Annotated in this window: 53 protein-coding genes and 1 tRNA gene (2 of these 54 only partly in view); 13 read left to right on the plus strand and 41 right to left on the minus strand. The window is 64.4% G+C overall.

Annotated features, from left to right (window positions below; all coding sequences use genetic code 11):
* From B5F74_RS08800 to B5F74_RS08835, 8 genes are all read right to left on the minus strand, one after another.
* On the minus strand, positions 1–43 hold the 5' portion of the coding sequence (locus B5F74_RS08800; RefSeq protein ID WP_087201717.1) for a HisA/HisF-related TIM barrel protein. 704 nt of this gene lie to the left of the window's left edge; the window shows 43 of its 747 coding nt (coding positions 1–43); its start codon is at positions 41–43; its stop codon lies off the left edge, out of view.
* Complete coding sequence (locus B5F74_RS08805) at positions 40–777, minus strand: imidazole glycerol phosphate synthase subunit HisH (protein ID WP_087201719.1); 738 nt, start codon at positions 775–777, stop codon at positions 40–42. The genes B5F74_RS08800 and B5F74_RS08805 overlap by 4 nt, the downstream gene beginning before the upstream one ends.
* A 54-nt stretch (positions 778–831) precedes the next feature.
* Entirely contained in the window at positions 832–1,419 is a 588-nt protein-coding gene (gene hisB, locus B5F74_RS08810; RefSeq protein WP_087201721.1) for an imidazoleglycerol-phosphate dehydratase HisB, read from the minus strand.
* Between the two features lie 5 nt (positions 1,420–1,424).
* Complete coding sequence (gene hisC, locus B5F74_RS08815; RefSeq protein ID WP_087201723.1) at positions 1,425–2,516, minus strand: histidinol-phosphate transaminase; 1,092 nt, start codon at positions 2,514–2,516, stop codon at positions 1,425–1,427.
* Positions 2,517–2,595: 79 nt separating this feature from the next.
* Positions 2,596–3,999, minus strand: a complete 1,404-nt coding sequence (gene hisD / locus B5F74_RS08820) for a histidinol dehydrogenase (protein ID WP_087201725.1) — start codon at positions 3,997–3,999, stop codon at positions 2,596–2,598.
* 406 nt (positions 4,000–4,405) lie between these two features.
* The gene (gene hisG / locus B5F74_RS08825) at positions 4,406–6,100 is read right to left on the minus strand and encodes an ATP phosphoribosyltransferase (protein ID WP_087201727.1); all 1,695 of its coding nucleotides are present in this window, start codon (positions 6,098–6,100) and stop codon (positions 4,406–4,408) included.
* A 190-nt stretch (positions 6,101–6,290) separates the two neighbouring features.
* On the minus strand, positions 6,291–8,798 hold the full coding sequence (locus B5F74_RS08830) for a phosphoketolase family protein (RefSeq protein ID WP_087201728.1): 2,508 nt from the start codon (positions 8,796–8,798) through the stop codon (positions 6,291–6,293).
* Between the two features lie 531 nt (positions 8,799–9,329).
* Positions 9,330–10,346 (minus strand): LacI family DNA-binding transcriptional regulator, encoded by a 1,017-nt coding sequence (locus B5F74_RS08835; RefSeq protein ID WP_087201730.1) that lies wholly within the window; start codon positions 10,344–10,346, stop codon positions 9,330–9,332.
* An 83-nt stretch (positions 10,347–10,429) separates the two neighbouring features.
* On the opposite strand from B5F74_RS08835, the gene B5F74_RS08840 reads away from it, so the two are divergent.
* From B5F74_RS08840 to B5F74_RS08850, 4 genes are all read left to right on the plus strand, one after another.
* On the plus strand, positions 10,430–10,969 hold the full coding sequence (locus B5F74_RS08840; RefSeq protein WP_079989122.1) for a Gx transporter family protein: 540 nt from the start codon (positions 10,430–10,432) through the stop codon (positions 10,967–10,969).
* Positions 10,962–12,020, plus strand: coding sequence for an FAD:protein FMN transferase (locus B5F74_RS08845; protein WP_087201732.1), 1,059 nt, complete (start codon positions 10,962–10,964; stop codon positions 12,018–12,020). The genes B5F74_RS08840 and B5F74_RS08845 overlap by 8 nt, the downstream gene beginning before the upstream one ends.
* Positions 12,021–12,215: 195 nt before the next feature.
* Entirely contained in the window at positions 12,216–12,539 is a 324-nt protein-coding gene (locus B5F74_RS12235; protein WP_143753836.1) for a hypothetical protein, read from the plus strand.
* A gap of 244 nt (positions 12,540–12,783) precedes the next feature.
* Positions 12,784–15,801 (plus strand): MBG domain-containing protein, encoded by a 3,018-nt coding sequence (locus B5F74_RS08850; protein ID WP_158095733.1) that lies wholly within the window; start codon positions 12,784–12,786, stop codon positions 15,799–15,801.
* Between the two features lie 338 nt (positions 15,802–16,139).
* Here B5F74_RS08850 and B5F74_RS08855 read toward each other — a convergent pair.
* The 5 genes from B5F74_RS08855 to B5F74_RS08870 all read right to left on the minus strand — a co-directional run bounded on the left by B5F74_RS08855 (position 16,140) and on the right by B5F74_RS08870 (position 20,470).
* Positions 16,140–16,215 (minus strand) — tRNA-Arg (locus B5F74_RS08855).
* A gap of 70 nt (positions 16,216–16,285) precedes the next feature.
* Positions 16,286–16,690 carry a hypothetical protein gene (locus tag B5F74_RS08860; RefSeq protein ID WP_087201735.1) on the minus strand — a complete coding sequence of 135 codons (405 nt, stop codon included), beginning with the start codon at positions 16,688–16,690 and terminating at the stop codon, positions 16,286–16,288.
* 460 nt (positions 16,691–17,150) lie between these two features.
* Complete coding sequence (locus B5F74_RS12535) at positions 17,151–17,312, minus strand: hypothetical protein (protein WP_204212527.1); 162 nt, start codon at positions 17,310–17,312, stop codon at positions 17,151–17,153.
* A gap of 128 nt (positions 17,313–17,440) precedes the next feature.
* Positions 17,441–19,006, minus strand: a complete 1,566-nt coding sequence (locus B5F74_RS08865) for a PTS transporter subunit EIIC (protein WP_066831521.1) — start codon at positions 19,004–19,006, stop codon at positions 17,441–17,443.
* A gap of 138 nt (positions 19,007–19,144) precedes the next feature.
* Positions 19,145–20,470, minus strand: coding sequence for a 6-phospho-alpha-glucosidase (locus B5F74_RS08870; protein WP_087201737.1), 1,326 nt, complete (start codon positions 20,468–20,470; stop codon positions 19,145–19,147).
* Positions 20,471–20,779: 309 nt separating this feature from the next.
* On the opposite strand from B5F74_RS08870, the gene B5F74_RS08875 reads away from it, so the two are divergent.
* Positions 20,780–21,538 carry a MurR/RpiR family transcriptional regulator gene (locus B5F74_RS08875; RefSeq protein ID WP_087201739.1) on the plus strand — a complete coding sequence of 253 codons (759 nt, stop codon included), beginning with the start codon at positions 20,780–20,782 and terminating at the stop codon, positions 21,536–21,538.
* Positions 21,539–21,731: 193 nt separating this feature from the next.
* Here B5F74_RS08875 and clpB read toward each other — a convergent pair whose 3' ends face one another.
* The 4 genes from clpB to B5F74_RS12415 all read right to left on the minus strand — a co-directional run bounded on the left by clpB (position 21,732) and on the right by B5F74_RS12415 (position 27,771).
* Complete coding sequence (gene clpB / locus B5F74_RS08880; protein ID WP_087201741.1) at positions 21,732–24,356, minus strand: ATP-dependent chaperone ClpB; 2,625 nt, start codon at positions 24,354–24,356, stop codon at positions 21,732–21,734.
* A 273-nt stretch (positions 24,357–24,629) separates the two neighbouring features.
* Complete coding sequence (locus B5F74_RS08885) at positions 24,630–25,727, minus strand: aldo/keto reductase (RefSeq protein ID WP_087201742.1); 1,098 nt, start codon at positions 25,725–25,727, stop codon at positions 24,630–24,632.
* Positions 25,728–25,825: 98 nt separating this feature from the next.
* On the minus strand, positions 25,826–27,001 hold the full coding sequence (locus tag B5F74_RS08890) for an MFS transporter (RefSeq protein WP_204212529.1): 1,176 nt from the start codon (positions 26,999–27,001) through the stop codon (positions 25,826–25,828).
* 236 nt (positions 27,002–27,237) lie between these two features.
* Complete coding sequence (locus B5F74_RS12415) at positions 27,238–27,771, minus strand: cyclophilin-like fold protein (RefSeq protein ID WP_158095734.1); 534 nt, start codon at positions 27,769–27,771, stop codon at positions 27,238–27,240.
* Between the two features lie 573 nt (positions 27,772–28,344).
* Between B5F74_RS12415 and B5F74_RS08900 the strand changes: the two genes are divergently transcribed.
* Genes B5F74_RS08900 through B5F74_RS08910 form a run of 3 tightly spaced genes read left to right on the plus strand, consistent with a single transcriptional unit; the run spans position 28,345 to position 30,094 of the window.
* Positions 28,345–28,698, plus strand: a complete 354-nt coding sequence (locus B5F74_RS08900) for a hypothetical protein (RefSeq protein ID WP_087201746.1) — start codon at positions 28,345–28,347, stop codon at positions 28,696–28,698.
* A gap of 17 nt (positions 28,699–28,715) precedes the next feature.
* Positions 28,716–29,204 carry a sigma-70 family RNA polymerase sigma factor gene (locus B5F74_RS08905; RefSeq protein ID WP_087201748.1) on the plus strand — a complete coding sequence of 163 codons (489 nt, stop codon included), beginning with the start codon at positions 28,716–28,718 and terminating at the stop codon, positions 29,202–29,204.
* Positions 29,201–30,094 carry a hypothetical protein gene (locus B5F74_RS08910; RefSeq protein ID WP_087201750.1) on the plus strand — a complete coding sequence of 298 codons (894 nt, stop codon included), beginning with the start codon at positions 29,201–29,203 and terminating at the stop codon, positions 30,092–30,094. The genes B5F74_RS08905 and B5F74_RS08910 overlap by 4 nt, the downstream gene beginning before the upstream one ends.
* A 49-nt stretch (positions 30,095–30,143) precedes the next feature.
* Here the strand turns inward: B5F74_RS08910 and B5F74_RS08915 are convergent, their stop codons facing one another.
* The 4 genes from B5F74_RS08915 to B5F74_RS08925 form a co-directional block, all read right to left on the minus strand.
* Entirely contained in the window at positions 30,144–30,977 is an 834-nt protein-coding gene (locus B5F74_RS08915) for a transporter substrate-binding domain-containing protein (protein ID WP_087201752.1), read from the minus strand.
* 87 nt (positions 30,978–31,064) lie between these two features.
* Positions 31,065–31,817: an amino acid ABC transporter ATP-binding protein gene (locus tag B5F74_RS12480; protein WP_275531974.1), complete on the minus strand. Its 753-nt coding sequence runs from the start codon at positions 31,815–31,817 to the stop codon at positions 31,065–31,067.
* A gap of 3 nt (positions 31,818–31,820) precedes the next feature.
* Positions 31,821–32,495, minus strand: a complete 675-nt coding sequence (locus B5F74_RS12485) for an amino acid ABC transporter permease (RefSeq protein WP_147569573.1) — start codon at positions 32,493–32,495, stop codon at positions 31,821–31,823.
* The gene (locus B5F74_RS08925; RefSeq protein WP_066831792.1) at positions 32,488–32,763 is read right to left on the minus strand and encodes a hypothetical protein; all 276 of its coding nucleotides are present in this window, start codon (positions 32,761–32,763) and stop codon (positions 32,488–32,490) included. Before B5F74_RS08925 ends, B5F74_RS12485 begins: the two co-directional genes overlap by 8 nt.
* 194 nt (positions 32,764–32,957) lie before the next feature.
* Here B5F74_RS08925 and B5F74_RS08930 point away from each other — a divergent pair, with 194 nt between their 5' ends.
* Positions 32,958–34,028 (plus strand): M20/M25/M40 family metallo-hydrolase, encoded by a 1,071-nt coding sequence (locus B5F74_RS08930; RefSeq protein ID WP_066831497.1) that lies wholly within the window; start codon positions 32,958–32,960, stop codon positions 34,026–34,028.
* Between the two features lie 278 nt (positions 34,029–34,306).
* Here the strand turns inward: B5F74_RS08930 and B5F74_RS08935 are convergent, their stop codons facing one another.
* From B5F74_RS08935 to B5F74_RS08975, 9 genes are all read right to left on the minus strand, one after another.
* On the minus strand, positions 34,307–36,979 hold the full coding sequence (locus B5F74_RS08935) for an Ig-like domain-containing protein (protein WP_087201754.1): 2,673 nt from the start codon (positions 36,977–36,979) through the stop codon (positions 34,307–34,309).
* A gap of 193 nt (positions 36,980–37,172) precedes the next feature.
* Complete coding sequence (locus B5F74_RS08940) at positions 37,173–37,457, minus strand: cysteine-rich small domain-containing protein (RefSeq protein WP_239283440.1); 285 nt, start codon at positions 37,455–37,457, stop codon at positions 37,173–37,175.
* A gap of 100 nt (positions 37,458–37,557) precedes the next feature.
* Positions 37,558–37,974, minus strand: coding sequence for a cupin domain-containing protein (locus B5F74_RS08945; RefSeq protein WP_066831491.1), 417 nt, complete (start codon positions 37,972–37,974; stop codon positions 37,558–37,560).
* 137 nt (positions 37,975–38,111) lie between these two features.
* Positions 38,112–38,822, minus strand: a complete 711-nt coding sequence (locus tag B5F74_RS08950; protein WP_087201820.1) for a carboxymuconolactone decarboxylase family protein — start codon at positions 38,820–38,822, stop codon at positions 38,112–38,114.
* 192 nt (positions 38,823–39,014) lie between these two features.
* Positions 39,015–39,551, minus strand: a complete 537-nt coding sequence (locus B5F74_RS08955) for a flavodoxin family protein (RefSeq protein WP_087201756.1) — start codon at positions 39,549–39,551, stop codon at positions 39,015–39,017.
* Positions 39,552–39,645: 94 nt separating this feature from the next.
* Complete coding sequence (locus tag B5F74_RS08960) at positions 39,646–39,978, minus strand: putative quinol monooxygenase (RefSeq protein WP_087201758.1); 333 nt, start codon at positions 39,976–39,978, stop codon at positions 39,646–39,648.
* A 109-nt stretch (positions 39,979–40,087) separates the two neighbouring features.
* Positions 40,088–40,768 carry a flavodoxin gene (locus B5F74_RS08965; RefSeq protein WP_158095735.1) on the minus strand — a complete coding sequence of 227 codons (681 nt, stop codon included), beginning with the start codon at positions 40,766–40,768 and terminating at the stop codon, positions 40,088–40,090.
* A 52-nt stretch (positions 40,769–40,820) separates the two neighbouring features.
* Entirely contained in the window at positions 40,821–41,285 is a 465-nt protein-coding gene (locus B5F74_RS08970; RefSeq protein WP_087201762.1) for a flavodoxin, read from the minus strand.
* Between the two features lie 106 nt (positions 41,286–41,391).
* The gene (locus B5F74_RS08975; protein ID WP_087201764.1) at positions 41,392–42,567 is read right to left on the minus strand and encodes an iron-containing alcohol dehydrogenase; all 1,176 of its coding nucleotides are present in this window, start codon (positions 42,565–42,567) and stop codon (positions 41,392–41,394) included.
* 179 nt (positions 42,568–42,746) lie between these two features.
* Here B5F74_RS08975 and B5F74_RS08980 point away from each other — a divergent pair, with 179 nt between their 5' ends.
* Positions 42,747–43,382 carry a TetR family transcriptional regulator gene (locus B5F74_RS08980; RefSeq protein ID WP_087201767.1) on the plus strand — a complete coding sequence of 212 codons (636 nt, stop codon included), beginning with the start codon at positions 42,747–42,749 and terminating at the stop codon, positions 43,380–43,382.
* A 70-nt stretch (positions 43,383–43,452) separates the two neighbouring features.
* Positions 43,453–44,325: a LysR family transcriptional regulator gene (locus tag B5F74_RS08985; protein ID WP_087201769.1), complete on the plus strand. Its 873-nt coding sequence runs from the start codon at positions 43,453–43,455 to the stop codon at positions 44,323–44,325.
* Positions 44,326–44,407: 82 nt separating this feature from the next.
* On the opposite strand, the gene B5F74_RS08990 is transcribed toward B5F74_RS08985, so the two are convergent.
* The 4 genes from B5F74_RS08990 to dnaK form a co-directional block, all read right to left on the minus strand.
* Positions 44,408–44,821, minus strand: a complete 414-nt coding sequence (locus B5F74_RS08990; protein WP_066831464.1) for a helix-turn-helix transcriptional regulator — start codon at positions 44,819–44,821, stop codon at positions 44,408–44,410.
* Between the two features lie 62 nt (positions 44,822–44,883).
* The gene (locus B5F74_RS08995; protein WP_066831461.1) at positions 44,884–45,840 is read right to left on the minus strand and encodes a DnaJ C-terminal domain-containing protein; all 957 of its coding nucleotides are present in this window, start codon (positions 45,838–45,840) and stop codon (positions 44,884–44,886) included.
* Positions 45,841–45,943: 103 nt separating this feature from the next.
* A complete protein-coding gene (locus B5F74_RS09000; protein ID WP_087201771.1) occupies positions 45,944–46,771 on the minus strand; it encodes a nucleotide exchange factor GrpE in 828 nt (275 codons plus the stop codon).
* Positions 46,772–46,773: 2 nt separating this feature from the next.
* On the minus strand, positions 46,774–48,672 hold the full coding sequence (gene dnaK, locus B5F74_RS09005) for a molecular chaperone DnaK (protein WP_087201772.1): 1,899 nt from the start codon (positions 48,670–48,672) through the stop codon (positions 46,774–46,776).
* Positions 48,673–49,429: 757 nt separating this feature from the next.
* Between dnaK and B5F74_RS09010 the strand changes: the two genes are divergently transcribed.
* Positions 49,430–49,612, plus strand: coding sequence for a 4Fe-4S binding protein (locus B5F74_RS09010; RefSeq protein ID WP_066831455.1), 183 nt, complete (start codon positions 49,430–49,432; stop codon positions 49,610–49,612).
* Positions 49,613–49,677: 65 nt separating this feature from the next.
* Here the strand turns inward: B5F74_RS09010 and B5F74_RS09015 are convergent, their stop codons facing one another.
* The 5 genes from B5F74_RS09015 to B5F74_RS09035 all read right to left on the minus strand — a co-directional run bounded on the left by B5F74_RS09015 (position 49,678) and on the right by B5F74_RS09035 (position 54,406).
* A complete protein-coding gene (locus B5F74_RS09015; protein WP_087201774.1) occupies positions 49,678–50,223 on the minus strand; it encodes a transcription repressor NadR in 546 nt (181 codons plus the stop codon).
* 28 nt (positions 50,224–50,251) lie between these two features.
* The gene (gene nadC, locus B5F74_RS09020; RefSeq protein ID WP_087201776.1) at positions 50,252–51,109 is read right to left on the minus strand and encodes a carboxylating nicotinate-nucleotide diphosphorylase; all 858 of its coding nucleotides are present in this window, start codon (positions 51,107–51,109) and stop codon (positions 50,252–50,254) included.
* Between the two features lie 12 nt (positions 51,110–51,121).
* Positions 51,122–52,525: an FAD-binding protein gene (locus B5F74_RS09025; RefSeq protein ID WP_239283441.1), complete on the minus strand. Its 1,404-nt coding sequence runs from the start codon at positions 52,523–52,525 to the stop codon at positions 51,122–51,124.
* Between the two features lie 2 nt (positions 52,526–52,527).
* Positions 52,528–53,460, minus strand: a complete 933-nt coding sequence (nadA, locus tag B5F74_RS09030; RefSeq protein WP_204212530.1) for a quinolinate synthase NadA — start codon at positions 53,458–53,460, stop codon at positions 52,528–52,530.
* A 385-nt stretch (positions 53,461–53,845) separates the two neighbouring features.
* Positions 53,846–54,406 (minus strand): hypothetical protein, encoded by a 561-nt coding sequence (locus B5F74_RS09035; RefSeq protein ID WP_087201778.1) that lies wholly within the window; start codon positions 54,404–54,406, stop codon positions 53,846–53,848.
* Positions 54,407–54,577: 171 nt separating this feature from the next.
* Here B5F74_RS09035 and trxA point away from each other — a divergent pair, with 171 nt between their 5' ends.
* Entirely contained in the window at positions 54,578–54,898 is a 321-nt protein-coding gene (gene trxA / locus B5F74_RS09040; RefSeq protein ID WP_066831435.1) for a thioredoxin, read from the plus strand.
* Between the two features lie 210 nt (positions 54,899–55,108).
* Here trxA and B5F74_RS09045 read toward each other — a convergent pair whose 3' ends face one another.
* Together B5F74_RS09045 and B5F74_RS09050 are read right to left on the minus strand one after the other, a co-directional pair.
* The gene (locus B5F74_RS09045) at positions 55,109–56,494 is read right to left on the minus strand and encodes a 6-phospho-alpha-glucosidase (RefSeq protein WP_087201780.1); all 1,386 of its coding nucleotides are present in this window, start codon (positions 56,492–56,494) and stop codon (positions 55,109–55,111) included.
* Between the two features lie 108 nt (positions 56,495–56,602).
* Positions 56,603–57,401, minus strand: the final stretch of a protein-coding gene (locus B5F74_RS09050; protein ID WP_087201782.1) for a PTS transporter subunit EIIC. It continues 806 nt past the right edge of the window; only the last 799 of its 1,605 coding nucleotides appear in the window; its start codon lies beyond the right edge, outside the window; it ends in the stop codon at positions 56,603–56,605.

The raw sequence follows: 57,401 nt of genomic DNA on the forward strand, positions 1-57,401 counted from the left end.
CGACCTTGCCGGCAACGAGGTCGATAGCGGGAAAGACGATCATGCGCGCGCCTCCTTCATGTGCGCCTCCACGATGCGCACGAAATTCTCGAGAATCTGATGCCCGTGAGCCGAGGACTTCTCGGGGTGGAACTGGCACCCGTAGATGTTGCCCTGCCACACGACCGAGCCGAACGCGCGCGCGTAGAACGTGCGGGCGGCGACAACGGGTGCGTCCACGTCCTCGTCGAGTGCGTAGGAATGCGTGAAGTAGAGGTTCGCGCCCTCGTCGAACCCCTTGAGCAGCGGACACGAGAGGCCCGCCGGCGCAAGATGCACCTGGTCCCATCCCACGTGCGGTATCTTCAGGCGATCCGCCGGCAGGATGGTGCACGACCCCTTGAGCAGGCCGAGGCCGCGAGCCCAGCGCTTCCCCTCGGCCTCGAATACGGCACCGGGGGCGCCGGCGGGCGCGGAGTCAGCCGGCGCGTCTGCCGGCACGCCTTCGTCGCCGCGCTCAAAAAGCAGCTGGAGACCCAGGCAGATACCCAGAAACGGAGTTCCCGCCCCGTCTGCCAGCGCATCGATGACCGCCTGGTCCTGGCCCGATTCGTGCATGAAGGCGATCGCGTCGTAAAAGGACCCCACGCCCGGCAGCACGATGCCGTCGGCCGCGCGAATGCGGTCGGGGTCGTCGGATACGACGGCCTCGGCGCCCGCGCGCGCAAGCCCGCGGGCCACGCTGGACAGGTTGCCTTTGTGGTAGTCGACGATGACGATGCTCGGCTTATCGGCCATAGCCGCACCTTTCTCCATGCATGAACAGAAATGGCCCCGTCCCCAAACGCACCATCAGAGGGAGCCCTTGGTGGACGGCACGCCCGTCACGCGCGGATCGCGCTCGCAGGCATGCCGCATGGCGCGCCCGACCGCTTTGAACGCCGCCTCGATGATGTGGTGGCTGTTCGCGCCGGCGAGCTCGCGCACATGCAGGGTCAGGCGCGCATCGCGGGCGAACGCGTAGAAGAACTCGACGGCGAGCTCGGTGTCGAACGCGCCGACGCGCTCGGTCGGCAGCGGCAGGTCGCAATACGCCTGGCCGCGTCCCGAGATATCCACCGCGGCCATGACGAGAGTCTCGTCCATGGGGATGGCGCAGTCGGCGAAGCGCGTGATGCCCGCCTTGTCGCCCAGCGCGCAGGCGAACGCCTGCCCGAGCACGATGCCCGTGTCCTCCACGGTGTGATGCGCATCGACCTCGGTGTCGCCGGTCGCGTGGACCGTCAGGTCGAACAGGCCGTGGCGCCCGAAGGCGTTCAACATGTGGTCGAAAAACGGAACGCCCGTCGAGATGTCACAGGTACCCGATCCGTCCAGATCCAGCTCGATCGTGATGTCGGTTTCGCCCGTCGTGCGGGTCACTCGCGCCGTTCGCGTCATATCCCTCATGCCTCCTCGTCGAGCAGCGCCTCCAGCGCCGCAAGCACCTCGTCGTTTTCCTCGGGCGTGCCCACGGTGATGCGCAGGCACCCCTCCAGCCCGGGCACGGCGCTGAAGTCGCGCACGAGGATGGAGTGCTCGTCGCGCAGGCGGCGGCGAATCGCGCTCGCCTCGTCGACGCGCACGAGCAGGAAGTTCCCCTGGCTCGGCCAGGCCTGAACGCGCTCGTCGGACTCCAACGCGGCGAGCATGCGCTCGCGCTCGGAGCGGATCTTTTCCACAACCGGCACGAACGCGTCGCGCATCTGCGCGGCAGCGAGCGCCGCCGCCTGTGTGAGCACGTTGACCGAATAGATCTGGCGCACCGCCGCGAACACCTCGATCGCATCGGCGGCCGCGATCACGTACCCGCAGCGGATGCCCGCCTCGCCAAACGCCTTGGAAAGCGTGTGGAGGATCACCAGGTTGGGGCATGACGCAAGCAGCCCGCACGCGTCATAGCCCGCATCGGCGAACTCGATGTAGGCCTCGTCCAGCATCACCATGCCGGGGCACGCGCGGCACAGCTGCGCCACGAAGCTCACGGACAGCGCGTCGCCGGTCGGGTTGTTGGGCGAGGTGACGATGACCAGGTCGGCCGTCTGCGCCGCCGCCAGCGTCGCCTTCTCGTCGACGCGCAGCGTTTTGCGGTCGCGCCGGACGGTCCTCACCGATGTCTGGGTAAGCGAGGCGAAGAACTCGTACTCGGAAAAGCACGGCGGGCAGACCAGCAGCGTGCGCCCCTGGCCCCCGAAGGCGAGCAGGAAGTTGTAGAGCAGCTCGTCGCCGCCGTTGCCCACGCAGACGTTCTCGCGGGCAACGCCGTGCCACGCGGCGAGCTCGTCGCGCAGCGCCCCGGACATGGGATCCGGGTAACGGTTGAGCGGCGTTGCCGCCAGGGCCCCATCGATTGCGGCGCGCACGCCGTCGGGCAGCGGATAGGTGTTCTCGTTGGCCGACAGGTTGATGCGCGTGGGCGTGAAGTTCGGATCGTAGGGCTCGATGCCGGCAAGATGGGGCTGGACCAGCGCGCGCATGCGCTCGGAGAGCTCTGCCATGGGACTCCTCTTTCGTACATGCCGGGCAGCCTGCCCGGTAGATTCAGTCGGATGCGAAGCGGTTGCTTCGAGAGGGCGCCTACGCGCCCGCGGCCACCGTTTCGGCGGGGTCATCGGGCCAGGCGACGGCGGTCAGGTCGACGGCCGCCAGGGCGTCCGTCGCAACCGCGTCCTCGCCGCGCTCCAGCACGCGGCGGCGCAGCGCCGTGGAGAGCGCATGGGCCCAGAGCCCCTCGGCGTGCGCTAGGCGCTGGGTTGCCGGCGCATCCTTGAGCAGGCCCGCGGGCGTGTAGCAGATGACCGAGGACTTCTTGACGAAGTCGTCCACCGAAAGCGGGTTGGAGAACACCGCGGTGCCGCCCGTGGGCAGCGTGTGGTTGGGTCCCGCCACGTAATCGCCGAGTGGCTCGGTGCTCCACGCACCCACGAAGATGGCGCCCGCGTTGCGGATGGCCCCCAGCAGCCCCAGCGCGTCGGCGCAGTGGAGCTCGAGATGCTCGGGCGCGATGGTGTTCACGGCCTCGACGGCCGCATCCATATCAGCGGCGATGATGATCGTGCCCTCGTTGTCGAGCGAGGCGCGCGTGATGTCCGCGCGCGGACTCTGGGCGACCAGCACCCCGATCGCCCGCTCGACCTCGGCGGCAAAGGCGGCATCGCAGGTCACAAGGTAGCAGGCCGCCAGCGGGTCGTGCTCGGCCTGTGCCATCAGGTCGGCGGCGACCACGGCGGGATGGGCGGTCGCATCCGCCAGCACGCAGACCTCGGAGGGGCCGGCGACCATGTCGATGCCGACGTCTCCGGACACCAGGCGCTTGGCTGCCGCCACATACGCGTTGCCGGGGCCGGTGATCTTCCCCACCCGCGGGATGGACTCGGTGCCGTAGGCGAGCGCGGCGACGGCCTGCGCGCCGCCGACCGTGTAGATCTCATCGACCCCGCCGACTTTGGCCGCGGCCAGCGTGTAGGGAGAGATGGGGCAGGTCCCCGCCTCGACGGCATCGCGCTGCGGAGGCGTGACCATGATCACCCGCTCGACGCCGGCGACTTTGGCGGGAATCGCGTTCATGAGCACGGTCGAAGGGTACTGGGCGCGGCCGCCGGGCACGTAGATACCGGCAGCGGCAAGCGGCGTCACCTTCACGCCTAGCATGGTGCCGTCGGGACGCGTCGTGAACCAGGACTGCTGCGCCTCGCGCTCATGGAAATCGCGGATCTGAGCGGCGGCCTTCTCGAGCGCCGCCAGAAACGCGGGGTCGAGCCCCTCGAGCGCGGCGTCGATCTGCTCTTGCGGCAGGCGGAACGAGGCGAGGTCCACGCCATCGAACTCGCTGCAATAGCGTCGAACGGCGGCGTCTCCCTCGGAGCGCACCGCATCGATGATGCGCTGGGCCGCCTGCGTGATGTCGGCCGGCAGCACGCCCTCGCGCGTCAGCATCGAGGCGTCGAGGAGCTCGCCTGCAGCCAGCGTGATGGTCTTCATATCAAATCGTCTCCTCACGAGATCGGGCAGTCCGTCTTGGCGGTTAGGGGATCACGGCAGCAGACATGGATCCCTGCCGGGCATTGCTACTTTAGCACGATAAAGTTTTTCACACCACCTCTGGAAACACGAGGGAAATACGGCGCCTTCGGAAAGGGAGGTATCCGCTCCGTGGCGAAACGACACCGCATTTCCCCAGATATGAGGGGGTTGTTATTTATAGAAAACCAATTTGGTATCAACGTAGCGCGCATCACGCAGGTCGAGCGCGTAACGGACACATGTGACAAGCTATCTACCAGCGGTTTTACCCAGCCATCTCATCGCAGGGCGCTTCGACGCGCCCGCTTTGCCCGGGCATACCTCGATTGTTGATACCAAATTCGGCAAGCTCTGCTCAGGGCCCTCAATCCTGCGCCACGACGGCGGCCAGGCGCTCCGCGAGCCTCCTCACGCGCCCGTCCAGCCTCGCGCGGCCGGGGTTCACGAAGAACCGCGCCGTGCACTCCATGATCTCGCCGGTGATGACGAGGTCGTTTTCGCGCAGCGTCGTGCCGGTAGCCGTGATGTCCACGATGCGGTCGGACAGGCCCACGATGGGTCCGAGCTCGATGTTGCCGTGAAGCGAGATGATGTCCGCGTTCACGCCGCGCTCCTCGTACCAGGCGCTCGCGATGCGCGGATACTTCGTCGCAACGCGCAGGCTGCCGCGGCGCGCATAGGCGCGCTCCGCCTCCCCCGCCCGCCATGCGGGTTCGGCCTCGATGAACCGGCATGCGCCGAATTGCAGGTCGATAAGCTGAAGCAGGTTGAGGTCGGCCTCGATCAAGGAGTCGCGCCCGCAGATACCGCAGTCGGCTCCCCCGCAGGCAACGAACGCCGGGGCGTCGGTCGGTCGCACGATGATGTATTCCACCTCGCCGATGGAGTCGTCACCCTCGCGCGTATCGCGCGCCCTGAAGATCAGGTGCCGGCCGGGATCGCGCAGGGCGGACACGTCAAGCCCCGCAGCCTCGAGCACGCGCAGCGTATCGGCGTTGAGCGAGCCCTTGGGGACGGCGATGCGCAAGGGCGCCGCCACATCGCGCGGGATCGCCCCGTCCCCGCCCGCGCACACGGCCTTCTCGTCGGGACGGGCCGCCTCGAGTCGCTCGAGCGAGAACGCAAAGCCGGCAGCGGGGACGCGCTGCACGCCGTCGATCGCGCCGTCGAGCACGGTATCGTAGCGACCGCCCGAGCCGACGGAGTCCGGCATGCCGGCGGCGTAGACCTTGAACAGCAGGCCCGTGTAGTAGTCAAACGAGTTCAAGATGGAGAAATCGAACGTCAGGCGCGCGCGGACGTCCTCCCCCATCGCGGAGACCGCCTCATAGAGCGCGCGCAGCTCGTCGGTGGCGGAATCGCCCACCCCCGCGTCCTCCAGCAGCGCGTCGACCTCGTCGAGCACCTCGATGCCGCCGCTCAGGCGCGGCAGGGCGCACACGGCGCGCTTGAAGGCCTCGTCCTCGCCGCTTGCGCGCACGCACGCATCGAGGTCGACGAGGTTGTTGGCGTGCACGAATTCGAGCACGCGGCGGGCGAGGTCCGCGTCGGCACAGCAGGAAAGCAGGGCCTTGATGGGCAGGACGCTGCCGCAGACGAGCCGCCAGCCGGGTAGGCCGAGCTCGCGCACGACCTCGACCGCGATCGAGACGATCTCGGCATCCCCCGCCGCGCCGCCGGCGCCGATCAGCTCGTAGCCGAGCTGCGTGAACTGGCGCGAGGTGCCGCTGTTGCGCGAGGCGGCGCGCACGACCGGCGCCTCGTAGCGCAGGCGCAGCGGCAGATCGCCGGCGCTCATGCGCGAGGACACGAGCCTCACGATGGAAAGCGTGTTGTCGGGACGGACGACCAGGAAGCGACCGTCGTCGTCGAAAAGCTTGAAGGGCGTATCCGCCAGGTGCCCGCCCTGCTCCAGCGCGCTTTTGTCCTCCAAAAGCGGCGTCTCGACCGGAAGGTAGCGATGCGCCTTGAGGCAGTTCTTTACCGTCAGCGCGATATCCTCGCGCGCCTGCGCCTCCTCGGGCAGAATGTCCCTGAATCCCCATGGCGTTGCCGTCATGCGCCGCTCCTCTCTTCTTGCTGGCCAGATACTTTAGCATACTAGAGTGCTTGCGGCATCAAACACGCAATTGTTAACCAAGTCCTGATAGTTCTTGCCGAAGCAGCGCCCGAAGGAGCGACAGAAAAAGGGGCACGGCCTCGTGGCCGTGCCCCCCCGCTACGGTTGGCTGAACCGGATGTTCCGGGCGCTACTCGTTGTCGCCGGCGGTCATCTGGGTCGCGGAAAGCTCGCCGTCGGTCGCGGCGGCGGCGTCGGGCCAGACCCAGTTGGTGAAGTCGGGGTGATCGTAGCCCTCGTCCACGGCGAAGCGGAACGCCTCCTCGCGGAAGTCCTCCCACGTCTGAATCTGATCGGCGTACTTGTCGGCGTCGACCAGGCGCAGCGCGTCGGACGCGAGCTCCCAGCGATCCATGTTGTTGAGGCGCAGCATGTCGTACGGGGTGGTCGTGGAGCCCTTCTCCTCGTAGCCGTGCACGCGGAAGCTCTTGACGCCCGGACGAGCCCACAGGATGCGGTGGATGGTGCCCTCGTAAGCGTGGAAGCAGAAGAGCACGGGCTTGTTCTCGTCACCGAAGAACTCGACGAAGCGCTCGTCGGAGATGGCCTGGTCGTTGTCGGCGACGCTCTGGATCTTGAGCAGGTCGACGACGTTCACGAACCACACCTTGACACCGAGCTTGCGCAGCAGGTCGGTGGCGGCCAGGGCCTCCATGGTGGGGACGTCGCCGCACGAGGCGATCACGAGGTCGGCGTCCTCGAGGCTATCGGCGGTGCAGGCCCAATCCCACACGGCAAGGCCCTCTTCGAGCTCGGCCTTGGCCTCGTCGACCGTCACGAAGGTCGGCGCGGGCTGCTTGCCGCAGAAGATGGCGTTCACGCAGTTGGTGGACTGGTAGCAACGCTCGGCGACGGCCAGGGCCATGTTGGCGTCGCACGGATAGTAGGCGTTCACGACGTGGGTGTCGTTGGCCTTGTTGAGCAGCAGGTCGATGAAGCCGGGGTCCTGGTGGGAGAAGCCGTTGTGGTCCTGACGCCACACGTGGCTGGACAGCAGGATGTTCAGGCCGGCGATGGGCTCGCGCCACGGGATCTCGCGGACGGTGGCCTCGAGCCACTTGCAGTGCTGGTTGACCATGGAGTCGACCACGTGCACGAAGCTCTCGTAGGTGCTCCACACGCCGTGACGGCCGGTGAGCAGGTAGGCCTCGAGGAAGCCCTCGCACTGGTGCTCGGAGAGCTGCTCGATCACCTTGCCGGAGGTGGCCAGCAGGTCGTCGTTGTCGGCGTCGGCGTGATAGCCGGCCTCCCACTGCTTCTTGGTCACCTTGTAGGCGTCCTGCAGGCGGTTCGAAGCGGTCTCGTCGGGGCCGAAGATGCGGAAGTCGTCGTTAGCGGCGAGCACGTCGGCGGTGTAGGCGCCGAAGACGCGCGCGGCCTCGGTGGAGCCCCAGCCGTGGCCCTTCTCGGCGACCGGCACCTCATGGGCATGGATGTCGGGCAGGGTGAGCGGCTGACGGACCTTGCCGCCGTTGGCGTTGGGGTTGGCGCCGATGCGCAGGTCGCCCTTGGGCATGAAGGCCGTCACCTCGGGGCGAACCTGGCCCTCCGGCGTGAAGAGCTCCTCGGGCATGTAGGAGCGCAGCCAGGCGCGCAGGACGCGGAAGTGCTCGTGGGTGTCCTTGGCGCTCGCCAGGGGCACCTGGTGGGCACGCCAGGAGTCCTCGGTCTTCTTGCCGTCGATGTGCTTGGGGCACGTCCAGCCCTTGGGCGTGCGGAAGATGATCATCGGATAGACCGGGCGGGTCTCGACGCCGGTCTCGGCCTTGGTCTTGATGTCGCAGATCTCGTTGAAGACCTCCTCGAGGAGGGTGGCGAAGCGAGCGTGGATCGACATGTGCGGCTCGTTGTCGAAGCCAGCCATGAAGAAGTGCGGCTTGTAGCCCATGCCCTCGAAGAACTTGGTGAGCTCCTCATCGGAGATGCGGGCGAGGATGGTGGGGTTGGCGATCTTGTAGCCGTTGAGGTGCAGGATCGGCAGCACGATGCCGTCGGTCTTGGGGTTCACGAGCTTGTTGGACTGCCAGGAGGTGGCGAGCGCCGCGGTCTCGGCCTCGCCGTCGCCCACGACGGCCACGGCCAGCAGGCTCGGATTGTCCATCACGGCGCCGTAGGCGTGGGACAGGGTGTAGCCGAGCTCGCCGCCCTCGTGGATGGAACCGGGGGTCTCGGGGGCGAAGTGGCTGGGGATGCCGCCGGGGTAGGAGAACTGGCGGAAGAACTTCTGCAGGCCGGCCTCGTCATCGGTGATGTCGGGACGAATCTCGCGATAGGTGCCGTCGAGCAGGGACTGAGCGGTGCCCGCAGGGCCGCCGTGACCAGGGCCCATCAGGAAGATGGCGTTCTGCTGGTGATCGGCGATCAGGCGGTTCACGTGGCCGAACAGGAAGTTCACGCCCGGAGTGGTGCCCCAGTGGCCGACGAGACGGTGCTTGACGTCGGGACGACCGAAATCACGGGTCTCACCGGTCTTCTCGTCCACCCAGTCCTTCTTCATAAGGGGGTTGGAACGGAGGTAGATCTGACCGACCGAGAGGTAGTTGGCGCAGCGCCAATACTTCTCAACACCCTCGAGGGTCTCAGCGCTCACCGGGGCGTTGAGCTTCTTCCACGGAGTTCCGATCACGGGTTGGGACATTGCTCCTCCTTTTTTATCACGCCGGGCGGGATGCCCGCCGATTAGGTATCAAACCTCGGATGCGGACGGATGCGAGCCGCAGTAAGCGCTCAGCGCAGGCAGGGGTTCCGCGCAGTGTGCAAATCCCAGAAGTTGGATGGAGCCTCTGGAATCTACCGGGTTGCACCCGTCCAGCACATCCAAGGTCAGTATAGTTGCTAAAACGTTTTACCATTATGACAAATCGTTTTATCTTTCGGAAAAGTTTATATCAAGGTGCGGTAAGCATCGCTTTGAGACAGCCAAAACGGACTGTCTTCGAACAGCCCCTCTCGGACCTATCGCCTATTATCGCCCGTACCTGCAAAAACGGTGCTTTGCGCCATGGCAGTGGACCGACCCATTCCATGAAGTGTTCGAACAATATGCGCAGCACGAGCAAAAGGCGCGCCTCATACGTCGCAGCCCTTCTCCGTTCCTTCATATCTCATGCCGCTCACCGGCCAAAACATACCGTTCGCGCAGCCGAGACGAAGGGTGGGGGCAGATACCCTACTTCGCAGAGGCCACGCTTTCCTTGATGACCAGCTGGGGCTTGAGCACGCGCTCGACCGGATTGACGGCGGGGTTCGCCAGACGGCGCATCATCAGGCCCACCGCATGCATCGACAGCTTGCCGACGTTCTGCTCGATCGAGGTCAGCGCGGGCTCGAACAGCGCATCGGCGGCGCTGTTGTCGTAGCTCACCATCGAGTAGTCGCGCGGGATGCGCTTCCCCTTCTCATGCATGCGTTTCAGCAGGCCGAGCGCGATGTTGTCCGAGCTCGCGAACACGGCGGTCGCATCGCTGTCGAGCACCTCGGTGCACGCTTCGTATGCGCTGGAGATGTAGTACTCGCTCTCCACCACGAGCGACAGGTCCGTCTCGAGGCCCGACTCGCGCAGCGCGCGCAGATAGCCCAGCAGACGCTTGCGACCGGTCAGGGTCTTGGAGGCGTTCACCACGCAGGCAATCCGACGATGCCCCATCTGCAGCAGGTAGCGCGTCGCCATGTAGCCGCCCAGCTCGTGGTCGAACATGACCTTGTCGCAGGTGAACTCGTTCACCACGCGGTCGACCATCACGCACGGAACCGGCAGGTTGTTCAGCTCCTCAAGCAGCGTCGCATTGTCGGACACCTCATCGGAGACTACGAGAAACAGGCCATCGACACCGCGCGTGACCAGCAGGTTGAGCAACTCGACGTCGTTCTCGGGAATCCCGTCCGAATTGGTGATGAACAATGCGTACCCTTCGGCACGGCACCGCTGCTCCAGATTCTTGGCGAGCGAGGAGAAGAACCGGCTTTCGATGTTGGGGACGATGAGACCGAGGGTCTTTGATTGGCGCGTGACCAGGCTCCGCGCGATCTGGTTGGGAATATAGTGCTCGCGCGCCGCCACCTCTTTGATGCGGCGGCGATTCTCCTCGGAGATGCGACACGGTCGGTTGTTGAGGACAAGCGAGACGGAGGCGGGCGACAGGCCCACCTCGTGCGCGATCTGCTTGAGCGTCACCTTCTTGGCCACAGCCTCTTCTCCTTTTGCCTCATGACCTTGGTGCGTTTATGCAATGGTGCGTATACCACGGCGCGTTCTCTATAATAGCCAGCATGATACGACGGAATGCGACAAAACGAAACACCCTATCGAGCCCGGGACGCAGGGCGGCATGGTACGGCCTGCTCACCGCCCTTGCCCTGTGCGCGGGCTACCTGGAGGTCCTGGTGCCCCTGCCGGTGAGCGTTCCCGGCATCAAGCTGGGGCTGGGCAACGCCGTGGTCCTGTTCGCACTCGAGCGCATGGGCGCCCGCCCCGCCCTGTTTATCATGCTCGCCAAGGTGTTTTGCTCCATGCTGCTCTTCTCGACACCGCAGATGCTCGCGTTCAGCTTGGGCGGAGGCCTGCTCTCATGGGCCATCATGGCCGCCGCTGTGCGCCTCGATCTGTTTTCCGAGGTGGGCGTGTCGGTTCTGGGCGGCGTGGCGCACAACGCGGGCCAGCTGCTGGTCGTGGCGGCGCTTCTGTCCCCCCAGGTCGCACTCGTGAACGCGCCTGTGCTCGCCATCGCGGGCGTTGCGTGCGGACTGGCGATCGGGCTCATACTGCGCGGCGTGCTCGCCGCCCTCCCGAAGGCGGGCTTCCGTGAGTAGCCCGTCGTCACTCCCCTCTCGTCGCGCGCTGCTCGCAGGCGCGGGCATCGCGCTCGCCGGAAGCCTGACCTACCTGCTGCCCGGATGCTCCGAAAGCGGTGGGTCGGCCGCGGTAGGCCCTGGAGAGGAGCCCGCGAGCGGCGGCACGTTCGCATTCGATACGTACTGCACGTTTTCTGTTTACGGCGACGATGCGGCGCTTTCAAAGCTGACGCAGGCGTGCGCCCGCTACGACAAGCTGTTCAACCTCTACAGCAGCGATTCGGACATCGCGCGCATCAACGCCGCCAAAGGCGCCGCCGTGGAGGTGGACCCCGCGACTGCGGACCTGGTCTCCCAGGCCCTGGCTTACTGCGCGGAGTTCGACGGGCTGTTCGACATCACCATCGGCGCTGTATCGACCCTGTGGGACTTCGACGAGGGCGTGCGCCCTTCCGACGAGGCGATCTCTGATGCCCTCCCCCATGTGGGCTGGCGCGGCGTCCACGTGGACGAGGACGCCTGCACCGTGCAGCTCGACGACCCGCAGGCGCAGCTCGATCTGGGGGGCATCGCCAAGGGCTATGTTGCCGACCGGCTCGTCGAGCTGCTGGAAGCCGAGACCTCGGCTTCTGCCGCCATGATCTCCCTGGGCGGCAACATCGCGCTGTTCGGCACCAAACCCGACGGAGAGCCCTGGTTCGTCGGCGTGCGCGACCCCAACGATCCCGGCGGCAGCACCGTCGTCGGCACCGCCTCGCTTGCAGAACCGACCTCGCTGGTGACCAGTGGGCTGTACGAGCGCACCTTCGAGCAGGACGGCGTGACCTATTGGCACATCCTGGACCCGAATACGGGCATGCCCGTCTCCACCGACGTCGACAGCGTCACCGTCACCTGCCCCTCCTCCACCTTGGCTGACACGCTTTCGACCACGCTCTTCGTTGCCGGCAGCGATCGTGGACGCCAGATCGCCGACGAACGCGACGACGTCGCCGCGTACTTCATCCTGCACGACGGTGCTGCCGTCGAAAGCAGCCGATGGGACGCTGTCACTTCGTTTACCAGCTGATCTTCTGGATTGTGTAAAGCGTGCTTCACGGGCTTCCGCGCGACGGGCTGGCGGAGGCGGACCACATGGACACGCCTCGACCTTAAATCTGGATCCAGTGAAGGCTCGCGGGCCTCCACTGGACACAAAGCCATGTCCACGCGACTGCTTATGATGCCACTCGATTCGAACACATGATCGATTGAGGAGGTTGCCGTGGCTGGATTCCCACATCGTGCATCGCTTGCCGGGAGGTGCGGCATTCCCGCAGAACGGGAGCGCATCTACATCCGCGTGGACATGGCAGCAGGGTCACCAGGGCTCGGTGATCATGATGCGCACCCCGTGCGCCTGCATTGGCCCGACGGCAGATGGTGGAACATCGAAAGCGTCTACAGCGTTCGGAGCTTTGGCAGAGCGGAATTCGGCAACCTCTGCGTCAAGTGGACCGTCTGCATCCGCCGTACGCCCAAAGTGATCTGGTGGGAACGGGGAAGATGGTTCGTGGCCAAGCGCAGCGGCATGGCACTGCGGCTATAAATGCACATTGGGGACGTACCTTCTGCGTGCACTTTTGCCTGCCGCACGCCGCCGCTCACCAATCAAAATGACCCCTCACCGATAGACTTTTGCCGCACCCAAAACATCCGCCACCAGCATATAAGGTCTCAAGTAGAGAGGGGTTGTCCCCCTCGCAAAGGGTCGGGAGGTACTTATGTATACGAATGTTTGGCGGCCCTCCGAGCTGTCCCAGCACGCGTCGCGGCGATGGTGGCGGGTGGTGATGGCACTCATAGCAAGCCTCGCGCTCGTGCTTGCCCTGAGCCCTCATGTCGCCTTTGCCGACGGATGCAACGTAGCCTCGGTAAGCCAGGAGGAGATCTTGGACTATGCCGAGCGAAATAACATCGACCTCGACGAGATCACGAGCAAATCCGTCAGCTATTCCGTGCAGCCAGATGTCGACACTCCGCCATATGCCGCCGGAAGCCTTTCGAACGATACGCTCAACGACGCGCTCAAGGTCCTCAACTTCGTGCGCTACATCGCGGGCGTCCCGAGCAGCGTCACGCTGAACAGCGACTACAACGAGTGGGCGCAGGCAGCATCGCTCGTTAGCAGGCTGAACAACAAGCTGTCGCACGATCCATCCCAGCCAGCTGGCCTACCCAATGACCTCTATGACCTCGGGCATAAGGGAGCGAGCAGCTCAAATCTCGGATCAGGCTACGCCAATCCCGCTAGCTCAATCGTCAACGGCTACCTGCGCGATGAAGACGCGAGTAACATCGACCGTGTTGGCCACCGTCGCTGGGTGCTCAATCCACCCATGGGTCAGGTGGGCTTTGGCTATGTGGGCAGCTACACCGCCATGTACGCCTTCGACAGAACTGGCTCCTCAAGCTGCACGAACGTCGCTTGGCCAGCGCAGAACATGCCGGTCGAGCTCTTCCAAAGCGACGATCCGTGGAGCCTAAACGTAGGCAGTGAGGTATCGGAAAGCAGCACGACCGTCACCCTCACCCGTGAGCGCGATGGCAAGGTGTGGAACTTTAGCAGCAGGTCAAGTGACGGCTACTTCAACGTCGACAACGGCGGATACGGAATGCGTGGTGCCATCATCTTCAGGCCCAACGGATTTTCTTGCTATCCGGGCGACAGTTTCACCGTGCTCATCACGGGAGCCACTTCTTCCCCCATTGAGTACCAGGTGAACTTCTTCAGCCTGGAGGGCGGCGGCTCGGCGACCCCCGCGACCATCAAAGGGCCCGACTCGTTTACCAGGACGTTTGGTGACGCGGACTTCAGTCTCAACCAGTCGATCTCCAGCGGCCAGACCCTGAGCTACTCAACGAGCAACGCGTCCGTCATCGGCGTGTACGGCGGCGAAGCCAGCGTCCTTGGCGCCGGCACGGCAACCATCACCGTAACGGCACGGGCCAACGATCGGTATCCCGAAGCTACGAAGACCATCACCGTAACGGTCAAGAAAGCCGAGGCGACGGTCAGGGCGAACGATCTGACCATGCGTTCCGGCGAAAAAATGCCAACGCTCACGGCCAGCGTCACCGGCGAGGTCAACTCCGACCGAATCAACTACTCGCTGTCCTGCGAGCCGAGCAGCAAGGTCGGCACGTACCCCATTGTCGTCACGCTTGGCAGCAACCCCAACTATGATGTGACCGCGATAGACGGCACGCTCACCGTCACGGCCGGCGACGGTCCCACCATCAACGGTTCAAGCACCTATACCAGAACCTTCGGCGACGGCGATTTCAAGCTTGACGCCATGGCGAGCAACGGCTCGCCCCTTACCTACACGTCCAGCAACCCGTCTGTTGTCACCGTTTCGAGCATGGGCTATGTAACCGTTCATGGGGCGGGAACTGCAACGATTACGGTGAAGACGCAGGCGACCGATTCCGCCGCCAGCTCAAGCAAGACCATTTCGATCACCATCAACAAGGCCAAGGCGACAGTCACCGCACAAGACAAAACCATGGGCGTGGGCGACAAGATGCCCGAGCTCACCGCCACGGTCGCCGGCCAGCTTTCGAGCTATCCGGTGAAATACACCCTGTCTTGCGACGCCAACACCGCCGTCACGGGAACCTACACCATCAAGGTGAACCTCGGCTCCAACCCCAACTATGACGTAACCGCCGTCAACGGCACGCTCACCGTCACGGCCAAGAAGACGGCATCCATCGCCGGCAACAATTCGTTTACCAAGACGTTTGGCAACGCCGATTTCTCGCTCGGCGCCTCGATATCCAGTGGGCAGAAGCTAACCTATAGCTCGAGCAACGCGGATGTCGCCACCGTCTCGAGCAACGGCACAGTGAGTATCAAGGGGGCGGGCAACGCCACCATCACCATCACGGCGCAGGAAAGCGACACGCATGCGAAGGCGACCAAGCAGGTTGCCGTCACCGTCGCCAAGGCAAAGGCGACCATCACGGTAGACAACAAGACCATGAAGCCGGGCGACCAGCGTCCGCCGCTGACCGCAAAGGTCACCGGCGAGGTTGCGGGAAAGAAAATCGACTACAGTCTGTCGTGCGTCTGGAGCGGCACAGAGGGAACCTATCCCATCGAAGTGAAGCTCGGGGTCAATCCCGATTACGACGTGACCGTCGTGAACGGCACGCTCACCGTTTCCAAGAACGGCGCAGACGAACCTGAGCAGCCGGAAGATCCCGATACCCCCAGCACGCCGGTCACGGGCGGCTTCCCCGATGTCGACCCGACGGACTGGTATGCCACCGAGGAGGTTCTCGGCTACGTTCTCGAGCACGGGCTGATGCACGGCTACGACGACGGAACCTTCGGCCCGTATGTTTCCATCACGCGCGGCCAGGTGGCGTGCGTCCTGTGGAACATGGCCGGCTCGCCGAATGCAAACTCCGAGTCGTTCAGCGACGTGGACTACAGCCAGTACTATGGAGGCGCCATCCGTTGGGCACGCGCGCACGCGGTCATCAACGGATACGGCAACAACACCTTCGATCCCGAAAAACCCGTCACGCGCGAAGAGCTGTGCGCCATGCTCGCGAACTATGCCAAGGAGATCGGCGGGGTCACCGTGGCCTCCAGCGGGCAGGCACTCGACGCCATCAACGGGGCCAGCGAGGTCGCCAACTGGGCTCGAACCTCGGTCGCCTGGGCGGTCGACCAGGGCATCATCAGCGGAGAGGTTGACGACGGCGTCGCCCACGTCAACCCGAACGGAGATGCCTGGCGCTGCGCCGCGGCCAAAATGTTCAGCGTCCTGCATCGCGACGTGCTGCACCTCGGATAACCGGGAGGAGCGAAGGACAAAACGAAACGAGGGGGAGAGCGAGACGCATCGCCCTCCCCTTTTCTACGCAGCAATAACGACCTGTCTTTCTCGCCAAGCCATCGCCTCGCTCCGACGACATCAGCAACCGCTCATCTTCAACCCACAGATGACCTCCAGGACAACGATGCTGAGAAGGATAACTGCGGACAAGAACGATCGAACGGCGGGATAGAGAATAGGATCGGGGGAGCAGAAACAGAAAGCGGATTCCACCCCTAATTTGCCCCAGCCACCACTTTATCGCTCAACAGAAAAACAGGCCAGAAGCCAATATGACCTCTGACCTGCGATAATTCTGGTGCCCCCGGCCCGATTCGAACGGGCGACACCCGCTTTAGGAGAGCGGTGCTCTATCCCCTGAGCTACGGAGGCAAGTAGTACGATTCTAGCAGAACGGAAGCACACCCGCGCGAGACGGGCAACCTTCATCGATGCAGCACGGCTAGAGCAGTCGGTTCGACGCGTCCTTCCGAGCGCGAACAGCGAACACAGCACCTACCAGCGCGAGGATCGCGAACACGAAGAAGACCGACATGAACGCCCCTGCGACGAGGAACAGGGCGGCGGCAGCGCCGTTCGCGATGGCCAGAATTGCGCACAGCACGGTGTAGGGCTTCAGCTTGCCGGGATTGTTGGCGCCGAGCGCACCGCTCACACCGCCCACGAGGAACAGGATGCTGCAGACTACCACGAGCACCGCGCTCGCGCGCACGTAGACCTGGCCCTGCTCGAAGCCCTCGATGACAGGTGCGGTCATCCACTGGTACACGCCATAGACAATGCCGACGACGCCCATCGCCAGCATGATGAGCGAGATGATCTTGACGGTCTTGCACAGAGATGACATGGTTCCCCTTTCCGTTGTCGCATCGCCCCAGATTGTATCAGGGCGCAGACGCAAACGGGGCTAAGCCCTACACCGCGCGGCGGGCAGATTCCGGGTTCCCGAATGCGCACGGTGGGGAAACCGCACCGCAAATCCGCAGGAAAGAGGGGGTTATTATATCTTGAAAATGAATTTGGTATCAATCCGGATAATACGAATGGAAAACGGCCATATCTGACAAGCCTGTGACCTGTGATTCTTTACCCAGCCGTTTCCGGAGGCCCCGGGAGGCGCCTCCAATCCGCCCTAAAGCGGCCCTTCTTGCCCGCGAGTTGATGCCAAATTCAAAACGAAGCGCCCACTCCCCTTGGTAAAACCTTTTATCAAGGTGCGGTTTCGCACGCGGGCGAATACAGCGCCCCGCACCCCAAAAAGTACCGCCCCGCGTGCGGCGAGCAACGCGGGGCGGCATCCAACACCTCTAGTCCCACGGATCCCGCTCGAACAGCGGTTCCGGGTCCGGCCTACGGTCCGAGTAGGGATCGTAGCCGTCATCGTCCTCGTTCTCCGCCCGGATGAACGGGTCGCGCGGACGCCGGGCATCCTCGCGCCGAGCCTGGGCGCGCTTCTTGTCGTCGGGCATGCCGCCTCCTCCATCGGTGCCGCCATCGCATGCCATTGTCGCACAGGGAGGGGGCGACGCGCCCTTGCGAGCCGCGTCGCCCCCTGTCTCCGATGTCGGGCCACAGGGCCTCCTCTGCCGCCTCTCGGCTACTCCATGCCGAGCGCCTCGCGCATCTGCGTGGCGTAGTTCGCGGCCATCATACCGTACACGATCTGCACGCCTCCGGCGACATGCACGATACCGCGCGCCTCGAGCTCCTCGGTGAACACCTTGTCGTCGGCCACCTTGCTGCAGTCGTTCAGCTGCAGGCGCAGACGGGTGAAGCAGGCCTCGGCGCTCTTGATGTTATCGGCACCGCCGACGGCCTCGATGATGAGCGGGATGAGCTCGCTCACGGGTGCCTTCTCGGCCTTGGCGTCCTCGGAGCCCTCTTCGGGAAGCTCGCGTCCCGGGGTCTTGAGGTTCATGCGCTTGATCAGCGTCTTGAAGACGAAGAAGTACGTCGCGAACCAGATCGGGCCGAGGATGAGGATGGACATCCAGCCGGATCCCTTGCTCGCCCCCAGGATGCCGTTGAAGATCAGCGACAGCAGCGGGCCCCCGAACGTCGCGGAGCCGGCGACGTTGAAGTTCAGCAGGAACGTGAACGCGTACGCAAGGCCGGCCATGATGGCGTGGACCAGATACAGCACCGGCGCGATGAACAGGAACGAGTACTCGAGCGGCTCGGTGATGCCGGACAGCACGCACGGGATGACGAGCGCGATCATGAGCGCACCGGTCTTCTTCTTGTTCTCGGGCAGCGCCGTCTTGTAGAAGGCGAGCGCGGCACCGGGCAGGCCGAACATGGCGAAGATGACCTTGCCGTTCATGACGAAGCGGCTCACGTTGATATCGAACGGGGTGGTAGCTGAGCCCAGGATGGCACTGTAGATGTTCACGGCGCCGGAGATGGTCTCGCCGTCGATGACCTCGGTACCGCCGAGCGAGGTGAAGAAGAACGGCAGGTACACGAAGTGATGCAGGCCGAAGGGAAGCAGCAGGCGCTCGCCGGCGCCGTATACGAACGACCCGAACACGCCGGTGGCGCGGATGAAGTCGGAAAGCGCCCCCAGAGCCGTCTGGACGAGCGGAAACACGAGCGAGAGCACCAGCGCGAGCACGCTGCATCCCACGATCGTGACCGCCGGGATGAACTTCACGCCGTTGAAGATGGACAGCGCGGCCGGCAGCTCGATCTTGTAGAAGCGATTATGCAGGTAGGCGACGAGCGCACCGACCAGAAGGCCGCCGATCACGCCGGTATCGAGCGTAATCGTGCCCAGGATGGTGCTCTGGCCGGTAGCCAGGTTCTCCGGGTCGATGGTGCCGATCGCCGTCAGGAACGTGCCCATCACGGCGTTGAGCGTCATGTAGCCGATCATGCCGCACAGCGCCGCCGTGGCCTTCTCCCCCTTGGCGAACCCATAGGCCAAACACACGGCGAAGATAAGCGGGATGTTGCTCATCACGACGCCCGCGGCCGCCTTCAGGATCGAGAAGAAGATGGCGATCGCCGGGGTCCCCAACCATGGCGCGTACTCGAGCAGCATGGGACTCGTGAAGGCGTTGCCGAAGCCCTGCAGGATGCCCGCGATAGGCAAGATCAAAACGGGCGTCATCAGGACCTTGCCCAAACGCTGGAACTTCGCCAGCAATTCATCTTTGTTCATGTTCAGTCCCCTCTGACATCGGGGCGCGACGGGCGGGATGCCCCGCGCCCCGCGGACAGTTACAGCGCAGCGCCGAGCGGGCGCGCCGCGGACGATCCCCTGCCATCCGCCCGCGACGCGCCGCCCGACGTCGGTTCGCTAGCGGAGCTCGGGCCAGTAGCCCTTGTTGGCCTCGATGAGCGCATCGAGCACCTTGCGGGCCTTCTTGGCGTCACCCACCAGGCGGTTGAGGGTCAGCGCCTGCAGCGCCTTCTCGTAGGACCCCTCCATCCAGGCCTCGACGGTGAGGCGCTCGTATGCGTACTGGTTCTCCATGAGGCCGCGGTAGAACGTCCCGATCTTGCCCACGGCGTACGGGTCGGGGCCGTTTTTGCCCACGCTCGCGGCGACCTCGACCATGGCGTCGTCCGGCATGCCCTCGATGATCCCGTCGTTGCGGACCATGACGATGAAGGTCTTGCGGGTGTTGCGGTAGATGGCCGAGGAGACCTCGACGATCATGTCGCCGTGCGCGTCGTTCTGCACGACCGACGAGCCCTTGGCGGTTCCGGCCTCGGCCACGCGGCGGCACTCGGTGAACACGCGCTTCTCGCGCCCGTTGATGACCTCGTCAGAACGGGTGTAGTCGGGGTCGAGGTGCGCCAGCTTGTACTCGGGATACAGGTAGTACTGCAGGTAGGTGTTGGGCAGGTACTCGGGGAAGTCCTCGAGCATGTCCTTGACCATGGCGTAGGTGTCGAGCCACGACTGGTCGCGCTGCTCGGCGTCGACGGGAAGGAATCCGTTCTTCTCGGTGTAATCCTTGACGAGCGGCACGAGGTCGTTGCCCTCCTCGTCATAGAGGTGCGTGAACCAGCCGAAGTGGTTGAGGCCGAAGTACACGGGCTCGACGTTGGTCATGTCGCGGCCCAGCAGGCGACCGTAGGAGCGCAGCAGGTTGACCGGCTGGTCGCAGATGTTGAGGACGCGTTTCTCGTCGGGGAAGATGCGGTCGAGGCCATAGGCCACGATAGCGGCCGGGTTGGTGTAGTTGATGATCCACGCCTCCGGGCTGCGCTCGCGCACATCGTTCACGATCTCGACCATGTCGCGCATGGAGCGCATGCCGTAGGCCATGCCGCCGGGGCCGACCGTCTCCTGGCCGATGATGCCCATGGACAGAGGGATCTTCTCGTCCTTGCTGCGCATCTCGTAGCCACCGGTGCGGATCTGGCACAGGGCGAAGTCGATGTCGGTGTAGGCGACGTCCTTGTCGGTGGTGTAGATAAACTCGACCTCGGGCGCCTCCTCGGCAAACAGGACCTTGCCGAACTCACCGATGGGCTCCTGGCGCTCCGCGTCGATGTCGTAGAGGCACACGCGATTCAGCGGGAAGATGTCGAGATGCTTGGTAAGGGCCTTGAGGATGCCGGGGCACCACGTAGAGCCGCCGCCGATGAGAACGATATTGAGCTTGTCTTTCATGAGAACTTCTCCCCTCACAAGGGTTGCAGTGCATCCCAAGCGGGCACGGTGCGACTCCGCGGCTGCCGTTCCTCGTACCCCTTCGGTGCCTCCATTGTGCATGCCAAGACGCCAGAGCGACCGTCTGAGCTGCGCAAACGGGCGTGCGATACGCGTTTTGCGCCGCAACACACATCTGTGTCGCGCAACACATGGGGTATTGCACCGTTAACGAACAAGATATGACCGCTTACGGACACCCCGCTGCGGCCCATGCGGAGTCATGGGATATTTGCTTGTTCGTGTAGCAAGTAGAAAGGTGTCGCGACCGTGCAGGACTCGTTCTACAACCACGTCAAGTCGGGAGAGAAGGACCTCAACGATCTCGAGGGCAAGATCTTGCGCTACATCGTTTCACTGCGTGGCGACATCGAGCAGGCGACCTCGAAGGGCATCGCGGCGCATTTCTACGTTGCGCCCAACACCATCGTGCGCCTGGCGCACAAGCTCGGGTTTACGGGCTTCACCGAGCTCAAGCATTCGTACTTGCTCTCGCTCGAACGCAACCGCTACACCATCGAAACCATCCCGCTCGACCTGCAAATCATCCAGACCAAGGACCTCGTGCACGACATCACGATCAACAAGGTCGTCGACGCCATTGAGCATGCCGGGCACATCGTGTTCTTCTGCTCAGGGTTTTCGAAATACCCCTGCCTCGAGATGGCCGAGAAGCTCAAGATCATGGGCAAAAACACCGATACGCTCAGCGAGCGCCATGTCATGCGCCACTACGCGGAGCTGCTCGGCCCCGACGACCTCGTGTTCAGCGTGTCGATCAGCGGCGAGACCGAGGTGTCGATCGACGCGACCTCCATCGCCAAGAGCCGCGGCAGCAAGATTGTCACCATGACGGGCATCTCCAAAAACTCGCTGTCCAAGCTCGCCGACATCCCCCTGTTCACCGTCGAGAAGCAGGTGCGCTTCGGCAACATGGACCTCGATAGCCGACTGATGTTCCACTACGTGTTCGAGATGATCTTCGAGCGCTTCTTCGAACGCACTCAGCAGGCGGAGATGGAGTCCTGAGGCAGGCAGCGTGATCGCCCGCCACGTCGAACCTACGGGTTTGGACCGTATGCGCCCCGCCAAACGGTCCAAACCCGTAGGTTCGTCCGCCATGCTGCCGTCATCGTCTCTTCGACAGCGCAAAAGGCCGGCGGCCCCGGATTGTTCCAGGGCCGCCGGCCTATCGTGTTGAGCAAGCTGTCTGCCTGCGACGCTACTCGCCGTCCGGCACCTCGTAGGTCGGGGCCGGGCCCGTGGCGTCCTGCGCCACGAAGAACGTGCCGTCGGTATCGACGTCGACCGTGATCTGGTCGCCCTCACGCACGCGGCCGTCGATGATGGCCTCGGCGATGGTATCCACGACCTCGGTCTGGATGAGGCGCTTCAGCGGGCGAGCGCCGAAGACCGGGTCGAGACCGCCCACGGCGAGCATCTGCTTGGCGCTCGGCGTGATGTCGAGCGACATGCGCTCCTTGGCCAGACGCGCGCGGACATCGGCGAGCTGGATGTCGACGATCTTGTCGATCTGCGCCATGCCGAGCGGATGGAACACGACGATGTCGTCGATACGGTTCAGGAACTCGGGCCTGAACGTGGCGCGCATGGCTTCGTCGACCTCGCGCTTCATGGCCTCGTCGTCCTTGCCGGACAGCTCGGCGATCGCGCCCGACCCCACGTTCGACGTCATGATGATGATCGTGTTCTTGAAGCTCACCACGCGGCCCTGACCGTCGGTCAGACGACCGTCGTCGAGCACCTGCAGCAGGATGTTGAACACATCCGGGTGCGCCTTCTCCATCTCGTCGAGCAGGATGACGCTGTACGGACGACGGCGCACGGCCTCGGTGAGCTGGCCGCCCTCGTCGTAGCCCACGTATCCCGGAGGCGCACCGATGAGGCGCTGGACGCTGAACTTCTCCATGTACTCGGACATGTCGATGCGCACGAGCGCGCGCTCATCGTCGAACAGGCACGTGGCGAGCGCCTTGGCGAGCTCGGTCTTGCCCACGCCGGTGGGGCCCAGGAAGAAGAAGCTGCCGATGGGCTTGTCGGGATCCGCCAGGCCCGCACGGCTGCGACGCACGGCCGCGGCCACGGCGCGCACGGCCTCGTCCTGGCCGATGACGCGCTTGTGCAGCTCGCCCTCCAGGTCGCGAAGCTTCTCGATCTCGCCCTGCATCATCTTGGAGACCGGCACGCCGGTCCACGCGGAGACGACCTCGGCAATCTCGTCGGAGGTCACCTGCTCCTGCAGGCCGCCCTCGGTCTTCTGCGCCTCGATCTCGGCCTCGCCGTCGCGCACCTGCTGCTCAAGCCCGGGGATGATGGAGAAGCGCAGCTCCGAGGCGCGAGCGAGGTCGCCGTCGCGCGTAGCGCGCTCCTCCTCGCTCTTGGCCTGGTCGAGCTGGCCCTTGAGATCTTGCACGCGGTCGATGGCGTTCTTCTGGTTGAGCCAGCCCGCCTTCTGGACGTTCAGCTTCTCCTGTACCTCGGCGATCTCCTGACGCAAGGCCTCCAGACGCTCCTTGGAAGCGTCGTCGGTCTCCTTCATGAGCGCCTGCTCCTCGATCTGCATCTGCGTGAGCTTGCGCTGCGTCTGGTCGATCTCGACCGGCATGGAATCGAGCTCCATGCGCAGACGGCTCGCCGCCTCATCCACCAGGTCGATGGCCTTGTCGGGCAGGAAGCGGTCGGCGATATAGCGATCGGAGAGGTCGGCGGCCGCCACGAGCGCGCCGTCGGTGATATGCACGCCGTGGAAGATCTCGTACTTCTCCTTCAGGCCGCGCAAGATGGAGATGGTGTCCTCCACGCTCGGCTCGCCCACCATGACCGTCTGGAAACGACGTGCGAGGGCCGCGTCCTTCTCGATGTACTTGCGGTACTCGTCGAGCGTGGTGGCGCCGATGGCGTGCAGGTCTCCGCGGGCGAGCGCGGGCTTCAGGATGTTACCTGCATCCATGGAGCCCTCGGTCGCGCCTGCGCCCACGATGGTGTGCAGCTCATCGATGAACAGGATGACCTTGCCCTGCGCCTTCTCGACCTCTTTCAGCACGGCCTTCAAGCGGTCCTCGAACTCGCCGCGGTACTTGGCACCAGCCACGAGAGCGCTCATGTCGAGCTCGATGAGGTCGCGGTCCTTCAGCGTGGAAGGCACGTCGCCCGCCACGATGCGCTGGGCGATTCCCTCCACGATGGCGGTCTTGCCCACGCCGGGCTCGCCGATCAGCACGGGGTTGTTCTTGGTGCGACGGGAAAGCACCTGGATGGTGCGGCGGATCTCGTCGGTTCGGCCGATCACCGGGTCGAGCTTTCCGGCGCGCGCAAGGTCGCAGATGTTGCGGCCGTACTGCTCCAGCGCCTCGAACTGCGTCTTGTCCTCAGCGGTCTTGACGCGGTCGTCACCTCGAAGCTCCTGATAGACCTCCTCGATGCGCTCGGGCGTCACGCCGCCGCCCTTGAGCACACGTCCGGCCTCGCCTTTGTCCTCAGCGAGCGCCATCAGCAGGTGCTCGGTCACCACGAAGTTGTCCTGCATCTTGGTAGCGCGCTTCTCGGCGCGCTCGAGCGTGCGCACCAGGTCGCGCGAAAGCCCCATCTCGGCACCGTCGCCCGAGACCTTCGGCTGCCGGTCGATGGCCTCCTGCGCGGCGCGGGAGAGCTGTGCGGGATCGGCCCCGATGCGCTCGATGATGACCGAGATGTTGCGCTCACCACCCGTGAGCAGCGCGGCGAGCAGGTGGATGGGCTCCACGGCCCCCGCCTGCGCATCGCTCGCGATGCCCATGGCCGTCTGCAGCGCCTCGCGCGACGTCACGGCAAGCTTGTCGATTCTCATATGCCTCACCTCTCTTGGGGTGTTGCCGCCCTGCGGGGCGGCATTCATCTGTTCGAAAGGTATTGTTACCGCTTTCGCGTCGCTCTATACAGAAATCTAAGTCTACATACATAAGATTTTCTTAGTGTGCAACTACCAATGGGCAGAAACAAAAGCATTTCGCATGAAACAGCGCCGGAGGAGAACCGGCCCGTAGGCAACGAGACGGCGCGCGTCCGACACAACGTGCCGGACGCGCACTAAAACAGCCAGGGCCCCTCGAAGGGTAATAAGCTACAGGCCGAAGTGATCCGCGATGATTCCCATGCGCTCGGACTGGGCCACCCCGAACGGGCAGCGGCTGTCGCAATGACCGCAGCCGATGCACTCGCCCGCATGGTGCTCGAGGTTGCGGTAGTGCTCCGCCGCGAGCTCATCGCCCACGAGGGCCAGGTCGTAGTACTTGTTGACCAGGCCGATCTGGATGCCCGCCGGACACGGCTGGCAGTGGTTGCAGTACACGCAGCGGGCCTCGCGCGACTGCGGCGCCATGTCGGCGAGCACGGAGTAGTCGCGCTCCTCGGGCGTCGCGTCGAGGTACGACAGCAGATCGCGCAGGTCGGCCTCTCCGCGCACGCCGGGCAGCACCGTGAGCACGCCCGGCCGGTCGAGTGCGTACTGGATGCACTGCGTCCGCGTGAGCGCGCGACCGAACGGCGACTGCGCCGCGTCGAGCAGCTGGCCGCCCGCGAACGGCTTCATCACGCTCACGCCCACGCCGGCGCGCTCGAATTCCTGCAGCAGGGCCATGCGGTCCGACGCCTCGCCCCGCCCGTACTCGGACTCATCGGTGTAGTCGTACATGGGGTTCAGGCTGAACATGGCCAGATCGAAGGCACCGGTCGCAAGCAGGCGCCGGGCGATATGCGGATTGTGCGTCGAGAACGCCAGATGGCGAATGGTCCCGTCCGCATGGCGCGCCTGCGCGTAGTCCCAGATGCCGCCGTTCATGACGCGGTCCAGGTCGGCATCCTCGTCGATGCAGTGGATGAAGCCGAAATCCGCGTAGTCGGTGCCGACCGTCGCCAGGCGACGCTCGAACTCAGCGATGGCGGGAGCCGCCTCGGTCGTCCAGCCGTATGCCCCGCTGCCGTAGAGCGCACCGATGTGCACCTGGATGCGCACCTGCTCGCGATGACGGCCCAGAACGCGGCCCATCGCCTCGAAGGGCGCGGACTCGCTCGGAATGAAATCGAAATGGTTGACGCCTGCGTCGATAGCGGCATCGTAGGTGCGCTCGACCTCCGCGGCGTCGGCGTTGTGGATGCCCGCCGATCCCAAGCCGATCACGCTGATCTTCTCGCCGCCATGCGGCAACACGCGATATTCCATGGAAAGCTCCTCTGTTCGATATGCAACGCGTCGTCATTATCGACCTTGAAGTGAACTTCAAGGCAACAGCCATGTTGCACCGCGGCCGGCACGAGATGCTATGCCGCATCCCCCTCGCCTACATGAGCGCAACGCAGGCGGAAGACGGTGAACAGCACGCCGAGCGCCAGGCAGGGCAGCGTGCCGAGCACGGACAGCTGCGTGCCCCCTGCGGTGATGAGCGCGCCGCACACGCTCGTGCCCACCGTCGTGCCGAGATTCGTCGCCGTAAGGAACATGCCGTTGGCGAAGTCGGGGGCCTCGGGCGCGGAACGGCTCACCATATACTGGTCGGTCGTGTTGGCAACGCCCACGGCGACGCCAAGGGCGATAAGGACCGCCGAGGTGGCAATGAGCGCATTGCCCGCGAGGTAGAGCGCCACATACAGCACGGCAAGCGCAATCGGCCCCATGACCATGACCGCACGCGGAGAAACGCCGAGCGCACGGCCCGCCGCCATGTTGCCCACGATGTTCGCCAGGCCGTAGACGAGCAGACCGCCGCTCACGAGCGCCGCGCCCATACCGACCGCGCTGCCCAGATAGTCGGACAGGTAGCTGTAGAACCCGAACATGGCGGCGTTGATCGATGCCGCCGCGAGCAGCGAGGCGAGCACGACGGGCTTCATCAAAATAGCGACCTGCCTGCCGTAGCTCATGGGCTTCTCCACCGGCATCGAGGGGACGAACGCGACCGTGAGCATGAGCGCCGCGACCGTCACGATGGCGAAAAACGCCATAGCGGCCGAGAGGTCGATCGAGCTCGCAAGCACGCCGGCAACGGGCGCCCCGACGACCATGCCCGCGGACACGCCCACGAACACCTGCGCCGAATTCCTGGCGCGCTCCGCCGCCGTGTCTCCAGTCTGCTGCGCTACGGCCATTGCCATGGACACGTAGAGCGGATGGAACGCCGCCGGGATCACGCGAGCGGCGAGCAGCAGCTCGAAGGTGGGTGCAACCACCGAGAACAGATTGCACGCCGAGAAGACGCCGAGCGCCAGCAGCATCACCGTCTTGCGGTTCATGCGCGAGAACAGCAGCGGCATGGTGGGGCCGGCGATAGCGACGATGAGCGCGAACCCGCTCACAAGTATGCCGGCGTCGGGAACCGAGACGCCGAATCGCTCGGCCACGTACGGGATGACTCCCACGATGCCCATCTCGGTGTTCAGGATGCCGAACACGCCGAGCGTCAGGATGAGCACCAACAACCTGTTACTGATCCCTTTCACGTTGCCCGTTCACCTCCATGCGGTCACAAGCCGCACAATCGCCCAGCCCCTTCGCAATGAAAGGGTCTGACATGATGGATACTTATCGAAATGCGATGTGGCCCGCCGGTCGCTTCCTGCGTCAAGCACGCTGTCGGCGACAGCAAGAAAGCCCGAATAGACGGCGCGTTACCGACCGGCGGAGTTGAAAACGACCGTGCGCATATCACGCTGCCGCGAGCAGCCGCGCGCCGCCCCTACTCCCACGCCACGGTGACGGAACCGCTGCCGACCGCCTGCGCCAATCCTGTCGGGTCGTCGATGCGGCCGATCTGCGTATAGCTGTAGCCGCTCGAGAACGTCTCGTAGAACAGGACGAGGCAGTCGCTGCCGAACAGCATGATATCGCCCGCCTGGATGGTGCCCGGACGAGAAGAACTCGTGGGCAGGCCCTCATCGAGGTAGCAGTACTTCTCGTTGCCGTTCAGCTCCGACATCGAAATCGACAGCGGCAGCCGCTCAGCGAGCGCACGCGCCGCCTCGGTGTCCTCCAACGTCGCCGTATACAGCGTCCCGTTGATGGTAAGCGTGATGCTCTGCACCGCCTGATCCCCTTCCTCACTCACCGCGCCAGCCCGTTCGTCATCGCCGGCTGCAGGCGCCGCATGCTGCGATGTCGGCAGCGGCGCTTCAGACGCAGACCCCGTCGCGCGCTCCTGCACGAATCCGCAACCGCTCAGGGAGAGAGCGGCGAGTATGAACGCGGCCGCCAAGGCGGCATGGATCCTCATGGAGCCCCATGTTGATGTCCGATGAATAGACGCAACCTCCTCTCCCCAGTATTCTGCAAGCCCTCTGAAGGTATTTCAAATACCTATATGTCATAGTCTTATATGCTGAAACTGTATAGCCTTCCTGGGAATATACCTCTCGTGCCATTCCGTATTCATTGCGAGCAGACGACACGGGGGCGACCCGCCCTGCCGAGAGGAAGGGCCGATGGGCCGCGGCAGCGACACGCCGCAGGCGCCTGGCCGCTACGCGCTTTCCCGCAAAAACCGACGCGACGGATTCTGCGGGAATAGTTCGGATGTTTTGCATAACGGCCAATACGGCATGGCTTTCCACCTCGTGGCTTCTCGTTCTGCTCGGATTAGTATGCATATTTCATTCGAGCTTTCCGCAAAAACCGTCGCGACATCGAGCATGGGTTGAAACGAACCCGTCCCCGAACAACCCATCATGGCAATTAAAAAAGATCGCTATCGCTGCAAGGATTCCGCGGCCCCAGTCGTGTTCATGATGACGGGAAGAAAGCCGACTGCGGATGCAGGCGGCCTAGAGAACCTAGAGAAAGGATCATCATGAGCGCTTCGGGCAAACATACCTCCGTAACAGGCGCCATCGTGGCAATCGCGGCAGCGGCGATACTCGGGACGGGGCTTATCGCCGCCATGCCCGCGCACGCGGCGAGCACCGCGGACGCGACCTCGGGGACAAGTCTGACGAGCAGCCTTGCGGCAGGATCGGACGTGCAGGCTTCGCGCCCCTCCTACATCGATGCCGACAGCGACGGCATATGCGACAACTGCGCGAATTCGGCATGCCGCAACCAGCGCGATCTCTGCAACAATAGGGGCGGGGGACGTGCGCGCACAGGGCATCATCTGCACAAAAACGGATGCACCGGACAGCACCGCGCGCATGCCCATTGCTAGAAAGCGAGCGTGCGCGCATGCGGGCATCGTCCGATATAGAGCAGGCAGTCCGCGCCTACGGCGATGCCGTCTGGCGCGCCTGTCTGCTCTATCTGCGCCCCGCGGACGCCGAGGACGCGTTTCAGGACACATTTCTCAAATACGCCCTGCACGACGCCCCGTTCAACGATGACGGCCACGCCAAGGCATGGCTGCTTCGCGTCGCCATCAACACCTGCAAAGACGTCCTCAAGGCGGCGCGGAACAACAACGAATCGGTCGACGAGATGGCCGAGCAGGGACGCGAGGGGGAGCTGGGGACCGCAGACGACCGCGCGGCCCTCGAGCTTGCCGAAGTGCTCGGGGCACTCGACTCCTTGGGGGATCCGCCCAAAACGCAGCTGTACCTGGCCCTGTACGAAGGCTATACCGCGCGCGAGATCTCCCAGATGACCGGCATGCCGGTGGGCACCGTGTACTCATGGATCTCACGCGGGAAGAAGCGGCTGAGGGAGGCCCTATCATGACCGACAAGCTTGAACGGCGCGTTCGAGGGGCCTTCGACGGTGCGCATATGCCCGCAGGGCTCGCTGAGCGAACGCTCGCGCGCATTGAGGCCGAACGCGCGCACCAGGCGGATGACGCCGACGGCACAGGCAGCGGAAGCGCGACGGAGGCCCCTTCTCTTCATATCGTGGCAGGAGCCGCCGGGGCCCACGCGCGCGCCCGGCGCCGCCGTATCCCCCTCGTCGCCGCGCTCGCTGCTTGCCTGGTGCTCGCAACGCTCGGCATCGGCGGCGTGACATGGGCCTCGCAGCCCTACGCCTACGTAGCCATCGATGTGAATCCCTCAATCGAGCTCGGCATCAACCGCTTCGATCGCGTGGCGAGCACGCGTGCCTACAACGATGACGGCGAGCAGCTGCTCGCGGCGGCCCAAGTCGAGGGCATGCCGTATCAAGACGCGATGGATGCGCTGGAAGACGAGCTCCAGGCCTATATCGCCGACGGGGCCACGGTGCAGATGACCGTGACCTGCGACAACGAGTCGCAGGCGGCCGCACTCGAGTCGGTCGGCACGCGCTGCCTCGACTCAGCCGGAACCGGGCAGGTGAGCTGCGCGCACGCGAGCGAAGAGGAGCACCATGAGGCTGAGCTCGCCGGCATGGGCATAGGCAAATACCGTGTCTGGCAGGAACTCGTCGACAGCGGCGTCGACGTCTCTGCGGACGAGGCGAGCACCATGACCATGCGCGAGCTGCTCGATCGCGCCGATGCGGAAGACGTCGACGTCTCCTCCGCCGCAGGCGGATGCTCAGATGCGGGCCATCGGCACGGCGATTCGGAAGAGTCGCAAAGCGCCTACACCGCCGAGAGCGGCGCCGGCCATCACGGGGAGCACCGCCGCGGAAGATGACGGCGGCGCGAGGAAGCGAGCGAGGCGAAAGGATCGCGCCATCGCTCCCTTACGCCTCGGTGATATCGATGCCGAAAAACTCCTGGGAGAGCTCCGACAGCGTGCCGTTCTCGCGCAGGGTGGCGATTGCCTCGTTCATGGCCGCGAGCAGGCTCGCTGTCGCCTCCTCGCGACGCAGCGGGAACGCAACGTACGTGGGCTCGTCGTTTTCCGCCGCGATCTTCAGGTCCGCATCGGGGTGCTGGGCCATGTAGTCATAGAAGACGACCTCGTCGTTCAGCGTCGCGTCGATGCGGCCCGCCTCGAGCAGCTCGATGGTCTGGTTGAAGTCGTCCACGCCCGTGTTGGTCGCGCCGTTGGCTTCGGCGAGGATCGCATAGCTCGAACCGAGCGTGTTGGCCGTCGTCTTACCCGCCAGGTCCTCCATGGACGCGATGTCCGAGTCTCCCCGCGTGATGACCACGATGGTGTTGTAGGCATACGGGTCGGTGAAATCGTATTTCTCCTCGCGCTCCTCGGTGACCGAGACGCCGTTGGCCATCGTGTCGTAGCGACCGGAATCCAGGCCTGCAAGCAGGCCGTCCCACTCGCCCTCGGCAAAGCTCGCCTCGACGCCGAGCTCGGCAGCGATGGCGCGTGCCACCTCGATATCGAAGCCGGTCAGGTCGCCGTCCTCGTCATGGAACGTCCAGGGGCTCCACGTGCCCTCGGTGGCGAACGTCATCTCTCCGCGCTCCGTGATCTGCTCGAGCAGGTCGCCGCCTTCAGACCCGGTGGAGCCGGAAGCGCCATCACCGCCGCCGCTGCAGCCCGCAAGGCCGAGCATCGAGACGCCGGCGACCATCGACAGGAAGCTTCGACGGGAAACCTTGTTTTCCAACATTGCTATCGATTCCTTTCCATTCAGGTTTGGCACCTTGCAGTGAGCCGAAAGGGCCGACGCGGCCATCGCAGCCGCGAGCGTCGCCCCTCAGCCCTCGCCGCCCACCGTACGCAGAAACGCGCGCACGCGGTCGTTATCCGGATGCTCGAAAAACTCGGCCGACGGCGCCGTCGCCACCACCGAACCGCCCTCCATGAAGACGACGCGGTCCGCGACGTTGCGGGCGAACCCCATCTCGTGGGTGACCACGAGCATGGTCATGCCGTCCTCGGCGAGCCGGCGCATGGACCCGAGCACCTCGATGGTCAGCTCGGGGTCGAGCGCGCTGGTGGGCTCATCGAAGTAGATGATCTCCGGATCGGTCGCCATGGCGCGCGCGATGGCGACACGCTGCTGCTGGCCGCCGGAAAGCTGGATCGGGTAGGCGTCGGCGCGGTCTCCCATGCCGACGCGCTCGAGACAGTCCCGCGCGATCTTTTCTGCCTGAGCCCGCGGCATCTTGCGGGCAACGATAAGGCCCTCGGTCACATTGCCCAAAACGGTGCGGTTGCGAAAGAGGTTGTAGTTCTGGAACACGAATGCGGTCTTCTTGCGCACGGCTGCGACCTCGCGCTTGGTCGCATGCGCCAAATCGAAGCGCTCGCCACCTAGCGCAAGCGTACCCGCATCTGCACGCTCGAGGAAATTCGCGCAGCGTAAAAGCGTCGTCTTGCCGGAGCCGGACGGCCCCAGGATGGCGACGACCTCGCCGCGATGCACCGTCAGGTCGATGCCGTGCAGCACCTCGACATCGCCGAAGGTTTTGCGCACACCCTCGAGTGTCAGCATCTCTTGAGCCATGGCCTATCCCCTCTCCATGCCGAACGACGCGAGCTTCTTCTCGCCAATGCCCTGCAGCCACGTGAGAACCGTGGAGAACAGCAGGTAGATGGCTGCGACCTCCAAGTACAGAGGAAGCGCCTCGTAGGTGCGCGACACGATCTGCTGCGTGGCCATGAGCATCTCGAGCACCGTGATGTTAGCGGCGAGCGACGTGTCCTTCACGAGCGCGATGAGCTCGTTGGAAAGCGGCGGGAACGCCGAGCGCATCGCCTGCGGCAGCAGGATGCGGCGCATGATCTGCATGTAGCTCATGCCCACGCAATAGCCCGCTTCAAGCTGGCCGGACGGCACCGCTTCGAGCGCGCCGCGAATGGTCTCGGCCGAATAGGCGCCCGTATTGATGGAGAACACGATGATGGCCGCCGGAAACGGATCGAGCACGATTCCAAAATCGGGTAGGCCGTAAAACACGACGTAGAGCTGCACGAGCAGCGGCGTGCCGCGGATGATCCAGATGTAGAAGCGCGCGATCTGCGTGAGCACGGGAACCTTCGCGTACTGCACGAGCGCCACGGCCATGGCGATCACCAGGGCGATGGCAAACGAGATGAGCGCCAACGGGATCGTCGCGGTCAAACCTGGAATCAGGATCCTGGAGAATGAATCTAAAAGGATTTCCGCCACGCGATCACTCACGGGAACCATCCTCCCCTTCTGCAGCCTTGCCCCAGGGCCGGCGAGGCGCGCATTCGCAGCTCACGCGATGCAGCATATGGTCGATGGCATCGATGCCCTTCTGAGAGGCATGCATCTCGTCGAGCAGGCGCTGGCGCTCTCCGAGCAGTACGCGCTTCGTCTCGCGCACGCGCCCCTCCTCGCACGAGCATTTCGCCTTGGCAGTCCGCTCGGCATCGCAATCGCAATCGCACAGGCACCGCTCAAGATCTTCGCTCAATTCACCCATGGTCACTCCTTTCTGGTAGCCATCATGGTATGACGCGCTATCAGCTATGTAAAAGACCTATAAGGTATAGCTAGCTATAGGTAATTTGCATAGATAAAATCGTGGGGACTTGCCTCGTTGACAGAGCTTCAGCCCTCAGCGTCCTCTATGCTCATTGCTCGAGTAAGCGATAGCCCCGTGGAAAGGACCTGCCCATGCATGCCGACGATGCCGAACTGATCGACCTGCTCGCCCGCCTCTCGAACGCCAAAGCCCCCTCGGGCTTTGAGGACGAGGTGGTCGATATCGTGCGCGCGTTCTGCGCCGACTGGGCGAACGTCGAGGTCAACAGCCTGCTTGACGTCATCATCACGCCGCATACCGTCGATGCGGACAAGCCGACGCTGCTGTTCGACGCCCATGGGGACGAAGTCGGCGGCATGGTGCAGGCGATCCATGCGGGCGGCACGATGAATTTCGTCGAGCTGGGCCATATCGCCCCCGGGACGCTCGCCGGCCAGGACGTCTTCGTGCGCACGGGCGCCGGCGCCTGGATCCGCGGCGTCGTCGGCGTCAAGCCGCCGCACTTCTGGACCGCCACCGAGCGCGCCGACGGCAAGGCGCCGCTTACGCTCGACGTCGGCGCGACCTCGAAGCAAGACGCCCTAGAGCGTTTCGGCGTGCGCATCGGCGAGCCGTTCGTGGCGGCGACTACGTTTTCATATGACGAGCAGCGCGACATCGCGATCGGCAAGGCCTTCGATTGCCGCGCGGGCGTGTGCGCCCTGCTGCTCGCGCTGCGAGAGCTCGCGCAGCGCGACGACCTGCCGGTCAACGTCATCGGCTGCATCTCGGCGCAGGAAGAGATGGGCGAGCGGGGCATCGGCGCCGCCGTGCGCGCAATCGAGCCCGCTGCCGCGTTCGTGTTTGAAGGATGCCCGGCAGACGACACGTTCACGCCCGCCGACGAGATCCAGACCGCGTTGCGAAAAGGACCGATGTTCCGCTACTTCGATCGCTGCATGATCACGCATCCGCGTTTTCAGCGATATGTGCTCAGAGTCGCCCAGTCCCGCGGCCTGCCCGCGCAGACCTCCGTGCGCACCGGCGGCGGAACCAACGGAGGCGTCATCCATCAGCTCGATATCCCCTGCGTGGTCGCCGGCGTCCCCTGCCGCTACATCCACGCAGGCGCCTCCATCTGCGCGCCGCAAGACATCCGCGCGGCGGCGGACATCGCGATAGCCGTCGCAGAGGACTTCTCGCCGAGCGCCATCTCCTACTAAGATCCGTTAGGAAAGCGCTGAATTAAGGCCTTCAAGCCCCGCAGGGCGAGACGGGCGATCGCAGCGCATCGTGAAGCGGACCCCTCGAGCAAGGCTCGGCCACCGCTTCTACCGGGCCACCCGCTAACGGTACCCAGTAACTGTACCCAGAACTGAGAGAGAGGGCCTTCCAAGGGGCCCTCTCTCAGTTCTGGGTACAGTTACTGGGTACCGTTGCCGGGTAGTCCCGTGGTCTCACCGATGACCGAAACGTACAGCCTCACTGACCCTTGAGCCGCTTACGAGATCTTCCTCCTTCGAATCAAGGCGATACCGGACACCGCTGCCAGAGCACCGGCGCCGCCGAGAGCGGCTATCGCCGCCACCGATTCGTCACCCGTCTGGGCGAGGCGCTCGCGCACGTCATCGTCAGACGGCTTCGCCTCATCGGAGGGCTTGGCGGGATCGCCCTGCTTATCGGGCGTTTCCGCCAGCAGGGCGGCACGCGCGATGGTCTCCACGTAGCCTCCGGCGGGAATCGTCAGATAGATCGTTCCGCCGCTTGCCGTCGCCGTATACGTGTAGGTGTAACCGTCATCTCCGTACAGCGTCGCTTCGACTTTCTTGCCGTCATACGCGTCGGTCCCAAGAGGGATACGGGCGCTCATGCCCTCGATCGGGATGCCGACCACGGTGTGCTCGGACCCCGTTGCGAGCGTTACGAACACGCCGGCGACAGCGCGATCATCGCGACCAAGCTTTCCGACCGGGAACCCCTGGGACCCCGTCACGACATCTGCCGTCACGTCGACTCCGGAGGGGACGCCCTCGACGACGATGCCCGCGGCCGTATTCTCATAGGTCCACCGGTCCCCGCAGCCGATCGGAACGACCGTGAACACGGCCGTCTTGCTCTCCACGCCATCGAACGCGCGCGTTGTCGCGGTGATGGTCGCCGCGCCGTCACCCACCGCCGTGACCTTGCCGTCAGCGTCAACCGTCGCGACGGAGGTATTGGAGGAGGACCACGTCACCGCCACCGCGGACTCGGCGGGCGTGAACACCGGTTTGAGCGCAAGGGGGCTGCCCGGGAGCATGTGGACGATGTCGCGCCCGATATTCGCCTCCGCGCGCTCGATCTTGATGTCCTCGATCGCGGGCTTTGTCGCGATGGACTCCCGATAGCCCGCATTCGCCCTCATGAGCTTGGAGGTCGCCGCGTCGACCGCATCCTGCGTCAGCGCGGAAAGCTCCTTGGCCGCAACGGCTTTCGCCGCGTCCACGGCTGCAGCCAGCGAATTCGCTGCCTCCTGCGTCACCCAACGCGCGCCGGGCGCCGCATCGAGCGCCTGTGCCACCGTCACGACGCCGTCATCCGCCTTGGCGGTGGCATCGAGCTCGCTCTCGAGCGCCTCGAGAGACACCTCCGCCACGCTGCAGGCGGCCTCGAACACACGCTGCGCCTCGGCCAGCGCGTCGCGCGCCGCCGCGATCTCATCGCTCGTCGCGTCCTCGGCATCATATACGGCGCGCGCATCCGCGATTGCCGCATCAAACGCGGCCGCATCGGCAGGAGCCGCCCATGTTCCGCCGTGAAGCACGTCGCGCCCGTGCTCGGAAACCGTCACCTCGGCACGCACGGCGTCGGCCGCCGCGAGCTCCTCTTCCAGCGCCCCGCGGTCGACCTGGACGGTCATCGGCATCTCGGCCACATCGTGACGGAGCTCTCTGACCTGCTGACGAAACACCTCGACGTCTTCCTCGCTCGCGCGAATCTTCAGCTGCGCCTCGATGGCGTCGAGCAGATTCGATATCTGGTCGAACTGATCGCGCGTCACGTAGCGCGTCCCATCTGCCGCCTCGCCCAGCTCCGCGTCGTCGAGCACAGCCAGCTCAGCAAGCTCGGCGCGGGCGGCATCCAGCTCCTCCGCGAGCAGAACCTTGGCGTCGACGCTTCCGATAACTTCGTACTGCCCGCACACCGTCGCGGCGGGCACCCCGTTCAACGTGAACCCGTCCCCGTCGAAGGCGACCTCGACATGCGCGCCGAGCAGAAGGCCCGCCTCGTCGAACGACAGGGGCGCCGCAACCTCGATGCCCGTCCCGCCATCGGGATAGAACATGATGGTCGCCGTATCGCCCGTCGCTCCATCGGGCACGGGGAAATACAGGTCCGCGCCGGCGGGGCCAGAGCTAACGGCCCCTTCATCGGTCGGAACGCTGTAGCTGAGGGTGCCGACGAATTGGATCGTCTCACCCTCGCCGAGCACCTCGGTGAGGGCCTGGTCGAGCGACTGCACCTCAGCCGCGAGATCAAGGCCGTCAAACGCCTCGACCAACCACCCCGAGCCGTCGACATCGACGGTCGTCGGGGAGCCGTCCACGACGTAGATGCGCGCATGCGCGCTCACCGTCCCGTCCAGCTCCGAGGTCGCGGTCAGCACTGCCATACCCGGCGCATGCAAAACAAGGCCATCGGAGACCGAGGCCACCGTCTCGTCGGACGATGTCCACGTCACGGCGTCCGAGGCCCCTTCGGGCTCAACCGACACCGCGGACAGATCGACGGTTGCGCCGGCGCCGCCTGCCGACAGGCAGTACACCGCATCCCCTAGCGACGTCAGGCTGTCGGGAGATACGGGCCGAACCGTTATCGCGGTCGGGGAAATCTGCGCAGCGGGCTGCATCTCTTGCGCCTGCGCGACCTGATCAGACGCCAGACCCGCCTCGACGACCTCCTCATTGCCGACGATATCGGATGCTCCTGCCGCATCGGCAGGCCCGCTGCCCTCCATCATGCCCGCCTCATCGACGACGTGCTCAGGCTGCAGCACGGATTCCGTTTGCCCCGGGGAAGCGACCCCGTCGGCCGCGGACTCATCCGCGCGCACCGGACAGGGGATCATGAACACCGCAATCAACGCAACGGTCAGCAACATGACAAGGGGCTTTGAAGTGGTCATCCTCTTCATGGTTCGACCCTCCTCCCGTGCGTTGTGGCTCCATATTCTGCGGTCGGCAGGCTCATGGTTCTTATTGCCGCCCATAGCAACATGGCAAAGAAAAACGCCGGCAAATCGCTGAGCGCGCGATTTTTGCCGGCGATAGGAACACGCCTGGAAAGCAGGTGGAATAAGGAGGAGCCGCCCCCTTGTGAAGCGCCGATCACGCGCCTTCGCGGCGGGCGGCGATATCCTTCACGCGCTGGTACTGGCGCATGATGTACTCGAAGTTCTCCACGCGATGGGGCAGGGTGCAGGCCGAGCAGTCCTTGATGTCTCCGTGCTCGCCCACGTAGCGGAAATTGCCGCCGCAGGTATCTCCCAAGCAGTACAGCGGGCAATAGCAGAACAGGCAGTTGAGCTGCTCCGCAGGCATGTCGTGGCACGGGTAGAACTCGCACGACGCATGGTTGAAGAACTTGTAGTGCTCAGTTTCGGGATGGTCCACGGCACACCTCCTGATCGGACGCGCCCATCGTAGCAGACAATGCTCGCAGCAGGGCCGGTACGTTTCCATCCCAAAACGTACCGGCCCCGGGCCATCTCCCCTACGCGGGGTAGGACGCGTCGTCGACCGGCTCGAGCCACTCGTTGCTGCAGTTCTCGCCCGGCGCCTCGAAGGCGATATGGGAGAACCAGGAGTCGCGCGCCGCGCCGTGCCAATGCTTCACGCCGGCAGGAATGACGACGACGGTACCCGGGGTAAGCTCCTGAGGCTCGGAGCCCCATTCCTGATACCAGCCGCGACCGTCGGTGCAGATGAGAATCTGGCCGCCGCCCTTGTCGGCATGATGGATATGCCAGTTGTTGCGGCACCCCGGCTCGAAGGTCACATTCGCCAGGCCGACTCCGCACTCAGCCGCATTCGTCAGCGGATTGAGATACGAGTTGCCGATGAAATACTGCGCGAACGCGTCGTTGGGGTTGCCCATGCCGAACATGGGGGTGAAATCTGCGGTTGCCATATGCTCCTCCTTAATCGATGATGCGGGCAGCCCGCATCCAGCAAGGCGGCCCGACGTATACCAACGTTGCTGCCGCCCCTACTTGCGAACCGGGCCCGTCATGCTCCAAAACCGAACGCGCCTCCGCCGAACGGGCGCTACTTCGCTGCCGCGGCGTCGATGCAGGCAAGCGCGTTCAGGCCGCGGGGATAGCCGATGAACGGCAGGATCTGGTGAACCACGGCGTACATGAACGCGCGGTCGTTGCCCACGTTGAAGTTGCCGGCGGCGTGCGCGGTCGCCTGGGGGTCGCAGCCGCCCTGGGCCACCAGATAGCAGAAGGTGACCATCTCGCGCTCGGCAGGCGTGAGGCCGTGACGGGTGTAGTAGTCGCCGAAGCAGTTCGCCGCGAGCCAGCGGTTGACCGTCGCGCGCTCGGCGGGGCCGTTGGCCCATGTCTCGCGCATGCCCTCGCCGAAAGCCTCGATCTGCACGTCGTTGCCGGCGGCCAGGCGCGTCTCGGGCGTCACGGTCGCCTGCCCCTCGAGCGGCAGCGCGACGCCGGCGGCATCGAGCGCCTCGTTCATCGCGCCCACAAACGGCATGACGCGGCCGAATCCCAGATAGTCGGTCGCCTGGTACACGACCTCCTTGAGCTCGACCGGGGTCACGCCGGCACGAAGCGCCTCGGGCACTACGGCGCCGAACGCATCGATGCCCTGACAGCCCAGAAGCGCCGCCACGATTGCCAGATAGCGCGTGCGAGCCGGGAGGGACTGGGTCTCGTCGCCTGCCGCCTCGGCCAAAAACGCCTCGACGATCCCCGCGTATTCAGGGTCTGTCGCCTTGAATCCATCAGTGATAGCCATGCTTTCCTCTCTCTCCTTCTGCAGGGCGAACCGCATCCGCCCCATCTTGTACATAAGAACCGTACTCCTTGGAGTCGACTCCAAGTCAATATACGAGCGCCTCAAACAGGCACTCTGAGCTGGTGTCGCGAGAGGCCGAACGGAAAAACGGCATCCCATCAGCAGCCGTCGGCACAAACGGCAAGAGGACGGCTACAGAGACAGGCCGAGCGAATAAGCCTCAAGCGGGTACTTCGTCGCGCGCGTCATGGACGGCGTGCCGCAACCGGCGCCGAGCACCATGCCGCGATCTTCCATATCGAGGTAGCGCACGATGGTCCGATAGTGCGCTTCAAGCGCCTCGAAGGTCCAGCCGTCCGCGTTCCACGCAACGGTCAGCAAAGCCGCCTTGAGATGCTTGCCGGTGATGGCGGAATTCTCGGAGCAGAACCGGTCGATAACCGCTTTGAGCTGCGCCGTCATGCCGTAGTAGTACAACGGTGTGGCAAATACGACCATGCCCGCACCGAGGATCTTGTCCAAGATGGACGCCATGGCGTCGCGCTGGACGCATGGGCGGGCGCCGTAGCCGCACGCGACGCAGCCCGTGCAGGACCGCACGTCCTCGTGCGCCACGTCGATGCGCTCCACCGTATGCCCCGCTTCGCGCGCACCGCGCGAAAACCCCTCGGTAAGAAGCGCCGTCGAACCGTTCCGGTTCGGACTTCCCTGAAGCACGATGATATTCATGCATCTACCTCCTTGAACATAGAAATGCCAGCCGAGCCATCCGCCATGGGGGCAGATGGCCCGGCCCGCGGACATCGCGACGGGCGAGCGGGCCCTACTGACGGATGAAGGCGGCGTCGCGATCGGGTAGCCCGTCCTCATCGGTGACGTAGCGCTCGGCCACCATATGCAGGTCGTACTTGTCGCGCAGCTCGGCGATCTTCGCCATCATCGGCGAGGCATGATGCGCGTCGAGCGCGTCCTGGTCACGCCATGCATCGATGAGCAGGACGGTCTCGGGGTCGTCCAGCGGCTGGAAATAGCGATAGCGGACGTTGCCCTCCTCCGCGCGAATCGCGTCGGCGGTGCCGGACTCCTCCATTTCCTGGGCGAACGCGCGCGCCGCCCCGTCCTTGCCCGCGTAATACAGATTGACCGTGATTGCCATGTTGTCCTCCTATCCGTCGTGCCACGCACCTTCTTGACGTCTGCCGGCTCACACTGCTGGGAAAAACGCCCCCGCAGCGAAGACGCGTGTCAAGCAAGCCCGGAGCCGCCTACAGGCCTAGGCCGTCGACCCAGTCGGCCACATCGGCAGTGGGGGCAGAGCCCGAGAAACGCGATCCCTCGCGCCAATCACCCGCACCGGCCAACTCGGCCAACGCCTCGCCACTGCCACCGATTCCCGAGCTCGCCGAGGTGCAAAACGGAACCACGACCTTGCCTGAAAAATCGTTGGCCTCCACGAAGGTGCGCAGCGGCCACGCGGCCTCACCCCACCAGATGGGGTAACCCAAAAACACGATATCGTAATCGGCAAAACCATCGGGGATATCTTGGGAAAGCTCAGGGCGTGCATCCGAGGCGCGCTCCTGGCTCGCGCGGCTTCCATCGTCGTTGTAATTGAGATCGACATCTGCATAAGGCTGAGCAGGACTGATCTCGAAGGTGTCTGCACCCAGATGCTCGACAACGGCGCTCGCTATGCCGGCAGTGTTGCCCGTTGCCGAGAAATACGCCACCAACACAGAGCCGGCAGACCCGGCCGACGCCTGGTCGACGCCAGACGAAGCGCCGTCTGATGCGGCGGAACCGCTACCGGACGGCTCGTCGCCATTGGCGCCCGCCTCCACCTCGCCGCACGCGGACAGCAGGCCGCCCAGCGGAAGCAGGGCGGCAACTGCACCGGCGCGCCTCAGCAGCGCCCGGCGCTCGACCGGCGAATCAACATCGAACAAGGCCATCTCCATTCTCTCGAAAAACGGACGAACCGACTGTCAAGAGACCTGCCTACACCTGCGCTGCGGCCCAAGCGGCGATATCGCCGCCGTTGAGCAGACGGCCGAGCTTCCACGTAGCCGAAGGGCAGCGCTCGGCAAGGCTCTTCTCGGCACCGGAGATGCCGCTGCCGCCCGAGGTGGCGAAGGGGATCATCGTCTTACCCACAAAATCGTACGCATCCAAGAAGGTGTCGACGATGCGCGGCTCCACATACCACCAGACGGGGAAGCCCACGAACACCGTGTCGTAGGAGGCCATATCCGCAACACCTGTCGCAATCGCGGGCCGGCTCGCAGGATCGTTCATCTCCACCGAGCTGCGACTACCCTTGTCGCGCCAGTCCAAATCGGCCGCCGTATAGGGCTCCGCGGGTTCGATTTGGTACAGGTCGGCGCCCGTCGCCTCCGCGACCTTGCGTGCCACGCGCTCCGTCACCCCGCTCGCCGAGAAATATGCCACCAGTGTCTTCGCCATGATCTTCTCTCCCCTCCATCGCATAGGCCGCCCGCACCGTCGGGCTCCCCTGCCGTTACTGAGCGTGACCCGCATACGGGCCACGATGTCATCACATTCGATAGACCTACAGGCTCTCGCGGAAGATGCGGATAATCTCGTCGCGCGTGAGGACGTGGTAGCCGCCCTGCATGACCAGCGTGCTGTCCGCAAGGCCCTCGATCATGTCCTCGGTGGCGCCGAGCTCGGAGATGCTCATCACGCAGCCGATCTCGCGCATCCACGCCTCCATGGCGTCCAGGCCGGCCGCAGCGAGCTCCTCGTCGCTTTTGCCCTCGGGCGACACACCCCATACGTTCGTCGCGAAGCGCGCGAACTTGGCCACCCCGTAGGGCATGATCAGGCGGTAGTACGGCAGCGCGACGGCGGCAAGGGTCATGCCGTGCGTGGCGTCGGTGTGCGCGCCCACCGCCTGGCCGAGCATGTGGACCTCCCAGTCCGTGGTCTTGCCGCACGCGACGAGCGTGTTGAGCGCCCACGTGGCGCACCACATGATGTTCGAGCGCGCCTCGTAGTCATGCGGGTTCTTCACGGCAGCGCGGCTCGCATGGATGAGCGAGCGCATGAGGCCTTCAGACAGGTAGTCGCTCGTGCTGTCGTCGGTACCCGAGAAATACTGCTCGGTGATGTGGTTCATGATGTCGAAGATGCCCGCCACCATCTGATAGGTCGGCAGGGTGTACGTGAACTCCGGGTTCAGCACGGCGAACTTGGGAAACACGTCGGAATTGGCGAAGACGTGCCCGACCTTCATCTTGGTCTCGTGGTTGGTGATAACCGACCCGCAGTTCATCTCGGAGCCGGTGCCGACCATGGTGAGCACCGAGCCGACGGGCACGACATCACAGGTCGGTTCCTCGAAGTCGACCCAGTACTTCTGCCACGGGTCGACGTCTTCGGGCAGATTCACCGACACCGCGACGCCCTTGGCATAGTCGATGCACGAACCGCCGCCCACCGCGAGGATGAAGTCGACATGGTTGTCGCGCGCGATCTTGATGCCCTCGTTCAGCTTCTCGACCGTAGGGTTGGGCATGACGCCGGCGTCCTCCACCACCGTCTTGCCCGCAGCCTCAAGGGCTTTGACAACCTGGTCGTAGATTCCGTTCTTCTTGATGGAGCCACCGCCGTAGACGAGCTGGACCACCGGGCCGTAGGCGCGCAGCTCGTCGGTGAGCATGTTCATGGCGTCCGTGCCGAAGATGAGCTTGACGGGGTTGTGGAACGTGAAATTACCAAGCATGGCGAACCCTTCCGTCGATGAAACCAAAGCAACACGCTGTTGCTGATTGGCTCAACTATAACTAACGTTGTGTTTCTTATTTTCATAATGACACAACGTCACGTTATTTCCATAGGAGAGAAGGAGTCATTTTGTTGCGTATGGTATAGTTCTGAACAAACGTGTTACAGGAGACGACCATGGGATCATTTGTGCGCGCGAGAAGCGACGAACAGAAGGCGCAGCGATTTGCGGAAATCAAGGCGGCGGCGAAGCGCCAGTTCGCGCAGCGCCCCTATCACGAAATCACGCTGACCACCATTGCCGAGGAGCTCGACTGGTCGCGAGCCAACATCTATAAGTACGCGAGCACCAAAGAGGAGATCTTCCTCGCGCTCGACGCCGACGAATGTCACGCGTACTTTCAAGCGCTGCTCGCCGCGCTTCCGGAAGGATGCGGCTTTGGCGCCGACATCGTAGCCGAGATATGGGCGGGCATCGCCAGCGCCCACCAGGACTATTTCCGCCTCGGCGAGATCCTGGCGGGCATCATCGAGATCAACGTGAGCCTCGAGCGGCTTGTCGCGTTCAAGCGCGGCTACTATGCCGACATGAGCGCATTCGCCGACCGGCTTGCCAGCATCCTCGAGCTCGACCGCGCGCACATGGAGGACCTCATCACCACCGTCTACTTCCACGGCGTCGGATACGTGAGCGTCTGCTTCCGAAGCCCCCTCATGGCGGCGGCCCTTGCCGAACTGGGCATCGAGCGCCATGAGGTCGACTTCCAGCGCACCATGCGCGACTTCATCGCCATGTGCCTCGCGGCGCGGTAGCGCGCACCTTCGCACCAGCTCGGCCGACGCGCCCCGATGCCGGCAGGACCGCAACGAACGAAAGGGCCCCATGGAACTTCGCCCGCTCCAGTATTTCTTGATGATCGCCCGCGAAGGCACTATTTCGGGCGCCGCGACCGTGCTGCACATCTCGCAGCCGTCGCTATCGCGCCAGATGCAGGAGCTCGAGCACGAGCTCGGCTGCAAGCTGTTCGAACGCGGCAGCCGCCGTATCGAGCTCACCGAGGCCGGCATGCGGCTGCGCCGTCGCGCTGAGGAGATCGTCGATCTGGTCGGGCGCACGGAGGCCGAGTTCCTCATATCGGCCGACACGCTTGCCGGCGAGGTGCGCATCGGCGGCGGCGAGACGCAGGCCATGGGGCTTGTCGCCGACGCGGTCGCGGAACTGCAGGAGACCTATCCTCTTTTGCGTTTTTCCCTCTACAGCGGCAACGCCGAGGATGTCAGTGAGCGGCTGGATACCGGCCGGCTCGACTTCGGCGTCTTCATCGGGCACACCGATCTGTCGCGCTACGAGGTCATCGAGCTTCCCGCACAAGACACCTGGGGCGTTTTCATGCGTGCCGACGACCCGCTGGCGCAAAAGCGCGCGATACGCGCAGAGGATCTCATCGACCGACCGCTCATATTCTCACGACAGGCGAGCCGCGAGATGCGCAGCTGGTTCAAGCATGATTTTGCCGAACTGGATATCGTGGCGACCTACAACCTGCTTTTCAATGCCGCCCTGCTGGCAAGGCGCGGCGTGGGCTACGTCGTGAGCCTCGAGGGCATCGTCGACATCTCTCCCGACAGCGGCCTGGCATTCAGGCCGCTCGAACCGGCCATTCACGCTGAAGTCACCATCGCATGGAAGCGCTACCAGGAGTTCTCGCCGGCAGCCAGCGTTTTTCTGGATAAGATTCGGGAGCTGTGGGGATAACTGAAATTCTAGGGACAGTCCCTAAAATTTCATTCCGATGGTGAAATTTCAGGGACTGTCCCTAGAATTTCAGGCAACGCACCTACAGGTCGCCGCCTCCGAGCAGGCCGCGAAGAACCTGATGCGGATCGGCCGACCCGTCTCGCGGGGCGAGCGCGGTGATCTTCTTCTGCATCTTGAACTCGTGGACCTCTTCCTCGAGCTCGCGCACGCGGGCGCGGAGCTTCTCCATCTCGCGCTCGCGCTCCTCCGCGCGCTCCTTCATGTCGAGGATGCGCACCACGCCGGCGAGGTTGATGCCCTCGTCGGTCAGCTGGTTGATGAGCTCCAGGCGCTCGATGTCCGCGCGCGAATACAGGCGCGTGTTGCCGCCCGAGCGCTGCGGATTCACCAGCCCCTTGGACTCGTATACGCGCAGGGTCTGGGGATGCATGCCCGTGAGCTCTGCGGCAACCGAAATCATATAGAGCGGTTTATTGCGTGCATCATCAGCCATATCAATCCCCAGACCTTCATGCACCGGAAGGGCGCGCGGCCCTTCCGGTGCCGGATAATCACCTACATCTTAGCGCGGTAGCGGTTCACGTCCGCGCGATAATCGCGCCGGTCGGCGTCGCGCAGCTTCTCGAGCGCGGACTTCTCGTCTCCCGACAGGCTCGTCGGCACCTGAACGGCGACCTTGACCAGCAGCGCGCCCGTGCGGCCGCGATGCTTCACATCGGGTGCACCCATGTCCTTGAAGCGGAACGTCTTGCCGCTTTGCGTGCCCGCCGGCACCTTGAGGCGCACGGTGGCACCGCCGGGCGTCGGCACGTCCACGGCGCAACCGAGCGCGGCCTCGTAGACCGAGATCGGCAGCTCCATGGTGACATCGGCTCCCTTGCGCTTGAACAGCGGGTGCTCGGCGACATTGGTGGTGACCACCAGGTCGCCGCGCTCGCCGCCGTTGACGCCGTACTCGCCGCGCCGCTTATAGCGCAGCTTGCCACCATCGACCGCTCCGGCGGGGACGCTGACCGTGATGGTCTGCTGCTCGCCGGTCGAGGGGATTCGATACGTCACCTTGTGCGTGACGCCGCGGAACGCATCCTCTGCCGACACATCGACCGAAAGCGACAGGTCGCTGCCCTTGCGCGGCCGGTTCGCAGCGCGCGAGCCGGCGCCACCCATCCCGCCGAAGTTCGACGCCCAGTCCGAACCGAACGCCCCGTCTCCGTTGAAGATGCTGCTGAAGATATCGCTCCAACCGCCGGCGCCGGCGCCGCCGGAGTAGGCGTAACCGCCTCCACCGGCGCCCGGAATGCCGCCGAACATCAGCATCTGGTCATACTCTTTGCGCTTCTTGGGATCCGAGAGCGTCTCATACGCCTCGGAGATCTCCTTGAACTTCGCCTCGTCGCCGCCCGCGTCGGGATGGTACTTCTGCGCGAGCTTGCGGAACGCCTTTTTGATCTCTTGGTCGGAGGCGTTCTTCTGGACCCCCAACACATCATAGAAATTCTTGCCCTGCGGCATGGTACGCCCCCTCCTTTCTGCCTGCGCGCCGCACGATGCGCGGCGCACACGTCCCTCTCATGAATAAGGGCCCCGGAGCTTGGCGCCCCGGAGCCCTTGAGTCTTACTCCTCGGTCCCCTCAGAGGCTTCGCCCTCTGGCGCTTGCTCCGCCTCCTCGGCAGGCCTCTTGGCGCCACCATAGGTCACCGTGACCATGGCGGAACGCAGGATGCGGTCCCCCATGCGGTAGCCTTTCTGATACACGTCGTTGACCGTCTCGTCGTACTGGTCGGCGTCCTCGACGCGTCCGACCGCCTGGTGCTCAAGCGGGTTGAACGGCTCGCCCTTGGGATCGATCGTCTCGACCCCTTCGTGCTCGAACACGCCCATCAGCTTGCTGTGCACTGCGTCGACGCCGTCCACGAACTGCTTGAAGTCGTCGGCGAGCTCCTGGGAGCGCGCATGGGCGATCGCTCGCTCGATGTCATCGACGACCGGCAGCAGGGCGGTCACGAGCTTCTCGGTCGCGCGGGCTTGCTCGGCCAGGCGCTCGGCGGCCGTGCGGCGGCGGTAGTTCTCCCAATCCGCCTGCAGGCGCGTGGCGCGGTCGACGGCGTCGGCGGCCTTCGTCTCGGCGGCCTCCTTCGCCTCGCCGGCGGCATCGAGCTCAGCGCGAACCTCGGCAAGCTCGGCGGAAACCTGCTCGTACTTCACCTTGAAGTCGTCGTTGGCGGCCTCTTCGCCTGCCCGGATTGCGGCCTCCACCATCTCCTCTTCAGTCATGGCGGGCACCTCCTCCTGCTCGACTGGCTGCTCGTTCTCAGCGGTCTCGGTCTCGACAGCCTCCGTTGCCTCGTCGGCTGCCTCTACGGGAATCTTCACGTCCTTCTCCTCAGCATCCGCGGAGGCGGCAGCGGCGGCCGCCTCCGTGTGGTCATTGCGGGCGGACATGATTACTTGTCCTCGTCGACAACCTCGTAGTCGGCATCGACGACATCGTCGTCAGCGCCGGCAGCAGAGCCGGTGTTGCCGCCCTCGGTCGCCTGCTGGGCGTCGGCGTAGACGATCTGCGCGAGCTCGTAGGCGACGGACTGCAGGTTGTCGCCAGCGGTCTTGATGGCGTCCACATCGGAGCCCTCGAGCGCCTTCTTCGCCTCGGCGATGGCGTTCTCCGCCTTGGACTTGAGGTCGGCGTTGACCTTGTCGCCCAGGTCGGAGAGGGTCTGCTCGGTGGAGTACGCGAGCGAGTCGGTCTGGTTGCGGACCTCGACCTCCTCCTTCTGCTTCTTGTCCTCCTCGGCATGGGCCTCGGCGTCCTTCACCATGCGGTCGACTTCCTCGTCGGACAGCGCCGTGGAGCCGGAGATGGTGATCTGCTGCTCCTTGCCGGTGCCCTTGTCCTTGGCGGAGACCTTCACGATGCCGTTGGCGTCGATGTCGAAGGTGACCTCGATCTGAGGCACGCCGCGACGGGCCGCGGGGATACCGGTCAGCTGGAACTTGCCCAGGCTCTTGTTGTCGCGAGCCAGCTCGCGCTCGCCCTGCAGGACGTTGATCTCGACGCTCGTCTGGTTGTCGGCGGCGGTGGAGTAGATCTCGGTCTTGGAGGTCGGGATCGTGGTGTTGCGGTCGATCATCTTGGTCATGATGCCGCCCATGGTCTCGACGCCGAGCGAAAGCGGGGTCACGTCCAGCAGCAGGATGTCGGACGGGCCGTCACCGGACAGGATCGCGCCCTGGACGGCGGCGCCGCAGGCGACGACCTCGTCGGGGTTCACGGACATGTTGGGCTGCTTGCCGGTCATGTTCTTGACAAGATCCTGGACGGCGGGCATACGGGTGGATCCGCCGACGAGGATGACCTCGGTCAGGTCGGAGAGCTTGAGGTTGGCGTCGCGCAGCGCGTTGGTGACGGGCTGCTTGCAGCGCTCGAGCAGGTCGTGCGTGATGCGCTCGAACTCGGCGCGGGTCAGCGTGTAGTCGAGGTGCTTGGGGCCGGTGGCGTCAGCGGTGATGAACGGCAGGTTGATGGTGGCCTGCTGGGCGGCGGAGAGCTCCTTCTTGGCGTTCTCTGCGGCCTCCTTCAGGCGCTGCAGGGCCATGGGGTCCTTACGAAGGTCGATGCCGTTGTCGGACTGGAACTTGTCGGCCAGCCAGTCGATGACGCGCTGATCCCAGTCGTCGCCGCCCAGGTGGTTGTCACCGGACGTGGACAGGACCTCGAACACGCCGTCGGCGAGGTCCAAGATGGAGACGTCGAACGTGCCGCCGCCCAGGTCGAAGACGAGGATGCGCTGGTCGGTGCCCTGCTTGTCGAGACCGTAGGCGAGCGCGGCCGCGGTCGGCTCGTTCACGATGCGCTTGACGTTCAGGCCGGCGATCCTGCCCGCGTCCTTGGTGGCCTGGCGCTGGGAGTCGTTGAAGTAGGCCGGGACGGTGATGACGGCGTCGGTGACGGTCTCGCCCAGGTACTTCTCCGCGTCGGTCTTCATCTTCTGGAGGATCATGGCGCTGACCTGCTCGGGCGTGTAGTCCTCGCCGTCGATGTGGGCGACGGCGCGGCCGCCCTGGCCCTCCTTGACCTCGTACGGGACGGTCTTGATCTCAGAGCCGACCTCGGAGTACTTGCGGCCCATGAAGCGCTTGATGGAGAACACGGTGTTCTTCGGGTTGGTGACCGCCTGGTTCTTAGCGGCCTTGCCCACGACGCGGTCGCCGTCGGCGCGGAAGCCCACGACGGACGGAGTGGTGCGGTCGCCCTCGGCGTTCACGATGATGGTGGGGTCGCCGCCCTCGAACACCGCCATGGCGGAGTTGGTAGTACCAAGGTCGATACCAAGAATCTTGCTCATGATATATCCCTCTTCTTTCCCTTTACGTGCCGGGTGGCTCGGACCTCGGCCCGGCGCCACGCGTTTTTCGTTCGACCATACTATATCCCCTTATAGGCCCACTTATACAAAATCTAAGTCATTCCATATAAGATTTTCTAAAAAAGCTGGAGAAGGGGCGCTCCTCGCCCTTCACGGACGCAAAAACCGCGCCGGGCGCCCGCAGTCTCCGCCCTCGTGCTGCCCCGGCCGCGCCCCTCTTCCGGACGAATGTGGCTAGAAATTTCTATTTTGCTGTAGCGGCACCGCTCAATCGGGCCCGAAACCCGCTGTCGACGCCGCGCATCCCCCTGTCGAGGCCGTATTCGAGGCGCCTGAGACCATGGCGACGGTATCGTAGGCGGTCGATACCGACATTACGATCAAGGCGGACGTCCTTATCCGAGCTGGTCTACAGCAGAATCGAAATTTCTAGCCACTTTCCCCGGAAGGGCGGCACCCGGGGACCCCTCAACCGCAATGGAGGGGAGGACGGCGCCGTTGGGCTGCGCCGATGCAGCCTGAGCGCGCAGGTGCCCGGCACGGACCGTAAGGTGCGAAAGCAATCGATCGGCGCTTTCTTCAGTCAACCGAAGTTGACTCGGCGAACGGTATGTAAATCACTCGCTCAAGGGTTGCAATGATGCCCCCACGTGGTATGTTAAGCGCAGCAAAACTCGGCGCGCATTCGCCTGTGTCGCCGGGTGCACGTTGTGTATCGCACAGAGAGGATACGACCATGGCCAAGCCTATCATTGATGCTGACGAGTGCATCGCCTGCGGCGTTTGCGTTGACTCCTGCCCCCAGGGCGTTCTCGAGCTCAACGACGTTGCTACCGTGACCGACGAGGATTCCTGCGTTGCCTGCGGCGCTTGCCAGGAGGCCTGCCCCGCCGGCGCCATCACCGAGATCGAGGAGTAACTTCTCCGCTCGTCTGATCGCATCAGCGAACGCAAAAGCCCGGTTCTTCGCGAACCGGGCTTTTTTCATGCCACGACTTCCTTTTCGTAGGGGAGCACTTCCGCGAGATAGCCCTTGGCGGCCAAGGCCGCCTCGATCTCGTCGAGCTCCTCCTCGCTGTCCGCGGCGATGCGATGGAAGTGGTAGCCGCTCGTCACCGTCATCAGCGGGAAGCTCTTGCCCGATCTGATCCCCTCGAGATAGCGCTCCACGTCCCGACGGTTGCGCACGTCCAGATCGGCCGTGATCGTGCCGTACACGCGGTGGTTCACCATGACGTTGAGGGCGGTTCCGCCCAGATCGACGATGGTGTCGAGCTCGTCTTCGAGCTGCTCGAGCGTGTGGTGCACCTTCACGAGGCGCGTGGGCACCGCGTGCTCCCCCGCGTCCCGCAGCACATATCCGCGGTTCGTGGCCACGATGTCGCGCCCGTCGGCGCGCAGCAGGGCGATGTCTTGCACCACCACCTGCCGGCTCACGCCCACCGCCTGCGCGAGCGCGCGACCGGATACGGGGCCGTCCGCCTCGTGAAGCGCCCTGACGATCGCATCTCTTCGCTCGGCTCCGGTCATGGATGCTCCTTTCGCAACGTGCGCCGCCCTACTCGTCAAGCATACGCAAATGCTTGAGCGACAGGTCGAGAATCGGGGCGGAATGCGTGAGGGCGCCCGACGAGATGTAATCCACGCCCAGGTCGGCAAGCGCGCGGATGTTGCCCGCGTCGACGTTGCCCGACACCTCGGTGCGCGCCCGGCCACCGATCAGCGCGATCGCCTCGGCCATCGCCTCGTGCGTCATGTTGTCGAGCATGATGATGTCCGCCCCGGCCTCCACGGCCGCGCGCACCATGTCGAGATCCTCGCATTCGACCTCGACGGTGCAGGTGAACGAGGCGTGCTGCCGCGCCGCGCGCACCGCCGCATCGACGCCTCCGGCGGCGTCGATGTGGTTGTCCTTCAGCATGACGGCCGTCGAGAGGTTGTAGCGGTGGTTGAAGCCGCCGCCGAGCGCAACCGCCTCCTTCTCGAAGATGCGCATGCCCGGCGTCGTCTTGCGCGTGTCGACCAGCTTGGTCGACGTCCCCTCCAGCGCTCGGACCATCCGGCGCGTGTAGGTGGCGATGCCGCTCATGCGCTGAAGATAGTTCAGCGCGACCCGCTCGCCCGACAGCAGCACGCGCGCATCCCCTCGCACGTGGGCGAGCAGCTGGCCGCGCGCCACCTCGTCGCCGTCGCTCACGTACCGCTCGACCCGCACGTCCTCATCGAGCAGGGTGAAGGTCCGCTCGAACACGTCGAGTCCCGCGATGACGCCATCCGCTTTGGCGATCAGCTGGACCTCGGCGGGGCGCGCATTCGGGCACACGGACGCCGTGCTCACGTCCTCGAACGTGATGTCCTCGCGCAACGCCTGCATGATCAGCTCGTCGGCGTGCAGGCGCATGGTGATAGGGTTCATGGCCGTCTCCTTTCATCGCGCGGTCGCGGGTGCGTCCGTGCACATCGTGCATATCTCATCGATCGAGGCCCCGTCGATCCCGCAGCTCCGGTGCCGTCCGTCAAGAGGCGGCTCGCCGATCTCGCGCGGCTGCAGGCTGCTTCCGTGCACCATGTGATACGCGGCGCGGCGCGCGAACACGAGCGCCTCGAGCAGACTGTTGCTCGCCAGGCGGTTTTTGCCGTGCACGCCCGTGCAGCTCGTCTCGCCCACCGCATAGAGCCCCGGCACGCAGGTCGCGGAATCGCGATCCACATGGATGCCGCCCATGAAGTAGTGCTGCGCTGGCACGACGGGTATCGGCTCGCGGCAGATATCGTACCCCCGCTCGAGGCAGTGCTCGTAGATGTGCGAGAAATGGGTCCTGATGACCTCTGGGGCCACGCGCTCGAACGACAGGCGGACGAACGGCGCTCCGTCTTCCTCCATCTGCCGGTAGATGGCCTCGGACACCACGTCGCGCGGCTGCAGCTCATCGCAGAAGCGCTCGCCGGCGGCGTTCAGCAAGATGGCGCCCTCGCCGCGACAGGACTCGGAGATCAAAAACGCCCGCTCGCGCACCCCGTTCCCCACGTAGAGGCTGGTCGGGTGAATCTGGACGTAATCCATGTGCTCCAGCTCGGCACCATGCACCGCCGCGATGTCGCACGCATCGCCCGTGAGCTGGGGGTAGTTGGTCGAGCGCTCGTAGAGCCCGCCGATGCCGCCGCACGCGAGCACGCATGCCCGCGACGCGATGGAAAAGCGCGGACCGGCATCGCCCGCGCGCCCCGACGCGAGGTCCGTCGCCCGCGCCGTCGAATCCCGCTCGTCAACATGGCAGGCGACAACGCCTGCGCACCCGGCCTTCTCGCCCGAGACCTCCTTGGTGTCGATCAGGTCGACCATGGCCGTATGCTCGAAGATCCGCACGTTGGGCAGCGCGCGCACCCGAGCGAGCAGCTTGGTCGTGATCTCCTTGCCCGTGATGTCGGCGTGGTAGCAGATGCGCGGGCGGCTGTGCGCGCCCTCGCGCGTGAACGCGAGCCCGCCCGTCTCGTCACGCTCGAACTCCACGCCGCAGGCCACAAGGTCGTTGATGACGTCACGGCTGTCGCGAATCATGAGGGATACGCTCTCGCGCCGATTCTCGTAGTGCCCCGCCCGAAGCGTGTCCTCAACATACGCATCGTAATCGGCCGAATCGGGAAGCACGCAGATGCCTCCCTGGGCGAGCATGGAATCGCACTCCTCGATCGCGCCTTTGGACAGCATGACGATATCCATGGAGCTCGGCAGCGAAAGCGCCGTGTAGAGCCCGGCGACACCGCAGCCGACGATCACGACGTCGCAGCTCATATCCGATGCGTACGCCGCGCTTGCCTCTTCATCGACCATGGCTACCTCCCCGCATAGGCGAGCATGCGCTCGAGAGCCGCCCTGGCGCGCTCCGATGCATCGCCGTCAGCCATGCGCACCTCGCCCGTCATATCCTGCAGGCACGAGGCGACCTTCGCTAGCGAGACCTTCGCCATCTCGGGGCACTCGGAGTCCTGCACGAACAGGAAGCGCCTCGAGGCGCCGCACCGACGCTCGAGCTCCGACGCGACCCCCTCCATCGTGACCACGATGTACTCCGGCGCATCGTGGGTCGCCGCGTACTCGATGATCTCCGCTGTCGATCCGATGCAATCCGCCAATGCGAGCACGCGCTCGGTGCATTCAGGGTGGGCGAGCACGGGCGCCCCAGGATGCTCGCGCTTGAGCCGCTCGACCTCTTGCGCCGTAATGGCCGCGTGGAACGGGCAGCAGCCGTCATTGAGTATGACGTGCTTCTCCGGGACCTGCTGGGCCACGTAGCGCCCCAGGTTCCGATCGGGAACGAACAGGATGTGGTGCTGCGGCATCGCGCGCACCACGGACACCGCGTTGGACGACGTGACGCACACGTCGCTTAGGCTCTTGGCCTCCGCGGTCGAGTTCACATAGCAGACGACGGCGAGGTCGTCTCCGTATTCCGCTCGGGCGGCGTCAACCGTCTTCTTATCGATCATATGGGCCATGGGGCAATCGGCCCCAGGGTCGGGCATCAAGACGGTCTTTTCGGGATTGAGCAGCTTCATGCTTTCGCCCATGAACTCGACGCCCGCGACCACCAGCACACGGTTCGGTAGACTGACGGCAAGCTTGGCCAGGGCAAACGAATCCCCCACGTAATCTGCGACCGCCTGCACCTCGGGTGCGACGTAGTAATGCGCGAGCAGCACCGCGTCCCGTTCCTGTTTGAGACGCTCAATGCGCGCCGCCATCTCGGCGGCCTGCGTGCCAAACATATCGACTCCCCTCAACTTCGACTATGTCTGGCCTGCGAGTATGACACGAGTCTTTACAGCTGACAAGACAGCTGTAAAGACTCAGAAAAACCGCACCATCCCCACCGAATGCAAATCGGGGACGTACCTTTCGCGTGCACTTTTGCAAATCGGGGACACCCCTTCGGCGCGCGCTTCTGCACGGGCCCCTGCCGGGTCGTCGCTGCCCCGCGTTCATTCATGAATAAATACGGGGGTTATTCTTTCCTTACCTGCGAAAACGTGAAATCTGCTCCTCTACGTTCATGAATTAGTGTCGAGCCTGGCAGCAACGGTGGTGCGGGTTGAAACGAACACGTCCCCAAACAACGAGGGCCTCCGCATCAGCGGCGGGCCAACGCGCAGGTTAATACGGAGCCCCCGCGGGAGGAAGCTGTTTGATATACGCCCACATGCGCTGCTTCTCCCGTTTGTCGGACAGGGCCGCCTCGAAACCATCGAGCGCGAGCACCCTGCGGCCCAGCACATGGGCGACAAGGCCGGGCTTGAGCATCGCCGTGTCGAAGTCCTCGATGACCGCCAGCGCGTCGGCATACGCCTCGCGCATCGCGTCCGCCGCCACGTCGTCCAGCAGGAGAACGGCCTCGGGGTCGAGGGCCTCCAACGCCTCGCGGAACACCTCTGTTGCCAACGGATCGCCCTCGGGTGAAGATGCCGTGCAGGACAGCCCGCAAAAATCTTCCGGAGCATATCCGATGGCACCCAGCGCAGAGCGCAAGGCGGCCCCGTCAGCGCCCGCAAGCAGCTCCCCGCCCGCACGCTCCGCGTCGTTCAGATCGCCTTTCACCAGCACGATGGGAGAGAATGCGTTGCCCGTCATGCGCACGCCCCGCCCCTGAAGCGCCTCGAGCTCCTGCTTAGTCGCCTGGACGAAAGCGTTTTTCCGCTCTGTTGTGGATATGCGCATGGGGCCTCCTTCTGCCGAGTATCCAGCATCATACCGCGGGCCGAAGACAGCGGTGCTCGGGCATGCAGAACAAATCCATGCCGCCGTGTGCATCGCATGCCGACAACTGGGTATAACCCAGAGCGTATCGAACATTTCCGCACCTAGATGCGTTATCGCATAGGAGGAACCATGGCAAAGATTCACGAGGTCACTCCCCAGAATTTTAACGATCTGCTCACGTCTGACATGCCCGTCCTGATCGACTTCTGGGCACCGTGGTGCGGTCCCTGCCGCACGCTCTCCCCCATCGTCGACGAGCTCGCAGACGAGCTGTCCGACAAGCTCGTCGTCGCCAAGTGCAACGTCGACGAGAACCAGGACATCGCCATGAAGTACGGCGTCATGTCCATTCCGACCCTTGTCATGCTCAAGTCTGGCAACGAGGCCATGCGCACGGTCGGCGCCATGCCCAAGGCCAGGCTCGCGGCAGAGATCGAGAAGGCGCTGTAAGATCGCTTTTTTCTTTCCTTCCTTCCCTTTCCTGACAGCGTCCTTCCCTCACCAGGCGGCGGCTCGCGCATATCGCGCGAGCCGCCGCCTTTTTCGACCCTGTCGACCGCGAACGGGCAACACGGGAGCAATTAATCGGCGATCCCCTAGAAAAAGGGGCGCAGCCGCAGACAGCGGCCGCGCCCCGCGCACGGAAGCTTTTCGCTCGACTTAGTGAAGCTCGGGCCAGTATCCCTTGTTGGCCTCGATCATGTCGTCCAGGATCTCCTTGGCCACCGTCATGGACGGCACCGTCTTGTTCAGGGTGAACGCCTGGAGGACTTTCTCGTAGGACCCCTCGATGGCGCCCTGGACCAGCAGCTTCTCGGAGTTGAGCTGCTGCATCATGAGTCCCTGCTGGAACAGGGGAATCGGGTCCTGGCAGATGACCTCGGGGCCCTTCTTGCCGATGTAGGCGGGCACCTCGACCATAGCGTCATACGGCATGTTCGGCAGCGCGCCGCGGTTCTCGGTGATGACCAGGAAGCGCGCCTTGGTGTCGTTCTTCAGGGCGATGGCCAGATCGGCGATCCAATCGCCGTGGCTGCCCGCATAGAACACGCTCTCATCGATCTCGCCGGTCTTCTCGTAGCGGTCGATGCCGTCGAAGAGGTTCTTCTCACGCGTCTCCTCGACCTCGTTGGCGCGGGTGCGCTCGGGATTGGAGTGCTCGACGAACTCCTTCTGCTGGAGGTAGTAGTTGAGGTAGGTGTTGGGCAGATACTCGGGGAAGAGCTCCATGATCTCGTAGACGCCCTTCCACACGTAGTACCAGCTGCCCTTGGTGTGGCGGTTCTGCTCGGGGTTCTCGTCGCCCTCGTCGCCGGACTTGGCGGCCTTCATGAGCGACTGCTTGTCAGCCAAGAACGCCGCGGGCAGCAGGATCTCGTGCTCCTTGATGTACTCGCGCAGACGCGGCAGCGCCTCCTCGCCGTTCACCTCGATGGAGGTGAACCAGCCGAAGTGGTTCAATCCGAAGTAATCGTAGACGATATCCTTCTTGCTGCACTCGAGCGCCGCGGCGACCACGTCGATGATCGCAATGGGCATGTCGCAGATGTTGATGATGCGCGCCTTCGGGCGAAGCACGCGGCAGGCCTCGGAAACGATGGCGGCCGGGTTGGAGTAGTTCAGGATCCAATAGGTCGGCTTCGCGTACTTCTCCACGTCATCGATGAGCTCCACCATGGGGAAGATGGTGCGCATGCCGTATGCGAGACCGCCGCAGCCGCAGGTCTCCTGGCCGACGCAGCCATGGCGCAGCGGGATCTTCTCGTCCTGCTCACGCATCGCGTAGCCGCCCACGCGCATCTGCGCGAAGACGAAGTCGGCATCGGTGAACGCCTCGGCCTTGTCCGTGGTGACCGTCAGCTTGATGTCCAGCTTGAGGTCCTCGTGCAGGATCCAGTCCACGAGCACGCCGACCTTGCGCTGGCGCTCCTCGTTGATGTCGTACAGACGGATCTCGTCGACCTCGAGCTCGTCTTTGCGCAGGGCGATCGACTTGACGATGCCCGGGGTGAACGTGGAACCGCCGCCCGCCAAAGTGATAATCATGTTCGCTGCTTCCTTTCAACGATGTGCTGAATACCTACGTTTTCAGGCGGGGCCGACCGGAAAGCGCCCGGCCCCGCTTGGTCGATTGCATCCCAGATGGGGGCGCGCCTACATGTTGGCGAGGGCCTCCTCGACCTTGCCGCGCACGCTTGCGACCTCCATGCCGAAGATCACCTGGATATCGTTGCCCTTGCGAACGATACCGCTGTTCTTCATATGGTTGATGAGATCCTCGTTGACCTTGGACTCGTCGGCGACGTTGACGCGCAGGCGGGTGAAGCAGTTCTCCACGGACATGATGTTGCCCTTGCCGCCCAGGCCGGCGATGAGATCGAGGACGGCGTCGTCACCGGAGGCAGCCGCGGCGGAGCCGGAGGCAGCGGGAGCCGCGACGGCGGCGGTGCCGGAATCGGCAGAGGCGTCCTCGACGGCAACGGCGTCCTCGTCGCCCTCGCGACCCGGCGTGTGCAGATGCAGCTTCTTGATGAGCAGCGTGAACAGCGCGAAATAGAGCGCAGCGTTGACCACGCCCAGAACGATCATCATGGGCCAGTTGGTCTTGTCGACGCCGAGCACGAGGTTGGACACCATGATGTTGATGATGCCGCCCGACGTGGCAGCGGGGATGGACAGAACCTTCAGCAGCATGAGGAACAGACCGGACAGCAGCGAATGGATCACGAACAGGATCGGCGCGGCAAACACGAACAGGAAGTCGATCGGCTCGGTGATGCAGGTGAGCACGGCGGTGATCATCAGCGGGATGATGATGGACTCGGTCTTCTTGCGGTTGGCCTTATAGGACGTGACGATGAAGGCGGCGCCGATGCCCAGATACGGCCACAGGTTGTTGAACGTGTAGCTGTTGAAGTAGGTGCTGTCGGAGAAGGGCTGACCGGTCATGGCC

This window comes from Collinsella sp. An271, assembly GCF_002159695.1.
GTDB lineage: Bacteria > Actinomycetota > Coriobacteriia > Coriobacteriales > Coriobacteriaceae > Collinsella > Collinsella ihumii.

Bases quoted from the DNA above. Each gene is read 5' to 3' on its own strand.
- B5F74_RS09045 (WP_087201780.1), bottom strand. From the start codon at position 56,494: ATGATTATCACTTTGGCGGGCGGCGGTTCCACGTTCACCCCGGGCATC.
- B5F74_RS08970 (WP_087201762.1), bottom strand. From the start codon at position 41,285: ATGGCGAAGACACTGGTGGCATATTTCTCGGCGAGCGGGGTGACGGAG.
- B5F74_RS09035 (WP_087201778.1), bottom strand. From the start codon at position 54,406: ATGCGCATATCCACAACAGAGCGGAAAAACGCTTTCGTCCAGGCGACT.
- B5F74_RS08860 (WP_087201735.1), bottom strand. From the start codon at position 16,690: ATGTCATCTCTGTGCAAGACCGTCAAGATCATCTCGCTCATCATGCTG.
- B5F74_RS08985 (WP_087201769.1), top strand. From the start codon at position 43,453: ATGGAACTTCGCCCGCTCCAGTATTTCTTGATGATCGCCCGCGAAGGC.
- B5F74_RS08945 (WP_066831491.1), bottom strand. From the start codon at position 37,974: ATGGCAACCGCAGATTTCACCCCCATGTTCGGCATGGGCAACCCCAAC.
- hisB (WP_087201721.1), bottom strand. From the start codon at position 1,419: ATGACGCGAACGGCGCGAGTGACCCGCACGACGGGCGAAACCGACATC.
- hisD (WP_087201725.1), bottom strand. From the start codon at position 3,999: ATGAAGACCATCACGCTGGCTGCAGGCGAGCTCCTCGACGCCTCGATG.
- B5F74_RS08990 (WP_066831464.1), bottom strand. From the start codon at position 44,821: ATGGCTGATGATGCACGCAATAAACCGCTCTATATGATTTCGGTTGCC.
- B5F74_RS08950 (WP_087201820.1), bottom strand. From the start codon at position 38,822: ATGGCTATCACTGATGGATTCAAGGCGACAGACCCTGAATACGCGGGG.
- B5F74_RS08870 (WP_087201737.1), bottom strand. From the start codon at position 20,470: ATGAAAGACAAGCTCAATATCGTTCTCATCGGCGGCGGCTCTACGTGG.
- dnaK (WP_087201772.1), bottom strand. From the start codon at position 48,672: ATGAGCAAGATTCTTGGTATCGACCTTGGTACTACCAACTCCGCCATG.
- B5F74_RS08955 (WP_087201756.1), bottom strand. From the start codon at position 39,551: ATGAATATCATCGTGCTTCAGGGAAGTCCGAACCGGAACGGTTCGACG.
- B5F74_RS08910 (WP_087201750.1), top strand. From the start codon at position 29,201: ATGACCGACAAGCTTGAACGGCGCGTTCGAGGGGCCTTCGACGGTGCG.
- B5F74_RS09000 (WP_087201771.1), bottom strand. From the start codon at position 46,771: ATGTCCGCCCGCAATGACCACACGGAGGCGGCCGCCGCTGCCGCCTCC.
- B5F74_RS08865 (WP_066831521.1), bottom strand. From the start codon at position 19,006: ATGAACAAAGATGAATTGCTGGCGAAGTTCCAGCGTTTGGGCAAGGTC.
- B5F74_RS08900 (WP_087201746.1), top strand. From the start codon at position 28,345: ATGAGCGCTTCGGGCAAACATACCTCCGTAACAGGCGCCATCGTGGCA.
- B5F74_RS09025 (WP_239283441.1), bottom strand. From the start codon at position 52,525: ATGGTCGATGAAGAGGCAAGCGCGGCGTACGCATCGGATATGAGCTGC.
- B5F74_RS08840 (WP_079989122.1), top strand. From the start codon at position 10,430: ATGATACGACGGAATGCGACAAAACGAAACACCCTATCGAGCCCGGGA.
- B5F74_RS08930 (WP_066831497.1), top strand. From the start codon at position 32,958: ATGCATGCCGACGATGCCGAACTGATCGACCTGCTCGCCCGCCTCTCG.
- B5F74_RS08915 (WP_087201752.1), bottom strand. From the start codon at position 30,977: ATGTTGGAAAACAAGGTTTCCCGTCGAAGCTTCCTGTCGATGGTCGCC.
- B5F74_RS12480 (WP_275531974.1), bottom strand. From the start codon at position 31,817: ATGGCTCAAGAGATGCTGACACTCGAGGGTGTGCGCAAAACCTTCGGC.
- B5F74_RS08960 (WP_087201758.1), bottom strand. From the start codon at position 39,978: ATGGCAATCACGGTCAATCTGTATTACGCGGGCAAGGACGGGGCGGCG.
- B5F74_RS08925 (WP_066831792.1), bottom strand. From the start codon at position 32,763: ATGGGTGAATTGAGCGAAGATCTTGAGCGGTGCCTGTGCGATTGCGAT.
- B5F74_RS08905 (WP_087201748.1), top strand. From the start codon at position 28,716: ATGCGGGCATCGTCCGATATAGAGCAGGCAGTCCGCGCCTACGGCGAT.
- B5F74_RS08975 (WP_087201764.1), bottom strand. From the start codon at position 42,567: ATGCTTGGTAATTTCACGTTCCACAACCCCGTCAAGCTCATCTTCGGC.
- nadA (WP_204212530.1), bottom strand. From the start codon at position 53,460: ATGTTTGGCACGCAGGCCGCCGAGATGGCGGCGCGCATTGAGCGTCTC.
- B5F74_RS08935 (WP_087201754.1), bottom strand. From the start codon at position 36,979: ATGAAGAGGATGACCACTTCAAAGCCCCTTGTCATGTTGCTGACCGTT.
- B5F74_RS09015 (WP_087201774.1), bottom strand. From the start codon at position 50,223: ATGACCGGAGCCGAGCGAAGAGATGCGATCGTCAGGGCGCTTCACGAG.
- B5F74_RS12535 (WP_204212527.1), bottom strand. From the start codon at position 17,312: ATGCCCGACGACAAGAAGCGCGCCCAGGCTCGGCGCGAGGATGCCCGG.
- B5F74_RS08805 (WP_087201719.1), bottom strand. From the start codon at position 777: ATGGCCGATAAGCCGAGCATCGTCATCGTCGACTACCACAAAGGCAAC.
- hisC (WP_087201723.1), bottom strand. From the start codon at position 2,516: ATGGCAGAGCTCTCCGAGCGCATGCGCGCGCTGGTCCAGCCCCATCTT.
- trxA (WP_066831435.1), top strand. From the start codon at position 54,578: ATGGCAAAGATTCACGAGGTCACTCCCCAGAATTTTAACGATCTGCTC.
- B5F74_RS08885 (WP_087201742.1), bottom strand. From the start codon at position 25,727: ATGGAATATCGCGTGTTGCCGCATGGCGGCGAGAAGATCAGCGTGATC.
- clpB (WP_087201741.1), bottom strand. From the start codon at position 24,356: ATGAGAATCGACAAGCTTGCCGTGACGTCGCGCGAGGCGCTGCAGACG.
- B5F74_RS09010 (WP_066831455.1), top strand. From the start codon at position 49,430: ATGGCCAAGCCTATCATTGATGCTGACGAGTGCATCGCCTGCGGCGTT.
- B5F74_RS08980 (WP_087201767.1), top strand. From the start codon at position 42,747: ATGGGATCATTTGTGCGCGCGAGAAGCGACGAACAGAAGGCGCAGCGA.
- B5F74_RS08995 (WP_066831461.1), bottom strand. From the start codon at position 45,840: ATGCCGCAGGGCAAGAATTTCTATGATGTGTTGGGGGTCCAGAAGAAC.
- B5F74_RS08850 (WP_158095733.1), top strand. From the start codon at position 12,784: ATGGCACTCATAGCAAGCCTCGCGCTCGTGCTTGCCCTGAGCCCTCAT.
- B5F74_RS08830 (WP_087201728.1), bottom strand. From the start codon at position 8,798: ATGTCCCAACCCGTGATCGGAACTCCGTGGAAGAAGCTCAACGCCCCG.
- B5F74_RS12415 (WP_158095734.1), bottom strand. From the start codon at position 27,771: ATGAGGATCCATGCCGCCTTGGCGGCCGCGTTCATACTCGCCGCTCTC.
- hisG (WP_087201727.1), bottom strand. From the start codon at position 6,100: ATGACGGCAACGCCATGGGGATTCAGGGACATTCTGCCCGAGGAGGCG.
- nadC (WP_087201776.1), bottom strand. From the start codon at position 51,109: ATGAACCCTATCACCATGCGCCTGCACGCCGACGAGCTGATCATGCAG.